We start from the raw sequence: 57671 nt of genomic DNA, 5'->3' as shown, positions 1-57671 counted from the left end.
GGCCGCCCCGCCGACCGGCCGCTGCTGCTCGGCTCGATCAAGTCGAACATCGGCCACAGCCAGGCCGCCGCCGGTGTCGCCGGCATGATCAAGATGGTGCAGGCGATGCGGTACGGCCTGCTCCCACAGACCCTGCACCTCGACGAGCCGACCCCCCACGTGGACTGGACCGCCGGCGCGGTGTCCCTGCTGGCCGAGGCGCGCCCCTGGCCGGCGGTGGACCGGCCGCGCCGGGCCGCCGTGTCGTCGTTCGGCATCAGCGGTACGAACGTCCACCTGATCCTGGAGCAGCCGTCCGCGCCGACCGGCGGGGACGAGCCGGAGGTCGAGGGCGAGCCGTCGCGGACGCCGTCCGTGCTGCCGGTGCTGCTCTCGGCCCGGGACACGGCCGGGCTGTCGGCGCAGGCCGACCGCTGGGCGCAGTGGCTCACCGGCACCCGGACCTCACGCCCGCTCGACGTGGCCTGGTCGTCGGTGGCGTCGCGGTCCGTGCTGGAGCACCGGACGGTCGTGTCCGGTGCGACCCGCGACGAGCTGCTGGCGGGCCTCGAAGCCGTGGCGGCGGGCGAGCCCTCGGCCGGCGTGCTCACCGGCCCGGGCGGCCAGCGCGGCCAGCTCGCGCTGCTCTTCTCGGGTCAGGGTGCGCAGCGCGCCGGCATGGGTCGGGAGCTGTCGGCCGAGTTCCCGGTGTTCGCGGTTGCGTTGGACGAGGTGTGTGCGCACCTGGACCCGTTGCTGCCGCGCCCGCTGCGGGAGGTGCTGTTCGCGTCGTCGGGTTCCGCCGAGGCGGAGCTGCTGGACCAGACCGTCTTCACGCAGGCCGGGTTGTTCGCGGTCGAGGTGGCGCTGTTCCGGCTGGTGGAGTCGTTCGGGGTCGTGCCGGACATGCTGGCCGGTCACTCGATCGGTGAGGTGACCGCGGCGCATGTCGCGGGCGTGTTGTCCCTGGCGGACGCGTGCGCTCTCGTGGCCGCGCGGGGTCGGTTGATGCAGGCGCTGCCCACGGGCGGCGGGATGCTGGCCGTGGCGGCCGACGAGGCCGCGGTGGTGGAGTCGATCGCGGGCCTGGGCGACCGGGTCGGCATCGCGGCGGTCAACGGGCCCACCGCAGTGGTGGTGTCGGGTGCCGTCGAGGCCCTGGACGAGGTGGAGCGGGTCTGGCGCGAGCGGGGCGTGCGCACGCGCCGGCTGACGGTGAGCCACGCGTTCCACAGCCCGTTGATGGAGCCGATGCTGGCCGAGTTCCGGGCGGTCCTGGACGGGTTGACGTTCGCGGCGCCGTTGCTGCCGGTCGTGTCGAACGTGACCGGTGCCCTGGCCGGCGACGAGATCCGCACGGCTGACTACTGGGTGCGGCACGTGCGGGAGGCGGTGCGCTTCGCCGACGGGGTCACCGCGCTTCGGGCAGCCGGGGTGGACACGTTCCTGGAGGTCGGCCCGCAGAGCGTGCTGACGGCGATGGCCGCGGACGTGCTGCCCGGCGATGACGCCGTGCTGGCGGTCGCGGTGCAGCGGCGGGACCGGGCGGAGGCGCAGGCGCTGCTGCACGCCCTGGCGGAGCTGCACGTGCACGGAGTTCCCGTGTCCTGGACGCAGTGGTTCACCGACGCCGGCGCGCGCCGCGTCGACCTGCCCACGTATGCCTTCCACCGCGAGCGGTACTGGCTGCCGCCCGCCGGCCAGTCGGCCGATGTCTCCGGGGCCGGCCTCGGCGTGGCGCGGCACCCGCTGCTCGGTGCGGCGGTGTCGGTCGCCGGCGAGGACATGGTCGTGCTGACCGGCCGGCTGTCGGTGTCGACCCACCCGTGGCTCGCGGACCACGTCATCTCCGGCGCCGTGATCGTGCCCGGCACCGCCCTGGTGGACCTCGTCGTCCGGGCGGGCGACGAGGTCGGTGCCTCCCGTGTCCGCGAGCTGACCGTGCTCGCCCCGCTCGTGCTGCCCGCCACCGGCGGCGGCGTACGGGTACAGGTCCGGGTCGGTCCCGTCGACGGGACCGGCAGCCGGTCGGTGACCGTGCACTCCCAGCCCGAGGACGACCCGGAGTCGGGCTGGACCCGGCACGCCGACGGCCTCGTCAACGCCCCCACGGCCGACGAGCCCACGGTGGGCGCGTGGCCGCCGCCCGGCGCGTCCGAGGTGGACGTCACCGGCTGGTACCCGGCGGTGGCTGAGCACGGGCTCTCCTACGGGCCGGTCTTCCGGGGCCTGCGGCGGGCGTGGACCGCCGAGGGCGAGGTGTTCGCCGAGGTCGCCCTCCCCGACGAGGTGATCGGGGACCCGGCGGGATTCGGCGTGCACCCGGCACTGCTGGACGCCGCCCTGCACCCCGTCGGGCTGCTGCCCGCCGACGAGGCCGGCGGCGGGGCCCGGGTGCCGTTCGCGTTCGAAGGCGTGCAGGTCCACGCGGTCGGGGCCCGGACGCTCCGGGTCCGCCTCACCGCCACCGGCAACTCCGTGCGGCTGGTCGCCGTCGACGAGACCGGTGTGCCGGTGGTGTCGGTGGACTCGCTGACGCTGCGCGAGCTGACCGGCATGGCGGCGCCGTCCGACGAGGCACACCGATCCCTGTTCGAGGTGTCCTGGCAGCCCGAGCAGATCACCGCGCCCGACGGCGCGTACGGCTGGGCCGTGCTCGGTGACCGCCCGCTCGACGGCGCGCCGCAGCTTCCGGCGTACGCCGAGGTCGCGGCGGTGGCCACGGCGGTGACGGACGGAATGGCCCCCGCTCCCGCGGCGCTGCTGCTGCCCGTCTCTCCGGCGGCGCCCGGGGCGGACCTGCCCGACGCGGCGCGGTCGGTCACGGCGGACGTCCTCGGCGCGGTGCAGGCCTGGCTGGCCGCCGATGCCCTCGCGGACTCGCGGCTGGTCGTGGTGACCCGTGGCGCGGTGGCCACCGGCACGACCGACAGCGTCACCGACCTGGCGGGCGCCGCGGTCTGGGGCCTGCTGCGCTCGGCCCAGTCGGAACACCCCGGCCGGATCGTGCTGGCCGACCTCGAACCCGGCGTCGACCTGGACGCCGACTTGCTGGCCCTGCTCGCCGCAGCCGCCGACGACCCCGCCCTCGGCGGGCAGCTCGCGGTGCGGGCGGGCACGGCGTACCTGCCGCGGCTGGTCCGCGCCACCGGCGACGCGCGCACCCCCGCGACCCTGGGCCGGGGGACCGTCCTCGTCACCGGCGGCACCGGCTCGCTCGGCGCCCTGGTGTCCGAACACCTCGTCACCGCGTACGGCGTGCGCTCGCTGGTGCTGGCGTCCCGCCAGGGCCCGGCGGCCCCCGGCGCCGACGACCTGGTGCAGCGGCTGGCCGCGCTGGGTGCGACCGCCCGGGTGGTCGCCACGGACGTGACCGACCGCGAGCGCGTCGGCGAGCTGGTCCGGGCGATCACCGCCGAGGACCGCCTGGCCGGGGTGGTGCACACCGCCGGCGTCCTCGACGACGGCGTCGTCAGCGGGATCACCGCCGAGCGGCTGGCGGACGTGCTGGCCCCGAAGGTCACGGCCGGCTGGTGGCTGCACGAGGCGACCGCCGAGCTGGACCTCGACCTGTTCGTGCTCTTCTCCTCCGTCGCCGGGGTGCTCGGCTCTCCCGGCCAGGCCGCCTACGCGGCCGGCAACGCCTTCCTGGACGCCCTCGCCGTGCTGCGGGCGCAGCGCGGGCTGCCCGCGGTCAGCCTCGCGTGGGGCATGTGGGACACGGACGGCATGGCTGCGTCGATCAACGACACCGACCGGGCGCGGGTGACCCGGGCCGGTCTGGTCCCGATGACCGCCCCGGTCGGGCTCGGGCTGTGGGACGCCGCCCTGGCCCACGGCGGCGCGGCGCTGGTGCCGGCGGTGGTCGACCTGCCCGCCATGCGGGCGCAGACCGCCGCCGGCCGGGTGCCGGTGATGCTGCGGGCCCTGGTGGGACCGGGCACGAAGCGTCGCCGCTCCGGCTCCGGCGCCTGGGTCGACCGGCTGGCCGGGCTCGACCCGCAGGAGGCGCGCACGCAGGTGGCCCTGCTGGTCCGGGGGATGATCGCGCAGGTCCTCGGTCACGGCGGCGCCGAGGCGGTGCCGGCGGACCGGGCGTTCCGGGAACTGGGCTTCGACTCGCTGACCGCCGTCGAGCTGCGCAACCGGATCAACGGCGCGACCGGGCTGCGGCTCACGTCGACGCTCGTCTTCGACTACCCGACCCCCGGCGCCCTGTCGGAGCACCTGTACGAGCAGCTGTCCGGCCAGGTCGCCGACCAGCAGCAGGCCGTGCGGGCGACCACCGTCGACGAGCCGATCGCGATCGTGGGCATGGCCTGCCGCTACCCGGGCGGCGTGACGAACCCGCAGCAGTTGTGGGACCTGGTCGCCGCCGGGGCCGACGGCATCGGCGAGTTCCCCACCGACCGGGGCTGGGAACTCGACCGGCTCTTCCACCCCGACCCGGACAACCCCGGCACGTCGTACACCCGGCACGGTGGCTTCCTGTACGGGGCCGCCGAGTTCGACCCGGACTTCTTCGGCATCTCGCCCCGTGAGGCGATCGCGATGGACCCGCAGCAGCGGCTGCTGCTGGAGACCTCGTGGGAGACGTTCGAGTCGGCCGGTCTCGACCCGCAGCGGTTGCGCGGCAGCCGGACCGGCGTGTTCGCCGGCCTGATGTACCACGACTACGCCTCCGGCGTGCAGGACCTGCCCGAGGGCGTGGGCGGTTACCTCGGCACCGGCACCTCCGGCAGCGTGCTGTCCGGTCGGGTGGCGTACACGTTCGGCCTGGAGGGGCCGGCGGTCACCGTCGACACGGCGTGCTCGTCGTCGCTGGTGGCGCTGCACCTCGCGGTGCAGGCGTTGCGCAGCGGCGAGTGCGATCTGGCGCTGGCCGGTGGCGTGACGGTGATGGCGACGCCCGGCACGTTCATCGAGTTCTCCCGGCAGCGTGGTCTGTCGGCCGACGGCCGCTGCAAGTCGTTCGCCGCGTCGGCCGACGGCACCGGCTGGTCGGAGGGCGTCGGCGTGCTGCTGGTGCAGCGCCTCTCCGACGCCCGGCGCGAGGGCCGGCGGGTCCTGGCGGTGGTACGCGGATCGGCGATCAACCAGGACGGCGCGTCCAACGGCCTGACGGCCCCGAACGGTCCGTCGCAGCAGCGGGTGATCCGGCAGGCGCTCGCGAACGCGCGGCTCACCACCGCCGACGTGGACGCCGTCGAGGCGCACGGCACCGGCACGACCCTCGGTGACCCGATCGAGGCGCAGGCCCTGCTGGCCACGTACGGGCAGGACCGGCCGGAGGACCGGCCGCTGTGGCTGGGCTCGATCAAGTCGAACATCGGCCACACGCAGGCCGCCGCAGGGGTGGCCGGCATCATCAAGATGATCATGGCGATGCGCCACGGGCTGCTGCCGTCCACGCTGCACGTCGACGAGCCGTCCCCGCACATCGAGTGGAGCGTCGGGGCGGTCTCCCTGCTCACCGAGGCACGCGACTGGCCCGTGGCGGGCCGGCCGCGCCGCGCGGCGGTCTCGTCGTTCGGAGTCAGCGGCACCAACGCGCACGTCATCATCGAGCAGCCCCCCGCCGAGGCGGAGCCCACCCGGGGCGAGGGCGCGCCGACGCCCGCCGCCGGGTCGCTGCCGGCCCCCGTGCTGCTGTCGGCCCGCTCCGAGGCCGCCGTCGCGGCCCAGGCGGAGCGCTGGGCCCGCTGGATCGCCGGCGACGAGGAACTGCGCCCCGTCGACGTCGGCTGGTCGTCGACGGTCAGCCGGGCCGTCATGGAGCACCGCGCGGTGGTCACCGCGACGGACCGGGACGAACTGCTGGCCGGGCTGCGTGCCCTCGCCGCCGGCGAGTCGGCCGCCACCGTGGTCGCCGGTACGGGCGCGACGCGTACGCAGCTGGCTGTGCTCTTCTCCGGCCAGGGCGCGCAGCGCGCCGGGATGGGCCGGGAGCTGTCCGAGGCGTTCCCGGTGTTCGCGGCCGCCCTGGACGAGGTGTGCGCGCAGCTCGACCCGCTGCTGCCGCGCCCGCTGCGGGAGGTGCTGTTCGCCGAGGCGGGCAGCCCCGAGGCGGAGCTGCTGGACCAGACCGTCTTCACCCAGGCCGGTCTGTTCGCGGTCGAGGTGGCGCTCTTCCGCCTCGTGGAGTCGTTCGGGATCGTTCCCGACGTGCTGGCCGGTCACTCGATCGGCGAGGTGACGGCCGCGTACGTGGCCGGGGTGCTGTCCCTGGCCGACGCGTGCGCCCTCGTGGCCGCGCGGGGCCGGTTGATGCAGGCGCTGCCGGCCGGCGGCGGCATGCTGGCCGTGGCCGCCGACGAGGCGGCCGTGGCGGAGTCGATCGCCGGGCTGACCGACCGCCTCGGCATCGCGGCCGTCAACGGGCCCACCGCCGTGGTCGTCTCCGGTGCCGTCGAGGCCCTGGACGAGGTGGAGCAGTCCTGGCGGGACCGGGGCGTGCGTACCCGCCGGCTCACCGTCAGCCACGCGTTCCACAGCCCGCTGATGGCGCCGATGCTCGACGAGTTCCGCGCCGTCCTGGCGGGGCTGACGTTCCGGGCGCCGCTGCTGCCGGTCGTGTCGAACCTGACCGGCGCGCTCGCCGACCCGCAGGAGATCACCCGCGCCGAGTACTGGGTGCGGCACGTGCGGGAGGCCGTCCGCTACGCCGACGGGGTCACCGCCCTGCGGGCCGCCGGGGTGGACACCTTCCTGGAGATCGGCCCGCAGAGCGTCCTGACCGCGATGAACGCCGACCTGCTCGCCGAGGACGCGCTCGCGGTGGCCGTCCAGCGCCGGGACCGGCCCGCCCCGCAGGCACTGCTGCACGCCCTCGCCGACCTGCACGTCCACGGCGTCCCGGTGACCTGGACGCAGTGGTTCACCGACGCCGGCGCCGCCCGGGTCGACCTGCCGACGTACGCCTTCCAGCACCAGCGGTACTGGCTCGGCGCGGGCCAGGCGCGTACCGCCGACGTGTCCGGCGTGGGCCTCGGCGTCGCCGGGCACCCGCTGCTCGGCGCGGCGGTCACCGTCGCCGGCGCGGACATGGTGGTGCTGACCGGCCGGCTGTCCCTCGCCACCCACGCGTGGCTCGCCGACCACGTCGTCTCCGGCGCGGTCATCGTGCCCGGCACCGCCCTGGTGGAGCTGGCCGTCCGGGCCGGAGACGAGGTGGGCGCGTCCCGGGTGCGGGAGCTGACCGTGGCCGCGCCGCTGGTGCTGCCGGAGGCCGGCGCGGTGCGGGTGCAGGTGCGCGTCGGCGCGGCCGACGAGGTTGGCACCCGCGTCGTGGCGGTGCACTCGCAGGCCGAGGGCGACCCGGAGGCCGACTGGGTCCACCACGCGGAGGGCGTGCTGGAGCCGGCGACGGCCGACGAGCCGAGCGTGGGGGAGTGGCCCCCGACCGGCGCGTCCGAGCTGGACGTGGCGGGCTGGTACCCGACGCTTGCGGAGCACGGCCTGACGTACGGGCCGGTGTTCCAGGGGCTGCGCCGGGTGTGGACCACCGGCGACGACGTGTACGCCGAGGTGGCGCTGCCGGACGAGGCGGCGACGGAGGCGGCGCGCTTCGGCGTGCATCCGGCCCTGCTGGACGCCGCCCTGCACCCGATCGGGCTGCTGCCCGGCACCGAGGGTTCGGGCGGTGCTCGGGTGCCGTTCGCGTTCGAGGGTGTGCAGGTGCACGCCTCGGGTGCGCGGGTGCTGCGGGTGCGGCTGTCGCGTACGGGCTCGGCGGTGCGGCTGGTCGCGTGCGACGAGTCGGGCGCGGCCGTGGTCTCGGTCGACTCCCTCGCCCTGCGCGAGCTGACCGGCGTGACCGCGGCGGGCGCGGCGGCCCGCTCGATGTTCGAACTCACCTGGCAGGCCGAGGAGATCGCCGCCGCCGGGGACCTCTCCGGGTGGGCGCTGGTCGGCTCGCCGGCAACCGCCGACCTGCCGGCGTACGGCGACGTCGAGGCGCTCGTCGCGGCGGTCGACGCCGGCCGGACGGCCGCACCGAAGGCGCTGCTGCTGCCGCTCGACGCGCCGGAGAGCGCCGTCCCCGACGCGGTACGCGCGGCGACCACGGCCGTGCTGGCGACCGTCCGGTCCTGGCTGGCGGCCGACGCGCTCGCGGAGTCGCGGCTGGTGGTGGTGACCCGGGGCGCGGTGTCGGTGGGTGCCGACGACCGGGTGTCGGACCTGGGCGGTGCGGCGGTGTGGGGTCTGCTGCGTTCGGCGCAGTCGGAGCACCCGGGTCGCATCGTCCTCGCCGACGTCGACGGTGACGTGGACGCCGGGACGTTGGCTGTCCTGGCCACGGTGGCTGACGAGCCGGTGGCGTTCGGTGGTCAGGTCGCGGTGCGTGCGGGTGGGGTGTTCGTGCCGCGTCTGGTGCGCGCGGTCGCCCCGGCATCGGTGGAGGCGCCGGTCATGGGTGACGGCGTGGTGCTGGTGACCGGCGGTACGGGTGCGCTGGGTGCGCTGGTGGCGGAGCACCTGGTGTCGGTGCACGGCGTGCGGTCGCTGGTGCTGGTGTCGCGGCGTGGCCCGGAGGCTGCGGGCGCGGGCGAGCTGTCGGAGCGGCTGACGGCGCTGGGCGCGTCGGTGCGGATTGCCGCCTGTGACGTGACCGACCGGGACCAGGTCGGCGCGCTGGTGGCCGAGGTTGCCGCCGAGGGCCGGCTGGCGGGTGTGGTGCACACCGCCGGCGTCCTGGACGACGGGGTGATCGAGCGGGTCACCGAGGAGCGTCTGGCCGGGGTGCTGGCGCCGAAGGTGTCGGCGGGTTGGTTCCTGCACGAGGCGACGGCGGGTCTGGACCTGGATCTGTTCGTGGTGTTCTCGTCGGTGGCGGGTGTGCTCGGCTCGCCGGGTCAGTCGGCGTACGCGGCGGGCAACGCCTTCCTCGACGGACTTGCGGTGTACCGGCGGCAGGCGGGTCTGCCGGCCGTCAGCCTGGCGTGGGGCATGTGGGACACCGCCGGCATGGCCGCGTCGATCGACGAGGCGGACCGGGCGCGTTCCGCGCGGGCTGGCCTGACGCCGATGAGCGCCGAGGTCGGGTTGGAGCTGTTCGACGCCGCCCTGGTGGCGGAGCGGCCGGCGTTGGTGCCGGCCGTGATCGACGTACCGGCGATGCGCGCAGCGCTCGGCGCAGGCCCGGTGCCGGCCGTGCTGCGTACCCTGATCGGGTCGACGGCGGCCCGGCGACGGGCCGCGCGGGGCGGCGACTGGGCCAACCAGCTCGCGGGCCTCGCCGCCGACGAGGCGCGCGCCCAGGTCGACGTGCTGGTGCGTGGCCTGGTCGCGCAGGTACTCGGGCACGGCGGTGCGGAGTCGGTGCCGGCGGACCGGGCGTTCCGGGAGTTGGGCTTCGACTCGCTGACCGCGGTGGACCTGCGTAACCGGTTGAACGCGGCCACCGGGCTGCGGCTGGCCTCGACGCTGGTCTTCGACTACCCGACCCCGGCCGTGCTCGTCGACCACCTGCACGAGCAGGTCTCCGGGCAGATCACCGCCCGCCAGACGGCGGTGCTCAGCGCCAGCACCGACGAGCCGATCGCGATCGTGGGCATGGCCTGCCGCTACCCCGGTGGCGTCGAGAGCCCGGACCAGCTGTGGGCGTTGCTGGCCGGCGGCGGCGACGGGATCTCGGAGTTCCCCACCGACCGCGGCTGGGACCTGGAGAGCCTGTTCGACCCGGACCCGGAGCACAGCGGCACGTCGTACACGCGCCACGGTGGTTTCCTCTACGGGGCGGCCGACTTCGACCCGGGCTTCTTCGGCATCTCGCCGCGCGAGGCCCTGGCTATGGACCCGCAGCAGCGGTTGCTGCTGGAGGCGTCGTGGGAGTCGTTCGAGTCGGCCGGGCTGGACCCGCAGCGGTTGCGGGGCAGCCGGACGGGTGTCTTCGCCGGCGTCATGTACCACGACTACGCCTCCCGCCTGATGGACCTGCCGCCGGACGCCGAGGGCTTCGTCGGCACGGGCACGTCGGGCAGCGTGCTGTCCGGTCGGGTGGCGTACACGTTCGGCCTGGAGGGGCCGGCCGTCACCGTCGACACCGCCTGTTCGTCCAGCCTCGTCGCGCTGCATCTCGCCGCGCAGGCGTTGCGTTCCGGTGAGTGCGATCTGGCGCTGGCCGGTGGCGTGACGGTGATGGCTACGCCCGGCACGTTCATCGAGTTCTCGCGGCAGCGTGGTCTGTCGCAGGACGGGCGCTGCAAGTCGTTCGCCGCGTCGGCCGACGGCACGGGCTGGTCCGAGGGCGTCGGCGTGCTGCTCGTGGAGCGGCTGTCGGACGCGCGGCGCAACGGGCACCGCGTGCTGGCGGTGGTACGCGGCACGGCCGTGAACCAGGACGGCGCGTCGAACGGGCTGACGGCCCCGAACGGCCCGTCGCAGCAGCGGGTGATCCGACAGGCTCTCGCGAACGCGCGGTTGACCACCGCCGACGTGGACGCCGTCGAGGCGCACGGCACGGGCACGACGCTTGGTGACCCGATCGAGGCGCAGGCGTTGTTGGCGACGTACGGGCAGGAGCGTCCGGGGGACCGGCCGCTGTTGTTGGGGTCGGTGAAGTCGAACATCGGGCACACGCAGGCGGCTGCCGGTGTGGCTGGTGTGATCAAGATGGTCATGGCGATGCGGCACGGTCTGGTGCCGGCGACCCTGCATGTGGACGAGGCGTCGCCGCACGTGGACTGGTCGGCCGGGGCGGTGGCCCTCGCGACCGAGTCCACTCCGTGGCCGCAGGTCGGCCGGCCGCGTCGGGCGGCGGTGTCGTCGTTCGGGATCTCCGGCACGAACGCGCACGTGATCATCGAGCAGCCGCCGGCCGAGGCGATCGAGGGCGAGATCGTCGCCCGCGACGTGCCGCCAGTCGTACCGGTGCTGCTGTCGGCCCGCGACGCCGCCGCGCTGTCGGCGCAGGCGGGCCGCTGGGCGCGCTGGCTGACCGCCGAGGAGGCCCCGCGTCCGCTGGACGTGGCCTGGTCCTCCGTCACCACCCGGCCCGCGCTGGAGCACCGGGCGGTCGTCACCGCCGCCGACCGGGACGACCTGGTCGCGGCGTTGACCGCCCTCGCCGACGGCGAGCCCACCGGTACGGTCGTCTCCGGCGCCACCGGCCAGCGGGGCCAGCTCGCCCTGCTCTTCTCCGGCCAGGGCGCGCAGCGCGCCGGGATGGGCCGGGAGCTGTCCGCCCTGTTCCCGGTGTTCGCGACCGCGCTGGACGAGGTGTGTGTGCACCTCGACCCGCTGCTGCCGCGTCCGCTGCGGGAGGTGCTGTTCGCGTCGGCGGGCAGCCCCGAGGCGGAGCTGCTGGATCAGACGGTGTTCACGCAGGCCGGGTTGTTCGCGGTCGAGGTGGCGCTGTTCCGTCTGGTGGAGTCGTTCGGGGTCGTGCCCGACATGCTGGCCGGTCACTCGATCGGCGAGGTGACCGCCGCGCATGTCGCGGGCGTGCTGTCCCTGGCGGACGCGTGCGCCCTCGTGGCCGCGCGGGGCCGGCTGATGCAGGCGCTGCCCACGGGCGGCGGGATGCTGGCCGTGGCCGCCGACGAGGCCGCGGTGGCGGAGTCTCTCGCTGGGCTGACCGACCGCGTCGGCATCGCCGCGGTCAACGGCCCCACCGCCGTGGTCGTGTCCGGTGCCGTCGAGGCGCTGGACGAGGTGGAGCGGGTCTGGCGCGACCGGGGCACCCGCACTCGCCGGCTGACGGTCAGCCACGCGTTCCACAGCCCGCTGATGGAGCCGATGCTCGACGAGTTCCGCACGGTCCTGAGCGGCCTCACCTTTGCCGCGCCGTTGCTGCCGGTCGTGTCGAACGTGACCGGTGCCCTGGCCGGCGACGAGATCCGCACCCCGGAGTACTGGGTGCGGCACGTGCGCGAGGCCGTCCGCTTCGCCGACGGGATCACCGCGCTTCGGGCCGCCGGGGTGGACACGTTCCTGGAGGTCGGCCCGCAGAGCGTCCTGACCGCGATGGCCGCCGACGTGCTGCCCGCCGACGACGCCGTGCTGGCGGTCGCGGTGCAGCGGCGGGACCGGCCGGAGGCACAGGCGCTGCTGCACGCCCTGGCGGAACTGCACGTGCACGGGATGCCGGTGACCTGGCAGCCGTGGTTCGCCGACACCGGCGCGCGGCGCGTCGACCTGCCCACGTACGCCTTCCAGCACCAGCGCTACTGGCCCGCCGCCAACCGGGCGCGTGCGGGCGACGTGTCCGGGGCCGGGCTCGGCCGCACCGAGCACCCGCTGCTCGGCGCGACCGTGGACCTGGCCGGCGACGACGAGATGGTGTTGACGGGCCGGCTCTCCCTGGCCACGCACCCGTGGCTGGCCGACCACACGGTCTCCGGGCTGACGCTGGTCCCGGGCACCGCCCTGGTCGAGCTGGCCGTGCGGGCCGGCGACGAGGTGGGCCTCTCCCGGCTGCGGGAGCTGACCATGGCCGCCCCGCTGGCCCTCCCCGCAACGGGAGGCGTGCGGATCCAGGTGCGGGTGTCCACGTCGGAGTCGCCGCAGCGTCCCGTCGCCGTCTACTCCCGCCCCGACGACGACCCCGAGGCGGGCTGGACCCGGCACGCGGAGGGCGTGCTGGAGCCCTCCACCGCCGACGAGCCGGACCCGGTCACCTGGCCCCCCGCCGGCGCGGCCGAGGTGGACCTGGCGAGCTGGTACCCGACGCTTGCGGAACACGGCCTGACGTACGGGCCGGCCTTCCAGGGGCTCCGGCGTGCCTGGACCAGCGGCGCCGAGGTGTACGCCGAGGTGGTCCTGCCGGACGACGCCGCGACGGAGGCCGCCGGGTTCGGCGTGCACCCGGCGCTGCTGGACGCCGCCCTGCACCCGATCGGGCTGCTGCTGGGTGGCGAGGAGTCGGGCGGGCCACGGGTGCCGTTCGCGTTCGAGGGCGTGCAGGTGCACGCCTCGGGGGCGGGGGCGCTGCGGGTGCGCCTGACCCGCGACGGCTCCGGGCTGCGGCTGGCCGCGTACGACGAGGTGGGCGCGCCGGTCGTGTCGGTGGACTCCCTCGTCCTGCGGGAGCTGACCGGCGTGGCCGCGCCGGGCGTGGCCTCGCGGTCGCTGTTCGAGCTGCGGTGGCCGGCCGTGGAGGCCGCGCCCGCCGGGGAGCTTTCCGGATGGGCGCTGGTGACCGGCGGCCGGGAGCTGCTGGCACCCGTCGGAGTGCCCACGTACCCCGACGTGGCGACGGTCGCGGGGGAGGAGTCCGTCCCCCGGACGCTGCTGCTGCCGGTGTTCCCCGCGCCCGGGTCTGCGGCGCAGACGCCGGAGTCGGTCCGGGCGGTGACCTCGGACGTGCTGGCGACGGTGCGGTCCTGGCTCGCGGCGGACGCCCTGGCGGACTCGCGGCTCATGGTGGTGACCCGGGGCGCGGTGTCCGTCGGCGACGACGACCGGGTGACCGACCTGGCCGGTGCGGCGGTGTGGGGTCTGCTGCGGTCGGCGCAGTCGGAGCACCCGGGCCGCATCGTCCTCGCGGACGTCGACGACGACCCGGATGCCGCGCTGGTGGCCCTGCTGGACGGCGTCCTGCGGGAGCCGGCCGCGACCGGCGGCCAGCTCGCCGTCCGCGAGGGCGCGGTGTACTCGCCGCGCCTGGTCCGGGCCGGCATCACGGCCGCGCAGACGCCCAGCCTGGGTGACGGCGCGGTGCTGGTGACCGGCGGTACGGGTGCGCTCGGTGCGCTGGTCGCGGAGCACCTGGTGTCGGTGCACGGCGTGCGCTCGCTGGTGCTCGTGTCGCGGCGCGGCCCGGAGGCCGCCGGTGCGGGCGAGCTGTCGGAGCGGCTGTCCGCGCTGGGCGCGTCGGTACGGGTCGTCGCGTGTGACGTGACGGACCGGGACCAGGTGTTCGGCCTGGTGGCGGAGATCGGCGCCGAGGGCCGGTTGGCGGGTGTGGTGCACACCGCCGGTGTCCTGGACGACGGTGTCGTGGAGGGGCTGACGGCGGAGCGGCTGGCCGGGGTGTTGGCGCCGAAGGTGTCGGCGGGTTGGCTGTTGCACGAGGCGACGGCGTCGCTGGATCTGGATCTGTTCGTGGTGTTCTCGTCGGTGGCGGGTGTGCTCGGCTCGCCGGGTCAGTCGGCGTACGCGGCGGGTAACGCGTTCCTCGACGCCCTGGCGGTCCACCGGCGGCAGCTCGGGTTGCCGGCCGTCAGCCTGGCCTGGGGCATGTGGGACACCCCCGGCATGGCCGCGTCGATCGACGAGGCGGACCGGGCGCGTTCGGCGCGGGCGGGCCTGACGCCGATGAGCGCCGAGACCGGGTTGGAGCTGTTCGACGCCGCGCTGGGCGCCGACCGGGCGGCCCTCGTACCGGCCGTGATCGACGTGCCCGCGCTGCGGGCGGCGACCTCCGGCGGCCCCGTGCCGGCCGTGCTGCGCACCCTGATCGGCGTGACCAGCACCCGCCGCCAGGCGGGACAGGGCAGTGGCGGTTGGGCTGACCGGCTCGCCGGGCTGACCGAGGACGAGGGCCGCGCCCAGGTCGACGTGCTGGTGCGGGGCCTGGTCGCGCAGGTGCTCGGGCACGGCGGTGCGGAGGCGGTGCCGGCGGACCGGGCGTTCCGGGAGCTGGGCTTCGACTCGCTGACGGCCGTGGACCTGCGTAACCGGTTGAACGCGGCCACCGGGCTGCGGCTGGCCTCGACGCTGGTCTTCGACTACCCGACCCCGGCGGTGCTCGCCGACCACCTGTGGTCGGAGTTGGCCGGCGTGCGTCAGTCGACCGCCGGACCGGTCGCCGGCACGGTCGTCGGCACCGACGAGCCGATCGCGATCGTGGGCATGGCCTGCCGCTACCCGGGCGGGGTGGAATCCCCCGACGAACTGTGGGAGCTGCTGGCCGGCGGCGGCGACGGGATCTCCGAGTTCCCGGCGGACCGCGGCTGGGACCTGGAGTCGCTCTTCGACCCGGACCCGAACCGCAGCGGTACGTCGTACACGCGCCACGGTGGCTTCCTGTACGGCGCCGGCGAGTTCGATCCGGGCTTCTTCGGGATCTCGCCGCGCGAGGCCCTGGCGATGGACCCGCAGCAGCGGTTGCTGCTGGAGGCGTCGTGGGAGTCGTTCGAGTCGGCCGGGCTGGACCCGCAGCGGTTGCGGGGCAGCCGGACGGGTGTCTTCGCCGGCGTCATGTACCACGACTACGCCTCCCGGCTCATGGACCTGCCGACCGAGGTGGAGGGCTACGTCGGGACCGGCACCTCCGGCAGCGTGCTGTCCGGTCGGGTCGCCTACACCTTCGGGCTGGAGGGCCCGGCGGTCACCGTCGACACGGCGTGCTCGTCGTCGCTGGTGGCGCTGCACCTCGCCGCGCAGGCCTTGCGCTCCGGCGAGTGCGATCTGGCGCTGGCCGGTGGCGTGACGGTGATGGCCACGCCGGGGACGTTCATCGAGTTCTCCCGGCAGCGCGGGTTGTCGCAGGACGGGCGCTGCAAGTCGTTCGCCGCGTCGGCCGACGGCACGGGCTGGTCCGAGGGCGTCGGCGTGCTGCTCGTGCAGCGCCTCTCCGACGCCCAGCGCGAGGGCCGCAAGATCTACGCCGTGGTGCGCGGCACCGCCGTCAACCAGGACGGCGCGTCCAACGGCCTGACGGCCCCGAACGGTCCCTCGCAGCAGCGGGTGATCCGCCAGGCCCTCGCGAACGCGCGCCTGACCACCGCCGACGTGGACGCCGTCGAGGCGCACGGCACGGGCACGACGCTTGGTGACCCGATCGAGGCGCAGGCGTTGTTGGCGACGTACGGGCAGGAGCGCCCGGGGGACCGGCCGCTGTTGTTGGGGTCGGTGAAGTCGAACATCGGGCACACGCAGGCGGCTGCCGGTGTGGCTGGTGTGATCAAGATGGTCATGGCGATGCGGCACGGTCTGGTGCCGGCGACCCTGCACGTGGACGAGCCGTCCCCGCACATCGACTGGACGGCCGGGGCCGTGGCCCTCGCGACCGAGCCCACCCCGTGGCCGCAGGTGGACCGGCCGCGTCGGGCGGCGGTGTCGTCGTTCGGGATCTCCGGCACGAACGCGCACGTGATCATCGAGCAGCCGCCGGCCGAGGCGATCGAGGGCGAGATCGTCGCCCGCGACGTGCCGCCGGTCGTGCCGGTGCTGCTGTCGGCCCGCGACGCCGGCGCGCTGTCGGCGCAGGCGGGTCGCTGGGCGCGCTGGCTGACCGCCGAGGAGGCCCCGCGTCCGCTGGACGTGGCCTGGTCCTCCGTCACCACCCGGCCCGCGCTGGAGCAACGCGCCGTCGCCGTGGTGGCCGACCGGGACGACCTGCTCGCCGCGCTGCGGGCCCTCGACGCCGGCGAGCCCTCCGGGGCCGTCGTGACCGGCACCACCGCCGTACGCGGCCAGCTCGCGTTGCTGTTCTCCGGCCAGGGCGCGCAGCGCGCCGGCATGGGCCGGGAGCTGTCGGCGGAGTTCCCGGTGTTCGCCGCCGCGCTGGACGAGGTGTGCGGACACCTCGATCCGTTGCTGCCGCGTCCGCTGCGGGAGGTGCTGTTCGCGTCGTCGGGTTCCGCCGAGGCGGAGTTGCTGGATCAGACGGTGTTCACGCAGGCCGGTCTGTTCGCGGTCGAGGTGGCGCTGTTCCGGCTGGTGGAGTCGTTCGGGGTCGTGCCGGACATGCTGGCCGGGCATTCGATCGGCGAGGTGACCGCGGCGCATGTCGCGGGCGTGTTGTCCCTGGCCGACGCGTGCGCCCTCGTGGCCGCGCGGGGTCGGTTGATGCAGGCGCTGCCCACCGGCGGCGGCATGCTGGCCGTGGCCGCCGACGAGACCGCGGTGGCGGAGTCTCTCGCTGGGCTGACCGACCGCGTCGGCATCGCTGCGGTCAACGGGCCCACCGCCGTGGTGGTGTCGGGTGCGGTCGACGCGCTCGACGAGGTGGAGCGCGTCTGGCGCGAGCGGGGCGTGCGCACGCGCCGGCTGACGGTGAGCCACGCGTTCCACAGCCCGTTGATGGAGCCGATGCTGGACGAGTTCCGGGCGGTCCTGGACGGCCTCACCTTTGCCGCGCCGCTGCTGCCGGTCGTGTCGAACGTGACCGGTGCCCTGGCTGGCGACGAGATCCGCACGGCCGACTACTGGGTGCGGCACGTGCGGGAGGCCGTGCGCTTCGCCGACGGGATCACCGCCCTGAAGGCCGCCGGTGTCGACACGTTCCTGGAGGTCGGGCCGCAGAGCGTGCTGACCGCGATGGCCGCGGACGTGCTGCCCGGCGACGACGGTGTGCTGGCGGTCGCGGTGCAGCGGCGGGATCGTCCGGAGGCGCAGGCGCTGCTGCACGCCCTGGCGGAGCTGCACGTGCACGGGATGCCGGTGACCTGGCAGTCGTGGTTCGCCGACGCCGGCGCGCGCCGCGTCGACCTGCCCACGTACGCCTTCCAGCACCAGCGCTACTGGCCGGAGGGCGCACCGACGAAGCAGGCCGCCCCGGAGGGCGGCGACGCCGAGTTCTGGGCCGCCGTCGAGCGTGGCGACCTGGCCGCCCTCGCCGCCGAACTCGGCGACGACACCGAGGACCTGGACGCGCTCGCCCCGGCCCTGCCGCTCCTGGCGCGCTGGCGTCAGCACCGGTCGCGGGACACCGCCCTCGACGGGTGGTCGTACCGGGTCGGGTGGGAGCCGGTGCGGCCGGCCCCGGCGACCCGGTTGTCCGGGCGGTGGCTGGTCGTCACCGTCGACAGCGGCGCCGACGCGGGCGTCGCGAAGACCCTCACCCAGGCGGGCGCCCGGGTGGACACGCTCACCGTGTCGTCCACCCTCGCCCGCGCCGAACTGGGCGAGCGACTGGGCCGGATCAGCGGGGACGGCTGGGCCGGGGTGCTCTGCGTACTGCCCCGGCAGGACCGGCCCCTGGCCGACACCCCGGCGGTGCCCGCCGGCGCGGCCGCCCTGCTCACCATCACCCGCGCGCTCACCGACACCGGCCTGCCGGGACGGGTGTGGGCGCTCAGCCGGACCGCGATGCCGGTCACGGCCGGGGAGCGGGCCAGCGACGTCTGGGCGGCCCTGGCCTGGGGCCTGGGCCGGGTCGTCGCCCTCGAACAGCCCGACCGCTGGGGCGGCCTGGTCGACCTGCCCGACCGCGCCGACCGCGGCGCCCGCGCCGGGCTCGTCGCCGTCCTCGCCGACGGCACCCTGGACCAGGTGGCCGTCCGCCGCAACGGCCTCTTCGGCCGGCGGCTGGTGCCGGCCGCGCCGCCCGCCGGGTCGGGTTGGCGGCCCGCCGGGACGGTGCTGGTGACCGGCGGTACGGGTGCCCTCGGTCGGCACGTGGCGCGCTGGTTGCTGGCCAACGGGGCCGGTGAGGTGGTGCTCGCCTCGCGGCGGGGTCCGGCCGCGCCGGGCGCGGCCGAGCTGGTGGCCGAGCTGGGCGCGGTGCGGGTGGTGGCGTGCGACGTCACCGACCGGGCCGCGGTCGACGCCCTCGTGGCGGACCTGCCGGAGCTGACCGCCGTCGTGCACACCGCCGGGGCGTCCGGCGGCACCACCCCGGCGTACGAGGTGACCGACGGCGAGCTGTCGGAGACCCTGGCCGGCAAGGTGCTCGGCGCCGTGCACCTCGACGCCGCCTGCCGGGGCCGGGACCTCGACGCGTTCGTGGTCTTCTCCTCCGTCGCCGGCGTCTGGGGCGGCGGCGGGCAGGCCGGCTACGCGGCCGGCAACGCCCTGCTCGACGCGCTCGTCACCGCCCGCCGGGCGGCCGGCCTGCCCGCCACCGCCCTGGCCTACGGCCCGTGGGCGGAGGACGGCATGGCCTCCGGCGAGACGGCCGACGGCCTGCGCCGCCGCGGGTTCAGCCCGCTCGCGCCCGACGCCGCCGTCGCGGCGCTCGGCCGCTGGGTGAACGCCCCCGAGGCGGCGCCGGTGATCGTGGACGTCGACTGGTCCCGGTTCGTCACGGCGTTCACCGCCGCACGGCCGAGCCACCTCTTCGACCGGGTCGCCCCCGCCGTCGCCGAGGAGCCGGAGCGGCCGGAGAGCGCCGCCGCCACCGACGGGCTGCGGGCCAGGCTCGCCACGCTGCCGGCGACCGGCCAGGAGGCGCTGCTGGTCGACCTCGTCCGCGCGGAGGCGGCGGCCGTCCTCGGCCACCCCACCACCGACCAGGTGCCGGCCGGCCGGGCGTTCCGGGAGCTGGGCTTCGACTCCCTCGCCGCCGTGCAGCTGCGCGACCGGCTGGGCCGGGTCACCGGCCTGACCCTGCCGTCGACAGTGGTCTTCGACCACCCGTCGGCGGCGGAACTGGCCCGCTTCCTGCGTACCGAAATCGTCATCGGCGCGGACGGCGGACCGGTCACCGGCGGCGTGGCCTCGGCCCGGCCGCCGGCGGACGAGCCGATCGCGATCGTCTCCATGGCCTGCCGCTTTCCCGGCGGGGTGTCCTCGCCGCAGGAGCTGTGGCGGCTGCTGGCCGACGGCGTGGACGCGGTGACGCCGATGCCCACCGACCGGGGCTGGGACCTCGACGCGCTGTTCGACAGCGACCCGGAGCGGGTCGGCACCAGCTACACGCGCAGCGGCGGCTTCCTGCGGGACGTGGCCGGCTTCGACGCCGCGTTCTTCGGCATCAACCCGCGCGAGGCCCTCGCCATGGACCCGCAGCAGCGGCTGCTGCTGCACACCACCTGGGAGGTCTTCGAACGCGCCGGCATCGACCCGCACCGGGTCCGTGGCTCCGCCACCGGCGTCTTCATGGGCACCAACGGGCAGGACTACGCCACGCTGCTGCTGGGCGCCCGCTCCCAGGTGGAGGGCTACCAGGCGACCGGCAACGGCGCGTCGGTGGTCTCCGGCCGCCTGGCGTACTCGTTCGGGCTGCACGGCCCGGCGGTCACCGTCGACACGGCCTGCTCGTCGTCGCTGGTGGCGCTGCACCTGGCCGCGCAGGCCCTGCGCAGCGGCGAGTGCGACCTCGCCCTCGCCGGCGGCGTGACGGTGATGTCGACCCCGGGCGCGTTCCTGGAGTTCTCCCGGCAGCGCGGCCTCGCCGCCGACGGGCGGGTCAAGGCGTTCGCCGAGGCCGCCGACGGCACCGGCTGGGGCGAGGGTGTCGGCGTCCTGCTGCTCCAGCGGCTCTCCGACGCCCAGCGCGACGGCAACCGGATCCTCGCCGTCGTACGGGGCAGCGCCGTCAACCAGGACGGCGCGAGCAACGGCCTCACCGCGCCGAACGGGCCCGCGCAGCAGCGGGTCATCCGGCACGCGCTGGACAACGCCGGCCTGACCCCGGGCGACGTGGACGTCGTCGAGGCGCACGGCACCGGCACCACCCTCGGCGACCCGATCGAGGCGCAGGCGCTGCTGGCGACGTACGGCAGGGAACGCTCCGCCGACCGGCCGCTGTGGCTCGGGTCGGTGAAGTCGAACATCGGCCACACCCAGGCCGCGGCGGGCGCCGCCAGCCTGATCAAGATGGTGCTGGCCCTGCAACACGAGGTGCTGCCGGCGACCCTGCACGTCGACGCGCCGACCCCGCACGTCGACTGGTCCTCCGGCACGCTGGCGCTGCTCACCGAGGCACGACCGTGGACCACCACGGACGGGCCGCGCCGGGCCGGCGTCTCCTCGTTCGGGATCAGCGGCACCAACGCGCACGTGATCATCGAAGAGGCCCCGCAGCGGCCGGCACCGGTCGCCGCCGACGGGGAAGGGCCCGAGGCGACCGACGGGCACGACGACGCGCGACGCGACCACCGCGCCGTGGCCCTGCCGTGGCCGGTCTCCGCCGCCGACCTGCCCGCGCTGCGCGAACAGGCCGGCCGGCTGGCCGACCGGGTCGCGACGGACGAGGACCCCGCCGACCTGGTCGCCTGGGCGCTCGCCGACGGCCGGGCCCACCTCGGCCGGCGGGCCACCGTGGTCGCCGCCGACCGGGAGACCCGGCTGGCCGCGCTACGGGCGCTGGCCGGCGGCGAGGACCACCCCGCGCTGGTCACCGCCCGGCGGCACGGCGGCGGCCTCGCCGTCCAGTTCTCCGGCCAGGGCGCCCAGCGCCCCGGCGCCGGCCGGCAGCTGTACGACACGTTCGGAGTCTTCGCGGCGGCCCTCGACGAGGTCTGCGCGGCGCTGGACCACCAGCTGCCGCAGCCGCTGAAGCCGGTGCTGTTCGCGGCCGAGGGCAGCGCCGAGGCCGCGCTGCTCGACGAGACGGTGTTCACCCAGGCGGGGCTGTTCGCGCTGGAGGTGGCCCTGTTCCGGCTGGTCGAGTCGTTCGGGGTGGTGCCCGGGCACGTCGCCGGGCACTCCATCGGCGAGATCACCGCCGCGCACGTCGCCGGGGTGCTGTCCCTCGCGGACGCCGCCACGCTGGTGGCCGCCCGGGGCCGGCTCATGCAGGCCCTGCCCGCCGGAGGCGGGATGCTCGCCGTCGCCGCCGACGAGGCGGCCGTGGTCGAGTCCCTCGCGGGGCTGACCGACCGGGTCGGCGTCGCCGCCGTCAACGGTCCCACCGCCGTGGTGCTCGCCGGGGCCCTCGACACCCTCGACGGGCTGGAGCGGACCTGGCGGGAGCGCGGGGTGCGCACCCGCCGGCTGCGGGTCAGCCACGCGTTCCACAGCCCGCTGATGGAGCCGATGCTGGCCGAGTTCCGCACCGTCCTCGACGGGCTGACGTTCGCCGCGCCGCTGCTGCCGATCGTGTCGAACCTGACCGGGCGGCTCGCCGGCCCCGACGAGATCCGTACGCCCGACTACTGGGTGCGCCACGTCCGGGAGGCCGTCCGGTACGCCGACGGGATCGCCGCGCTGCGCGACGCGGGCGTCGACACCTTCCTGGAGCTCGGCCCGCAGGCGGTGCTGACCGCGATGACCGCCGGCCTGCTGCCCGGCGACGACGACGGGACGGCCGTGGCGGCGCTGCGCGCCGGCGTCGACGAGCCGGCCGCCCTGCTCGCCGCGCTGGCCGTCGTGGACGGCACCGGGCGGGACGTCGACTGGGCGGCGGTCCTCGCCGTGCTGGCCGGCCCCCGTCCGGATGCCCGCCGGCTGCCCGAGCTGCCCACGTACGCGTTCCGGCCGCAGCGCTACTGGCCGACCCTCGACGCGGCGCCGACGCCGGCCGCCGACCCGGTCGACGACGCGTTCTGGCGGGCCGTCACCGACGGCGACCTGGGCCGCCTCGGCCTCGACCCGGACCAGCCGATGCGCGAGCTGCTGCCGGAACTCGAGTCGTGGCGGCGCCGCCAGCACCTCGACGGCACCCTGGCCGGCTGGCGGTACCGGGTCACCTGGGAGCGCCGGGCGCTGACCGGCGCCGACCCCGGCACGTGGCTGGTGGTGGCCCCGCCGCACCAGGTCACCGACCGGGTGCTCGCCGCCCTCACGGCCAACGCCGCCACGGTGCACCTGCTGACCGTCGACCCGGCCACGGCCACCCCCGACGGCCTGGCCGCCGACCTCGACCGGCTCGCCGCCGCGCACCAGCCGACGGCGCTGCTCTCCCTGCTGGCGCTGGACGAGGCGCCGCACCCGGAGCAGACCGCGCTGCCGACCGGTCTGGCGGCGAACCTGCTGCTCGTGCAGGCGCACACCCGCCGTTCCGGCCCGCCCGTGCCGCTGTGGCTGGCCACCACCGGCGCCGTCGCGGTGGACGACGAACCGGTCGCGCACCCGACGCAGGCCACCACGTGGGGCCTCGGCCTCGTCGCCGCGCTGGAGCACCCCCGGCACGTCGGCGGAGTCGTCGACCTGCCGGCGGGCCCGGCCGAAGCGGCGTACGCGGCCCTGGCCGCAGCCCTGGTCAACGTCGACGGGGAGGACCAGCTCGCCGTCCGGGAGGCCGGTGTGCACGCCCGACGCCTGGTCCGCGACACCGGGCGGCCGGCGACGGGCAGCGGGTACCGGCCGAACGGCACCGTCCTGCTCACCGGCGGGACCGGCGCCCTCGCCCGGCACACCACGGACTGGCTGGGCCGCCAGGGCGCGGAGGTGCTCCCGCTGGCGGAGCCGGCGACGGGCAAGCTCGGTGACCTGATGGAGCAGCTCGCCGCCGAGAGCCGGCCGGTGACGGCGCTCGTGCACGTGCCGGCGGAGACCGGGTCGGTGCCGCTGGCCGAGCTGACCCTCGCCGGCCTCGCCGCCGACCTGGCCGCGACCGTCGGCGACGTCCCGAGGTACGCCGACGAGCTGGCCCACCGGCCGCTCGACGCGTTCGTGCTGTGCACCTCCACCACGGGGGTGTGGGGCGCGGGCGGCCGGGCCGGCCAGTCCGCCGGCGACGCGCTGCTGCACGCGCTCGCGGCGAACCGGCGGCACGGCGGACTGGCGGCCACCGCCGTGGCGTGGGGCCCGTGGAGCGACGACCCCGAGTCGCCCGAGCAGGCGCAGCTGCGCCGGCGGGGCCTGCCGGGCCTGCCCCCGGAGCTGGCCGTCGAGGCGTTCGGGCAGGCGCTGCGCGCGGAGGCGGGGCTGATCGTCGCCGACGTGCGCTGGGACCGGTTCGTGCCGACGTTCGCGTCGATGCGGCCGTGCCCGCTGCTGACCGGGGTCCCCGAGGCGGGCGCGGCGATGCCCGCCGACGACGACCGCCAGCCGGCGGACGACGAGGCGGCGACTGCGCTGCGGGAGCGGCTGCGCCCGCTGAGCCCCGGCGAACGGGAGGGCGTCCTCGTCGAACTCATGGGCAACCTGGCGGCGGCCGTGCTCGGCCACCCCGGGGGCGGAGGGCTGGAGCCCGACCGGGCGTTCCGCGAGGTCGGCTTCGACTCGATGACGGCCGTGGAGCTGCGCAACCGGCTCCGCGCCGCCACCGGCGTCCAGCTGCCAGCCGGCGTGGTGTTCGACTACCCGACGCCCGCGGCGCTCGCCCGGCACCTGCGCGACCAGCTCGTCGAGGACGGCGCCGCCGCGGCCGCGCCGCTGCTCGCCGAGCTGGAGCGGCTCGACGGCGTCTTCGCGGCCGACGCGCCGGACCGGCTGACCCGGCAGAAGCTGCTGGTGCAGTTGCAGGCGTTCGTCGCCCGGTGGGGCGACGAGCGTGGTCCCGTCGAGGAGAAGCCGGCCGCGCACACCCTCGACGACGCCACCGACGCCGAGATCTTCGATTTCATCCACCGCGAGCTGGGTGGCCCCGGCGGCAATTTGCCGGGCATCTAGAAATGGTGCCGTACGGCCGTCGTCGACGGTTGTGACACCTGCGGCCGGGCGGGCCTGGACACCCGCCCGGCCGCACCCCGCGAGGGTGCCGCGCCGGACCGCTCGCAGGGCGGGTCGGCGCAGCCTGCGCCCCCGCCGCCTAGGGGCACCCGTAGGGGCACGCTAGGGGTTGTGACCGCCGTCCGGCGACAATTACCTTTCGTCCGGCGCGTAAGACCTGGTGGGGGCTGAAACGCTTTTTGTCTGGCAATTCGTGGTCGGCTGAATGGGCTTAGATCTTCGCGGCTTGTGGCGTCTGTGGACGGTATTGGGTCGCCTGTTTCTTTCCGGCCCGAAGAGGTGGCGTCAATGGCGACTGAAGATACGCTCCGGGAGTACCTGAAATGGGTGACGGCGGACCTTCACCAGACCAGGAGGAAGCTCGGCGAGCTTGAGGCGGCCAACCGGGAGCCGATCGCCATCGTCGGCATGGCCTGCCGGTTCCCGGGCGGGGTGGGCTCGCCCGAGGAGCTGTGGGAGCTCGTCGACTCCCGCCGCGACGCCTTCTCCGCGTTCCCCGCCGACCGCGGCTGGGACCTGGCGCGGCTGTTCCACCCGGACCCCGACCACCCCGGCACGTCGTACGTCGCCGAGGGCGGCTTCATCGACTCCGCCACCGAGTTCGACGCCGCGTTCTTCGGCATCTCGCCGCGCGAGGCGCTCGCCATGGACCCGCAGCAGCGGCTGCTGCTGGAGGCCGCCTGGGAGGCGTTCGAGCACGCCGGGCTCGACCCCTCGGCGCTGCGCGGCCACCAGGTGGGGGTGTTCGCCAGCACCACCGGCCAGGACTACGTGGGCCTGCTCCAGCAGCCGCCGCCCGGCACCGAGGGCTACATCCTCACCGGCACCGCGGCCAGCGTCGTGTCCGGCCGGATCTCGTACGCGCTCGGCATCGAGGGCCCCGCCGTCACCGTCGACACCGCCTGCTCGTCGTCGCTGGTCGCCCTGCACCTGGCCTGCCAGGCGCTGCGGCAGGGGGAGTGCACCCTGGCGCTCGCCGGCGGGGCCACCGTCATGTCCACCCCGTCCGCCTTCATCGGCTTCAGCCGCCAGCGGGGCCTGGCCATGGACGGCCGGGTCAAGTCGTTCGCCGCCGCCGCCGACGGCACCGCCTGGGGCGAGGGCGTCGGCCTGCTCCTCGTCGAGCGGCTCTCCGACGCGCGGCGCAACGGCCACCCCGTCCTCGCGGTGGTACGCGGCAGCGCGGTCAACCAGGACGGCGCGAGCAACGGGCTGACCGCCCCCAACGGCCCCTCCCAGCAGCGGGTCGTGCTCCAGGCGCTGGCCAGCGCCCGGCTCGCCCCGGAGCAGGTCGACGTCGTGGAGGCGCACGGCACCGGCACCACCCTCGGCGACCCCATCGAGGCCCAGGCGCTGCTGTCGACGTACGGGCAGGGCCGGCAGCCGGACCGGCCGCTCTGGCTCGGCTCGGTCAAGTCGAACATCGGGCACACCCAGGCCGCCGCCGGCGTCGCCGGGGTGATCAAGATGGTGATGGCGCTGCGGCACGAGACCGTGCCGGCGACGCTGCACGTCGACGCGCCCACCCCCAACGTGGACTGGACGGCCGGCGCGGTGTCGCTGGCGACCGAGCCGCAGCCGTGGCCCGCCGGGGAGCAGCCCCGCCGCGCGGGCATCTCCTCCTTCGGCATGAGCGGCACCAACGCCCACGTGATCATCGAGGAGGCGCCCGCCGCCGACCCGGCCGCGGTGGACGCCCCGGACGGCGCCGCCGCCGCGACCGACGCGGTCGCCGTGCCGGCCGCCGCCGACACCGCCTGCGTCGACGGGGCCGGCCTCGTGCCGGTGCTGCTCTCCGCCCGTGACGCCGAGTCCCTGGCCGCGCAGGCGACCCGCTGGGCCGACTGGCTCGACGGGCGCCCCGAGCTGCGGCTGACCGACGTCGGCTGGTCGTCGGCGCGTACCCGGGCCAGCCTCGAGCACCGGGCCGTGCTGCTCGCCGCCGACCGCGCCGGCCTGGCCGACGGCCTGCGCGCGCTCGCCACCGGCGGCGACGCCCCGGGCCTGGTCACCGGCGCCGGCCCGCGCGGCGGCAAGCTCGCGTTCCTCTTCTCCGGCCAGGGCGCGCAGCGCAGCGGCATGGGCCGCGAGCTGGCCGCCGCGTTCCCCGTCTTCGGCCGGGCGCTCGCCGAGGTCTGCGCCGAGCTGGACCGGCACCTGCCCCGCCCGCTCGCCCCGGTGCTCTTCGCGCCCGAGGGCGACGAGGCCGCCGGGCTGCTCAACCAGACCCTCTACACCCAGGCCGGCCTGTTCGCCGTCGAGGTCGCGCTGTTCCGGCTCCTGGAGAGCTGGGGGATCGTCCCGGACGTCCTGCTCGGCCACTCGATCGGCGAGCTCTCCGCCGCGCACGCGGCCGGCGTGCTGTCGCTGCCCGACGCCGCCACCCTCGTCGCCGCCCGGGGCCGGCTGATGCAGGCCCTGCCGGCCGGCGGCGCGATGCTGGCCGTCCAGCTCCCCGCCGACGCCGTCCGGGCCGCCCTGGCCGGCGTCGAGGACCGGGTCGCCGTGGCCGCCGTCAACGGGCCCACCGCCGTGGTCGTCTCCGGCGCCGCCGACGCCGTCGAGGAACTCGAACGCCGCTGGGCCGACCAGGGCGTACGCACCAGGCCGCTGCGCGTCAGCCACGCCTTCCACAGCCCGCTGATGGAACCCATGCTCGCCGAGTTCGCCGCCGTGGTGCGCGGGCTGGAACTGCACCCGCCGACGCTGCCGATCGTGTCGAACCTGACCGGCACGGTCGCCGACCCCGACGAGATCCGCACCGCCGAGTACTGGGTGCGGCACGTGCGGGAGGCCGTCCGGTTCGCCGACGGCGTCGACCAGCTGCGCGCCCTCGGTGTGCGTACGTTCCTGGAGGTCGGCCCCAGCGGCGTGCTCACCGCGCTGGCCCGCGACGTCCTGACCGCCGCCGGCGCCGACGACGACACCGCCGCAGTGGCGCTGCTGCGCCGCGACCGCCCCGAGCCCGCCTCCGCCCTCACCGCCCTCGCCGAGCTGCACGTCGGCGGGGTCGAGGTCGGCTGGGCGGAGCTGTTCGCCGGCGCCGACACCGCGCGGGTGCCCCTGCCCGCGTACGCCTTCCGCCGGCAGCGCTTCTGGCCCGAGCCGCCGCCCGCCGCCCCCGACACCGTGGCGGCGGACGGCGACGACGAGTTCTGGACCGCCCTGGAGCAGGCGGACGCCGACACGCTGCGCGGCGAACTGGGCGACGACGACGAGCAGGTCCAGGCGCTGCTGCCGGCCCTGCCCGTACTCACCTCCTGGCGCCGCTCCCGGCGGGAACGCTCGCTGGTGGACGGCTGGTCGTACCAGGTGACCTGGCAGCCCGTGCCCGTCGAGGACGGCGACGGCCCGGCGGGCCGCTGGCTGGTCGTGCTGCCGGCCGACGACGCGCCGGCGTGGGCCGACGGCCTGGCCGGGCTCTTCGGCGACGACGAGCCGCTGGTGCTGCGCGTCGGCGCGGCGGACCTCGACCGCGCGGCGCTCGCCGCCCGGCTGCGGGACCTTCTCGACGGCCGGCCGGTCGACGGCGTGCTCGCCGTGGTCGCCGGCCAGGACCGGCTGCTGGCCGAGCACCCCGGCGTGACCCTCGCCGCGGCCAGCACCCTCGCCCTGGTCCAGGCGATGACCGACCTGGACCTGGTGGCGCCGCTGTGGTGCGTCACCAGCGGCGCGGTCGCGGCGGCCCCGGGCGACCGGGTCGCGCACCCGCTGCAGACCGAGGTCTGGGGCCTCGGCCGCGCGGCGGCCGTCGAGCAGCCGCACCGATGGGGCGGCCTGGTCGACCTGCCGGCCACCGTCGACGACGCCACCACCCGGCGGCTCGCCGCCGTGCTGGCCGGTCACGTCGGCGAGGACCAGGTGGCCGTCCGGCCCGGCGGGACCTGGGCCCGCCGGCTCACCCCGGCCCCGCCCGCGGCGGACGAGCCCCCCGCCGGCGACTGGTGCTCCGGCACCGTCCTGGTCACCGGCGGCACCGGCGCCCTCGGCGGCCACGTCACCCGCTGGCTGCTCGGCCGCGGCGCCGGGCGGGTGGTCCTGGCCAGCCGCCGGGGCACCGCCGCCCCGGGCATCGCGGACCTGCTCGACCGGTACGGCGCCGACGGGCGGGTCACCGTCGCCACCTGCGACGTCACCGACCGGAGCTCCGTGGCGGAGCTGGTGGACGCGCTGCCCGACCTGACGGCGGTCGTGCACGCCGCCGGCACCGACCAGCTCACCCCGCTGACCGACACCACCCTCGACGAGTTCTCCCACGTCGTCGCGGGCAAGGTGCTCGGCGCCCTGCACCTCGACGCCTGCCTCGCCGAGCGCGACCTCGGCGCGTTCGTCATGTTCTCCTCCATCTCCGGCGTGTGGGGCAGCGCCGGGCAGTGCGCCTACGGCGCCGGCAACTCCCTGCTGGACGCCCTGGCCGTCAACCGGCGCGACCGGGGCCTGCCGGCCACCGCCGTCTCCTGGACGGCCTGGGGCGGCGAACACGGCATGGCCGCCGAGAACGTGGCCACCGAACAGCTCAACCGGATGGGCCTGCCGCCGATCGACCCGGAGAAGGCGCTCGTCGCCCTCGACCGGGCGCTGCGCCGCCCGACGCCCTGCGTGACCGTCGCCGACGTCGACTGGAGCCGGTTCCACCCCGCGTTCACCGTGGCCCGGCCCAGCCCGTTCCTGGGCGGCGTGCCGCAGGTGCGGGCGCTCGTCGCGCAGGAGGAGGAGGCCGCCGCGCCCACGGGCGGGGTCGCCGCGCCGCTGCGCCACCTCGCGGCGCTGCCGGCGGCGGAGCAGGAGCGGGAGCTGCTGCGGCTGGTCAACGAGCAGACCGCGGCGGTGCTGGGCCACGCCACGCCCGACGAGCTGCGCGGCCGCCCGTTCAAGGACCTCGGCTTCGACTCGCTGACCGCCGTGGACTTCCGGGGACGGCTGAACGCGGCCACCGGCCTGCGGCTGCCCACCACGCTGGTCTTCGACTACCCCACCCCCGCCGAGCTGGCCGCGCACCTGCGCGAGCTGGTCTCCGGCGCGGCCCCGGCCGACGCCCCCCAGACCGTCGTCGTCGACGCCGACGAGCCCGTCGCGATCGTCGGCATGGCCTGCCGCTACCCCGGCGGCGTCGACGGGCCGGAGGCGTTCTGGCGGCTGGTCGCCGACGGGGTGGACGCCATCTCGCCGTTCCCCACCGACCGGGGCTGGGAGATCCCCGAGCCGGCGGAGGGGACCCACCCCCCGGCGGGCGGCTTCCTCTACGACGTGGCGGACTTCGACCCCGCCTTCTTCGAGATCTCGCCCCGCGAGGCCCTCGCCATGGACCCGCAGCAGCGGCTCGCCCTCGAGACGTCCTGGGAGGCGCTGGAGCGGGCCGGGGTGGACCCGGCGACGCTGCGCGGCACCCGTACGGGCGTCTTCGTGGGCGCCTCCACCTCCGGCTACGGCACCGGCCTGACCGAGGTCCCCGAGGGCGTCGAGGGCTACCTGATGACCGGCGCCGCGCACAGCGTGATCTCCGGCCGGGTCGCGTACGCCCTCGGGCTGGAGGGACCCGCCGTCACCGTCGACACCGCCTGCTCCTCGTCGCTGGTGGCGCTGCACCTCGCCGGGGCGGCGCTGCGGCGCGGCGAGTGCGACCTGGCGCTGGCCGGCGGCGTGGCCGTGATGGCCACCCCCACGGCGTTCCAGGAGTTCTCCCGCCAGGGCGGCCTCGCCTCCGACGGGCGGTGCAAGTCCTTCGCCGCCACGGCGGACGGCACCGGCTGGTCCGAGGGTGTCGGCATGCTGCTCGTGCAGCGGCTCTCCGACGCCCGGCGGCAGGGCCGGCGCATCCTCGCCGTCGTACGCGGCTCCGCCGTGAACTCCGACGGCGCGTCGAACGGCCTGACCGCCCCCAACGGCCCCTCCCAGCAGCGGGTGATCCGGCAGGCGCTCGCCAGCGCCCGGCTGGCGGTCACCGACGTGGACGTCGTCGAGGCCCACGGCACCGGCACCGTCCTCGGCGACCCGATCGAGGCGCAGGCGCTGCTGGCGACGTACGGGCAGGACCGGGGCGACGCCGGCCCGCTGCTGCTGGGCTCGGTCAAGTCGAACATGGGCCATGCGCAGGCCGCCGCCGGCGTGGCCGGCGTGATCAAGATGATCCTGGCGATGCGGGAGGGCACCGTACCGGCGACGCTGCACGTGGACGAGCCGTCGCCGCACATCGACTGGTCGGCCGGCGACGTGGAGCTGGTGACCCGGTCCCGGCCGTGGCCGGCGGTCGACCGGCCCCGCCGCGCGGCGGTCTCCTCGTTCGGCATCTCCGGCACCAACGCCCACGTGGTCGTCGAGCTGCCCACCGACGCGCCCGCCGACGCCGAGGCGGCCGACGCCCCGACGCCGCCGGCCGCTGGCACGGAGGCGCGGGAACGCGCCGCCGGGCTGGTCGCCGCCGACGTGGTGGTGTGGCCGGTCTCGGCCCGCTCGACCTCGGCGCTGGCCGCGCAGGCGTCCCGGCTGGCCCGGCACCTGCGGGCCCACCCCGGACTCGCCCCGGCGGCGGTCGGCTGGTCCCTCGCCGCGACCCGCACGGCGTTCGACAGGCGTGCCGCGGTGCTCGGCGCGACCCCCGGCGAGCTGCTGGCCGGCCTGGACGCGCTCGCCGCCGGCACCCCCGCCGGCAACGTGCTGACCGGCACCGTCGCCAACCACGGCGCCGGCCCGGTGTTCGTCTTCCCGGGCACCGCCCCGGCGGGCGCGGCGGCCGGACTGGTGGGCCGCTGCCCGGTCTTCGACGACGCCCTCGCCGAGTGCCGGCAGGCCCTCGCCCCGTGGGTCGACGTCGACCCGGCCGCCCTGCTGACCGGCGCGGACGCCTCCTGGGGCGAGCGGCCGGAGCTGGCCCGGCCCGTGCTGTTCGCCGTCGGGGTGGCGCTCGCCGCCGTCTGGCGGCACGCCGGGCTCACCCCGGCCGCGGTCGTCGGCGACGGCGACGGCGAGGTCGTGGCCGCCCACGTGGCGGGCCTGCTGTCCCTGTCCGACGCCGCCCGTACGGTGGCGCTGCGGGCCCGGGCCGCCGCGGGCGAGCTGGACCCCGACGGCCTCCGCGTCGCCCTGGCGGGGCTCGCCCCGCAGCCCGGGACCGCCCGGCTGGCCTCCACCGTCACCGGGGACTGGGCCGACGCGGCCACCCTCGGCGCCGACCACTGGACCGACCCGGCCACTCTCGGCACCGGCCAGCGGGCCGGTGGGGCTGGGGGACCGGAGCGGCTCGACGCCGCCCTGCGCGCCGCCGTCGACGCCGGACACGTGACCTTCGTGGAGATCTCGCCGGAGCCGGCGCTGACCGACCGGGTCGCCGCCGTCCTCGACGCGACCGGCGTCACCGGCCACGTCCTGGAGACCCTCGCCGGGTCGGACGACGCCGCCACCCGGCTGCTGACCGGCCTCGCCACCGCGCACACCCTCGGCCTGCCGGTGGACCACCGCCGGCTGCTGCCCGAGGCCGAGCCCGTCGACCTGCCCACGTACGCCTTCGACCGGAACCGCTACTGGCTGGAGCGCACCGGCGCGCACCGCTCGGTCCTGCCCGCCGTGGGCCTCGACGTGGTCGACCACCCGCTGCTCAGCGCGGTGGCCGACCTGCCCGGCGACGAGGGGCTGCTGTTCACCGGCCGGATCACCCTCGCCACCCACCCCTGGCTGGCCGACCACGCCGTGCTCGGCACGGTGCTGCTGCCGGGGACGGCCCTGGTGGAGCTGGCGTCCTGGACCGGCCGGCAGGCCGGCGCGGCGACCGTCGCCGAGCTGAACCTGGAGGCGCCGCTGGCGATCCCCACCGAGGGCGGAATCGACCTGCGGGTCCGCGTCGGCGCGCCGGACGAGACCGGGCACCGGCCCGTCGCCATCCACACCCGGCGCGACGACGACACCGGACCCGACGGTTCCCGCACCTGGCAGCGGCACGCCTCCGGCCAGCTCGCCGACACCGTCGACCCGGAGCCCGCTCCGGCCGCCGTGTGGCCGCCCGCCGACGCCGAGCCGATCGCCCTCGACGGGCTCTACGCCCGGCTCGCCGCCCAGGGCTACCACTACGGCCCGGCCTTCCGGGCGCTGCGCGCCGCCTGGCGGTCGGGCCCGGACATCCTCGCCGAGGTCGCCCTGGACGCCGACGCGTCCACCGACACCACGGCCTTCTCGGTGCACCCGGCCCTGATGGACGCGGCGCTGCACGCCATCGGCGCCAGCGCCACGGCAGGCGCCACCGACGCCACGGCCGGCGACCCCGCCGGTGGCGCGTCGGGCACCGAGGGCGGCCCCGACATCCGCCCGGGCCTGCCGTTCACCTGGTCGGGCGTGACCATCCGGCCCACCCGCGCCCGCGAGCTGCGGATCCGGCTGCGCGCCACCGACGCCTCATCCGTGGCCCTGACCATCACCGACACCGGCGCCACCCCGGTCGCCTCCGTCGACGGTCTGGTCCTGCGGCCCATCTCCGGCGAGCAGCTCAGCGCCGCCCGCCGGTCGGCCAGCCGGTCCCTGCACCGCCTCGACTGGGTCGCCCCCGCCACCGGCCGCGCCGACGGCACGTCCCGGCTCGTCGCCCTCGGCGACGACTGGCCCGGCGCCGACCGGCACCCGGACCTCTCCGCGCTGGTCGCCGAGGTGCGCGCCGGCGGTCCGGTGCCCGACGCGGTGCTGGTGACCTGCGCCGGACCGGCCGCCGACGAGCCGCACCCGGCCGCCCAGGCGCACCGCGTCGCCCACCGCATGCTCGCGCTGGCCCAGCAGTGGCTCGCCGAGGAGTCCCTCACCGCCGCCCGGCTGGTGGTGGTCACCCGCGGCGCGGTCCGGGTCGACCCGGACGAGCGGATCGCCGACGTGCCGGCCGCCACCGCCTGGGGCCTGCTGCGCTCCGCCCAGTCGGAGAACCCCGACCGGATCGTGCTCCTCGACGTCGACGACGACGCCTCGGCCGCCGCGCTGCTGCCGGCGGCCCTGGCCACCGGCGAACCCCAGCTCGCGGTACGCGCCGGCCAGCTCCGGGTGCCCCGGCTGACCCGGCTCGGACCGCCCCCGGCCGAGGCGCCCGGCCCCGACCTGGCCGCCGGCACCGTCCTGGTGACCGGGGCGACCGGCCTGCTCGGGCGGCTCGTGGCGCGACGGCTCGTGACCCGGCACGACGTACGGCACCTGCTGCTGGTCAGCCGCAGCGGGGCGGATGCCCCGGGCGTCGCCGCGCTTGTCGACGAGCTGGCCGGACTGGGCGCCACCGCCCGGGTGGTCGGCTGCGACGTCACCGACCGCGACGCGCTCGCCCTGCTGGTCGACCAGCTCCCCGCCGACCTGCCGCTGACCGGCGTGGTGCACGCGGCCGGGGTGCTCGACGACGGCGTCCTGCCCGCGCTCACCCCGGACCGCTTCGACACCGTGCTGCGTCCCAAGGTCGACGCGGCCTGGCACCTGCACGAGCTGACCGAGAAGCTGGACCTGGCCGCGTTCGTGCTCTTCTCCTCGGCGGCCGGCCTCTTCGGCGGCCCCGGGCAGGCCAACCACGCGGCGGCGAACTGCTTCCTCGACGCCCTCGCCCAGCACCGGCGCGACCGGGGACTCCCGGCGCTCTCGCTGGCCTGGGGCCCGTGGGTCAACGACACCGGCGACGGCCAGACCGGGCACGTCGACGAGGCCCGGATGAACCGGGGCGGCTTCGTCCCGCTCGGCGCCGACGAGGGCATGGACCTGTTCAGCGAGGCGCTGCGCTTCGCCGAGCCGGTGGTCGTACCGGTCAACCTGGACCTCGCCCTGATCGGCCGGCACGGGCCGGCGGCGGTGCCGCCGGTGCTGCGGTCGCTGGTCCGGCCGGCGACGAGCGGCGCGGTACGGGCCGCCGAGCGCGATCCGGCCGAGGCGCTGCGGGAGACCCTCGCCGCCACGGCGGAGGCCGACCGCGACCAGGTGCTCTCCGACCTGGTCCGCACCCACGCCGCGGCGGTCCTCGGCTACGCGTCGATCCGCTCGATCGACGTCGAGCGCGGCTTCGTCGAGCTGGGCTTCGACTCGCTGACCGCCGTCGAGTTCCGCAACCGGCTCAACGCGGCCACCGGGCTGCGGCTGCCGTCCACGCTGATCTACGACCGGCCGACCACGGCCGCGCTTGTCGAGTACCTGCGGGGCGCGCTGCTGGCGGAGCGGAGCACGTCCGCGCTGACGGTGCTCGGCGAGCTGAACAAGCTGGAGCACGCCATGCGGGCGGTGGCCTCCGCCGACACCGACCGGGCCGCCGTCGGCGCCCGGCTGCGTGAACTGCTCTCCCTGTGGACCTACACCGAGTCCGGTGCGGACTCCGCCGCCGACGAGGGCACCAGCCTCGAGTCGGCCTCCGCCGAGGAGATCTTCAGCCTGCTGGACGAAGAGTTCGGCTCGGCCTGATCCGGCATGTCGCACACCTCGAACCCCGATACGGAGTGGCCCGATGCCCACTGAGGCAGAGTTCCTCGACTACCTCCGGCGTGCGACTGCCGACCTGCGCGACGCGCGCCGGCGGGTGCGCGAGGTGGAGGCCAAGGACCGCGAGCCGATGGCCGTCATCGGCATGGCGTGCCGGTTCCCGGGCGGCGTGTCCAGCCCGGCCGAGCTGTGGGACCTCGTCGACCGGGGCGGCGACGGGGTGGGCGACTTCCCGGCCGACCGGGGCTGGGACCTGGAGCGGCTCTTCAACGTCGACCCGGACAACCCGGGCACGTCGACCAGCAGCCAGGGTGGCTTCCTCTACGACGCGCCGCAGTTCGACCCGGGCTTCTTCGGCATCAGCCCCCGCGAGGCCCTGGCGATGGACCCGCACCAGCGGCTGCTGCTGGAGATTTCCTGGGAGGCGTTCGAGCACGCCGGCATCGACCCGCAGCGGCTGCGCGGCAGCCGGACCGGCGTCTTCGCCGGGGTGATGTACCACGACTACGCGTCGCGGGTGCTGGACCTGCCCGACGGCGTCGAGGGCTACATCGGCACCGGCAACTCCGGCAGCGTCGTGTCGGGGCGGGTGGCGTACACCTTCGGGCTGGAGGGCCCGGCGGTCACGGTGGACACGGCCTGCTCGTCGTCGCTGGTCGCCGTGCACCTCGCGACGCAGGCGCTGCGCCAGCGCGACTGCGACTTCGCGCTCGCCGGCGGCGTGACGGTCATGTCCACCCCGGGCACCTTCGCCGACTTCTCCCGCCAGCGGGGCCTGGCCTCGGACGGCCGGTGCAAGTCGTTCGCCGCCGCCGCCGACGGCACCGGCTGGTCCGAGGGCGTCGGCGTGCTGCTGTTGCAGCGGCTCTCCGACGCCCGCCGCGACGGCCGGCGCATCCTCGCCGTCGTGCGGGGCAGCGCCGTCAACCAGGACGGCGCCAGCAGCGGGCTCACCGCCCCGAACGGCCCGTCGCAGGAGCGGGTGATCCGGCAGGCCCTCGCGAACGCCCGGCTGTCCCCGGCCGACGTCGACGTGGTCGAGGCGCACGGCACCGGCACCACCCTCGGCGACCCGATCGAGGCGCAGGCGCTGCTGGCCACGTACGGGCAGGACCGGGGCGAGGGCGGTCAGCCCCTCTGGCTGGGCTCGGTCAAGTCGAACCTGGGCCACACCCAGGCCGCTGCGGGCGCCGCCGGACTGATCAAGATGATCGAGGCGATCCGGCACCGGACCATGCCCGCCACCCTGCACGTCGACGAGCCGTCCCCGCACATCGACTGGTCCGCCGGGCAGGTGTCGCTGCTGACCGAGGCACGCCCGTGGTCGGCCCCCGACCGGCCGCGCCGGGCCGCCGTGTCGTCGTTCGGCATCAGCGGTACGAACGCGCACGTCATCCTGGAGGAGGCGCCCGTCGACGACGCCCCGTCCACCGACGAGGCCCCGTCCGCCGCCGACGCGCCGGTGGCGCTCCCGCTCGCCCCGGTGTTCCTCTCCGCCCGTACGCCCGAGGCGCTCGCCGGGCAGGCCGGCCGCTGGGCCGACCACCTCGCCCGCGTCGACTCCCCGCGCCCGGTCGACGTCGCGGCCTCCTCGGTCAACCGCGCGGGGCTCGAACACCGCGCGGTCGTCCTGGCCGGCGACGCGGACGACCTGCTCGCCGGGCTGCGGGCCCTCGCCGCCGGCGAGCCGACCGGCACCGTCACCACCGGCGCGTCGGCCCCGCGCGGCCGGGTGGCCTTCCTCTTCTCCGGCCAGGGCGCGCAGCGCGCCGGCATGGGTCGCGAGCTGTACGCGGCCTTCCCGGTCTTCGCCGCCGCCCTCGACGAGGCGTGCGGGCACCTCGACCCGCTGCTGCCGCGCCCGCTGCGCGAGGTGCTGTTCGCCGGGGCGGGCACGCCCGAGGCGGAACTGCTGGACCAGACGGTCTTCACCCAGGCGGGGCTGTTCGCCGTCGAGGTGGCGCTGTTCCGGCTCGTCGAGTCGTTCGGTGTCGCGCCGGACCTGGTGGCCGGGCACTCCATCGGCGAGATCGCGGCGGCGCACGTCGCGGGCGTGCTCTCCCTGGCCGACGCGTGCGCGCTGGTCGCCGCGCGGGGCAGGCTCATGCAGGCCCTGCCGGCGGGCGGCGGCATGCTCGCCGTGGCGGCCGACGAGGCCGCGGTTGCCGCCTCCCTGGCGGGGCTGACCGGCCGGCTGGACGTGGCCGCCGTGAACGGCCCCGCCGCCGTGGTGGTGGCGGGCGACGTCGAGGCCCTCGACGAGGTGCAGCGGGTGTGGTCCGAGCGGGGCGTGCAGACCCGCCGGCTGCGGGTGAGCCACGCCTTCCACAGTGCGCGGATGGACCCGATGCTGGCCGAGTTCGCGGCCGTCGCCGAGGGGCTGACGTTCCGGCCGCCGACGATCCCGGTGGTGTCGAACCTGACCGGCCGCGTCGCCGACGCCGAGCAGCTCTGCGACCCGGGCTACTGGGTGCGCCACGTACGCGGCACCGTGCGCTTCGCCGACGCCGTCGACTGCCTGCGCGCCGAGGAGGTCGACACCTACCTGGAGGTGGGGCCGAACGGCGTCCTGACCGCCATGGCGCAGAACTGCCTCGCCGAGCGCGCGGAGGACGACACCGCGCCCCTGCTGGCCCCGGTGTCGCGCCACGACCGGCCCGAGCCGCAGGCCCTCCTGGAGGCCCTCGCGCTGCTGCACGTGCACGGCGTGACCGTCGGCTGGGCCGACCTGCTCGACCGGGCCGGCGGCCGGCACCTGGACCTGCCGACGTACGCCTTCCAGCACCAGCGCTACTGGCTGGAGCCGGCGGGCCGGTGGACGGACGTCTCCGGGGCCGGCCTCGGGGCGGCCGGGCACCCGCTGCTCGGCGCGGCCGTCTCCGTGGCCGGCGAGGACATGGTGGTGCTGACCGGCCGCCTGTCCACGTCGACGCACGCCTGGCTCGCCGACCACTCCGTCTCCGGCGTGGTGATCGTGCCGGGCGCCGCCCTGGTGGAGTTGGCCGTGCGGGCGGGCGACGAGGTGGGCGCGTCGCGGGTGCGGGAGCTGACCGTGGCCGCGCCGCTGGTGCTGCCGTCGGCGGGTGCGGTGCGGGTGCAGGTGCGCGTCGGCGCGGCCGACGAGGCGGGCACCCGGTCGGTGACCGTGCACTCCCAGCCGGAGGAGGCCGTCGACCCGGAGTGGGTCCGGCACGCGGAGGGTGTGCTGGAGCCGGCGACGGCCGACGAGCCGGGCGTGGGGGAGTGGCCGCCGGCCGGCGCGGCCGAGGTGGACGTGGCGGGCTGGTATCCGGCGCTGGCCGAGCGCGGCCTGGCGTACGGGCCGGTGTTCCGGGGGCTGCGCCGGGTGTGGACGACCGGCGGCGACGAGGTGTTCGCCGAGGTGGCGTTGCCGGACGAGGTGGCGGGCGACGCCGCCGGCTTCGGCGTGCACCCGGCGCTGCTGGACGCCGCCCTGCACCCGATCGGGCTGCTGCCCGGTGCGGAGGGCTCGGGCGGGCCGCGGGTGCCGTTCGCGTTCGAGGGTGTGCAGGTGCACGCCTCGGGCGCGCGGGTGCTGCGGGTGCGGCTGACGCGCGCGGGCTCGGCGGTGCGCCTGGTGGCGTGCGACGAGTCGGGCGCGGCCGTGGTGTCGGTGGACTCCCTGGCGCTGCGGGAACTGACCGGGGTGTCGTCGTCCCCGGACGCGTCGTCCCGGTCGCTGTTCGAGGTCGCCTGGCAGGCCCAGGAGGTCACCCCGGCCGGGGACGTCTCCGGGTGGGCGCTGGTGGGCTCGCCCGCCGCCGCCGACCTGCCGTCGTACGCCGACGTCGATGCGGTGACCGCGACGGCCGCCGGGCCGTCGGGCGTGACGCCGCGCCTGCTGCTGGTGCCGGCGGGCAGCCTGCGCCGATCCGACCACGCCGGGACGGAGACCCGCCCGGTCCACGGCGAGGACGCCGACCTGTTGGCGGACGCCGCCGACAACGTCCCCGACGCGGTACGCGCGGCGACCACGGCCGTGCTGGCGACCGTCCGGTCCTGGCTGGCGGCCGACGCGCTGTCGGAGTCGCGGCTGGTGGTGGTGACCCGGGGCGCGGTGTCGGTGGGTGCCGACGACCGGGTGTCGGACCTGGGCGGTGCGGCGGTGTGGGGTCTGCTGCGTTCGGCGCAGTCGGAGCACCCGGGTCGCATCGTGCTGGCGGACGTCGACGGTGACGTGGATGCCGGGCTGTTGGGTGTGCTGGCCACGGTGGCTGACGAGCCGGTGGCGTTCGGTGGTCAGGTCGCGGTGCGTGCGGGTGGGGTGTTCGTGCCGCGTCTGGTGCGCGCGGTCGCCTCGTCGGCGCAGGCGCCGGTGGTGGGTGACGGTGCGGTGCTGGTGACCGGTGGTACGGGTGCGCTGGGTGCGCTGGTGGCGGAGCACCTGGTGTCGGTGCACGGCGTGCGGTCGCTGGTGCTGGTGTCGCGGCGCGGTCCGGAGGCCGCGGGTGCGGGCGAGCTGTCGGAGCGGCTGTCCGCGCTGGGCGCGTCGGTGCGGATTGCCGCCTGCGACGTGACCGACCGGGACCAGGTCGGCGCGCTGGTGGCCGAGGTCGCCGCCGAGGGTCGGCTGGCGGGTGTCGTGCACACCGCCGGTGTCCTGGACGACGGGATCGTGGAGGGACTGACCGCCGAGCGGCTGGCCGGGGTCCTGGCGCCGAAGGTGTCGGCCGGGTGGTTCCTGCACGAGGCGACGGCGTCGCTGGATCTGGACCTGTTCGTGGTGTTCTCGTCGGTGGCGGGGGTGCTCGGCTCGCCGGGTCAGTCGGCGTACGCGGCGGGTAACGCGTTCCTCGACGGGCTTGCGGTGTACCGGCGGCAGTTGGGTCTGCCGGCGGTCAGTCTCGCGTGGGGCATGTGGGACACCCCCGGCATGGGCGCGTCCCTCGACGAGGCGGACCGGGCGCGATCGACCCGGGGCGGCGTCACCGCGATGAGCGCCGAGACCGGGCTGCGGCTGTTCGACGCCGCCCTGACCGCCGAGCGGCCGGCCCTGGTACCGGCCGTGATCGACCTGGCCGCCCTCCGGGCCGCGGCCGGCGCCGGCCTGGTGCCGCCGATGCTCCGTAACCTGGTCGGTACGACCACGACCCGCCGCCAGGCGGGACAGGGCACCACCTGGGCGACCCGCGTCAGCGGCCTCGCCGCCGACGAGGCGCGGGCCCAGATCGACGTGCTGGTACGCGGCCTCGTCGCGCAGGTGCTCGGGCACGGTGGCGCGGAGGCCGTGCCGGCCGACCGGGCGTTCCGGGAGCTCGGCTTCGACTCGCTGACCGCCGTCGACCTGCGTAACCGCGTCAACGCGGCCACCGGCCTCCGGCTGCCCTCGACGCTGGTGTTCGACTACCCGACGCCCCAGGCGCTCGCCGCCCACGTGCACGCCGAGCTGGCCGGCGCCGCCGGCGGCACCGCCGCTCCAGGCGCGCGGACCACCACCCGGGTCGACGAGCCGCTCGCCATCGTCGGGATGGCCTGCCGCTACCCCGGCGGCGTCGAGACGCCCGACCAGTTGTGGGCGCTGCTGGCCGCCGGCGGCGAGGGCATCGGGGAGTTCCCCACCGACCGGGGCTGGGACCTGGAAAGCCTGTTCGACCCCGACCCCGACCACCCCGGCACGTCGTACACGCGCCACGGCGGTTTCCTCTACGGCGCCGGCGAGTTCGACCCGGGCTTCTTCGGCATCTCGCCGCGCGAAGCCCTGGCGATGGACCCGCAGCAGCGGCTGCTGCTGGAGGCGTCGTGGGAGTCGTTCGAGTCGGCCGGTCTCGATCCGCAGCGGTTGCGGGGCAGCCGGACGGGTGTCTTCGCCGGCGTCATGTACCACGACTACGCGTCGCAGCTCATGGAGCTGGCCGACGAGGTCGAGGGCTACGTCGGCACCGGCAACTCGGGCAGCGTCCTGTCCGGTCGGGTGGCGTACACGTTCGGCCTGGAGGGCCCGGCCGTCACCGTCGACACCGCCTGTTCGTCCAGCCTCGTCGCGCTGCATCTCGCCGCGCAGGCGTTGCGTTCAGGTGAGTGCGATCTGGCGCTGGCCGGCGGCGTGACCGTCATGGCCACGCCCGGCACGTTCATCGAGTTCTCCCGGCAGCGTGGGCTGTCGCAGGACGGCCGCTGCAAGTCGTTCGCCGCCTCGGCCGACGGCACCGGCTGGTCCGAGGGCGTGGGTGTCCTGCTCGTGCAGCGGCTCTCCGACGCCCAGCGGGAAGGCCGGCGCATCCACGCCGTGCTGCGGGGCACGGCCGTGAACCAGGACGGCGCGTCCAACGGGCTGACCGCCCCGAACGGCCCGTCGCAGCAGCGCGTGATCCACCAGGCGCTCGCGAACGCCCGCCTGACCCCGGCCGACGTGGACGCCGTCGAGGCGCACGGCACCGGCACGACGCTGGGTGACCCGATCGAGGCGCAGGCTCTGCTGGCGACGTACGGGCAGGAGCGTCCGCAGGATCGGCCGTTGTTGCTGGGGTCGGTGAAGTCGAACATCGGGCACACGCAGGCCGCCGCCGGTGTGGCCGGTGTGATCAAGATGGTCATGGCGATGCGCCACGGCCTGGTGCCGGCGACCCTGCACGTGGACGAGGCGTCGCCGCACGTCGACTGGACGGCCGGGGCGGTGGCACTCGCGACCGAGCCCACCCCGTGGCCGCAGGTGGATCGGCCGCGTCGGGCGGCGGTGTCGTCGTTCGGCATCTCCGGCACCAACGCGCACGTGATCATCGAGCAGCCGCCCGCCGAGCCGGTCGACGCACGCGCCGCCGACCGTCCGCGCGCCGGCGTCGTACCCCTGGTGCTCTCCGCCGTGGACGCCCCGGCGCTGCGCGACCAGGCGGCCCGGCTGGGCGCGCACCTCGCGGCGCACCCGGAGCTGGAACCGGCCGACGTCGCGCACGCCCTGGCGACCACCCGGGCGGCGTTCGGGCACCGCGCCGTCGTCCTCGGCCGCGACACCGTCGGCCTGACGCGGGCCCTGGAGTCGCTCCGCCTCGGCGAGGCCACCCCCGCCACGGTCACCGGCACCGCGCTGCGCGGCGGCGACCCGGTCCTCGTCTTCCCCGGCCACGGCGACCCGTGGCCCGCCACGGCCGTCGAACTGCTGGACCGGTCGCCGGAGTTCGCCGCCGCGATCGCCGCCTGCGAGGCGGCCCTCGCACCCCACGTGGACTGGTCGCTCACCGCCGTGCTGCGCGGCGCCGACGGCGCCCCACCCGCGACGGACCCCCGGGTGACGCACCCCGTCCGGTGGGCCGTGGCGGTCTCGCTGGCCCGCTGGTGGCGCTCGCTGGGCGTCCGGCCCGCCGCCGTGCTCGGGCACGCCCACGGCGAGGTCGCGGCCGCCTGCGTGGCCGGCGCGCTGTCGCTGGAGGACGCGGCGAGGACGATCGCCCTCGGCAGCCGGGCCGACGCCGACCCGGACGCGCTGGCCGGGACCACCCTCGGGCCGGCCGAGGTGCCGCTGTACTCGGCGGCGACCGGCGGACGGGTCGACACCGACGGCCTCGACGCCGCCCGCTGGTACGGGGGGCTGGCCGACGGCGTCGACGTCGACCCGGTCGTGCGCGCCCTGCTCGACGAGGGCCACCAGGTCCTCGTCGAGGCCGCCACCGGGCCCGTGCTCGCCGCCCGGATGGGAGAGACCGCGCAGGCCGCCGACGCCGTCGTGGTGGCCGCCGCCGACACCGACGCCGGCGGTTGGCCCCGGATGCTGACCGTCCTCGCCGGGCTGCACGTGCACGGCGTGCCCGTGGACTGGACGGCCGTCCTGGGCGCCCGCACCGGCCCGCCGGTGGAGCTGCCGACGTACGCCTTCCAGCGCCAGCGGTACTGGCCGCAGGCGCAGGTCACGACCGGCCCCGCCCCCGCCGGCCAGGACGAGGCGGACCGGCACTTCTGGGAGGCCGTGGAACGCGCCGACCCACAGGCGTTGGCCGCCGCCATGCGGATCGACGAGACGGCGGCCCGGTCCCTCGACCCCGCGCTGCCGCTGCTCTCCTCGTGGCGCCGACGCCGCCGCGACGAGTCCACCGTGGACTCGTGGCGCTACCGGGTGAGCTGGAAGCCGGTGACCGTCGCGCCGGAGGCCACCCTGTCCGGCGCCTGGCTGCTGCTGGTGCCGGCGGACGGCGCCGCGCACCCCCTGGTCGACGGCGTCGCCCGGGCCCTCACCGAGGGCGGGGCCGAGGTGGTCCGGATCGACGTGCCGGAGACGGACCGGCAGGCGCTGGCCGAGCGGCTGGCGCGTACCGGCGCCGTCGCCGGCGTGCTCTCCCTGCTCGGCCTGGACGACGTCGCGCACCCGACCCACCCGGTGGTGCCGGCGGGCCTCGCCGGCACGTACGCCCTGGTCCAGGCCCTCGGCGACGCCGGTGTCACCGCCCCCCTGTGGTGCGCCACCACCGGCGCGGTCTCCACCGGCCGGGCCGACCCGCTCGACCGCCCCCGCCAGGCGATGCTCTGGGGCCTCGGCCGGGTGGTCGCCCTCGAACACCCGGACCGCTGGGGCGGCCTCGTCGACCTGCCCACCGAGCTGGACGCCCGGGACCGGGGCCGCCTCGTGGCGGTGCTGGCCGGCGTCGACGCCGAGGACCAGCTGGCGCTGCGCCCCTCCGGGGTGTTCGCCCGGCGACTGGTCCGGGCCCGCGCCGAGCGCACCGCGACAGGGGACTGGCGTCCCGCGAGCGGCGCCGTCCTGGTCACCGGCGGCCTCGGGTCGATCGGGGCCCAGGTGGCGCGCTGGCTGGCCCGCGAGGGCGTCGGCGAGCTGGTGCTGACCGGCCGCCAGGGCCCCGCCACGCCCGGCGCCGACGAACTGGCGGACGAACTGCGGGCCGCCGGCGCCACCGTCACCGTGGCCGCCTGCGACGTCGCCGACCCCGCCGCCGTGCGGGCCCTCGTCGAGCGGCTCGCCGGGCAGGGCACCCGCATCGGAGCCGTGTTCCACACCGCCGGCGTCGCCCACGCCGCACCGGTCGCGGCCACCGACGTGGCCGACCTCGCCGACGCCCTGCGGGCCAAGGTGGCCGGCGCGGTCAACCTCGACGAGGTGTGCGGCGACGAACTGTCGGCGTTCGTGCTCTTCTCCTCCGGCGCGGGCGTCTGGGGCGGCGGGCACCAGGGCGGCTACGCCGCGGCCAACGCCTTCCTCGACGCGCTCGCCGAGGACCGGCGCCGGCGCGGCCGGGCCGCCACCGCCATCGCCTGGGGCGCCTGGGACGGCGGCGGCATGGTCGACGCCGAGGGCGCCGCCGACCAGATGTTCCGCTCGGGCGTCCGGGCCATGCGCCCCGACCTCGCGGTCTCCGTCCTGGCCGAGGCGCTCGACCACGGCGACACCACGCTCACCGTGGCGGACATCGCCTGGGACCGGTTCCTCCAGACCTACACGCTGGCCCGCCCCCGGCCGCTGATCGCCGACGTCCCCGAGGTGGCCCGGCTGCTCGCCGCCGGGCAGCGCGACGGCGACACGCCCGACGCGGCCTCGCCGCTGCGCGGCCGGCTGGCCGGACTCGCCGCACCGGAACGGCGCCGCGTCCTGCTCGACCTCGTACGGGTCCACGCGGCGGCGGTGCTGCGCCTGTCCTCGCCGCAGGCGTTGGCGGCGGACCGGTCGTTCCGGGAGATCGGCTTCGACTCGCTCAGCGCCGTCGAGATGCGCAACCGGCTCGCCGAGGCGGTGGGGCTGAACCTGCCGGCGACCCTGGTCTTCGACCGCCCGACGCCCGACGCCCTCGCCGAGCACCTGGCGACCCGGCTCACCGGCGACGACACCCCGGCGGCCGAGCCCGTGCGGGCCGCCACCGCGCTGGACGAGCCGATCGCCATCGTCTCGATGAGCTGCCGCTACCCCGGCGGCGTCGCCGGCCCCGAGGACCTGTGGCGACTCGTCGCCGAGGGGCGCGACGGCATCGCGGAGTTCCCGGCCGACCGGGGCTGGGACCTGGCGGCGATCTACGACCCCGATCCCGACCGTCCCGGCACCTCGTACGTGCGGGAGGGCGGCTTCCTCACCGACGCCGCCGGCTTCGACGCCGCCCTGTTCGGCATCTCCCCGCGCGAGGCGATGGTGATGGACCCGCAGCAGCGGGTGCTGCTGGAGAGCGCCTGGGAGCTGTTCGAGCGGTCCGGCACCGCGCCGGCCGACATGCGGGAGACCAACACCGGCGTCTTCGTCGGCACCAACGGCCAGGACTACGCGACGCTGCTGATGGCCGCCCGGGTCGAGACCGAGGGCTACCAGGCCACCGGCAACGTCGCCGCCGTCATCAGCGGTCGGCTGGCGTACCACTTCGGGTTGCAGGGCCCGGCTGTCAGCGTCGACACCGCCTGCTCGTCGTCGCTGGTGGCGCTGCACCTGGCCTGCCAGTCCCTGCGGCAGGGCGAGTGCGATGTCGCCGTCGCCGGCGGCGTGACGGTGATGGCCACCCCCGGGCCGTTCCTGGAGTTCGCCCGGCAGCGGGGGCTGGCCCTCGACGGCCGGTGCAAGTCGTTCGCCGGGGCCGCCGACGGCACCGGCTGGGGCGAGGGCGTCGGCCTGGTGATGTTGCAGCGGCTCTCCGACGCCCAGCGCGACGGTAGGCGGATCCTCGCCGTCGTGCGCGGCTCGGCGATGAACCAGGACGGCGCCAGCAACGGGCTGACCGCCCCCAACGGGCCGGCCCAGGAGCGGGTGATCAGCCAGGCGCTGGCCAACGCGCGGCTGACCGCCGCCGACGTGGACGCCGTCGACGGGCACGGCACCGGCACCCGCCTCGGCGACCCCATCGAGGCGCAGGCGCTGCTGGCCACGTACGGGCGGGACCGGCCCGCCGACCGGCCGCTGCTGCTCGGCTCGGTCAAGTCGAACATCGGCCACACCCAGGCCGCCGCCGGCGTCTCCGGCGTGATCAAGATGGTGATGGCGCTCCAGCACGACCTGCTGCCGCCCACCCTGCACGTGGACGAGCCCTCGCCGCACGTGGACTGGTCGGCGGGCGCGGTCGCGCTGCTGACCGAGGCGCGGCCGTGGCCGGAGGCGGACCGGCCGCGCCGGGCCGGCGTGTCGTCGTTCGGGGTCAGCGGCACCAACGTGCACGTCATCCTCGAACAGGCGCCCGCCGCCGCGCCGGCCGACACCGGGACGCCCCGGCCGGCCGACGGACCGCCGGTGCTGCCCTGGGTCGTCTCGGCCGACACCGCCGGCAGCCTGCGGGCCCAGGCGGCCCGACTGGCCGACTGGCTGCCGGGCACCGCGACGCCCGCCGCCGACGTGGCCCGGGGACTGGCCACCGGACGCTCCCCGCTGCGGCACCGCGCGGTGCTGCTCGCCGCGGACGCCGACGCGGCCCTCGCCGGCCTGCGGGCACTCGCCGCCGGCGAGGAGCACCCGGGACTCACCCGGGGCGTCGCCGAGCCCGGCGGCGCGCTGGCGGCGCTCTTCTCCGGCCAGGGCGCCCAGCACGCCGGGATGGGCCGTCGCCTGTACGAGACGTTCCCGGTCTTCGCCGCGACGGTCGACGAGGCGTGCCAGCACCTGGACGCGTACCTGCCGCGGCCGCTGCGCACCGTGCTCTTCGCCGAGCCCGGCACCGCCGAGGCCGACCTGCTCGACCAGACGGCCTTCACCCAGGCCGGGCTCTTCGCCGTCGAGGTGGCGCTGTTCCGGCTGCTCGAACACTGGGGGATCCGGCCCGACTTCGTGGCCGGGCACTCCGTCGGGGAGATCAGCGCGGCCCACGTGGCCGGGGTGCTCGACCTGCCCGACGCCTGCGCGCTCGTCGGCAACCGGGGCCGGCTGATGCAGGCCCTGCCCGCCGGCGGCGGGATGCTCGCCGTCGCCGCGCCCGAGGTCGACGTGCTGCGGGCGCTGGACGGCACGTCGGGCCAGGTCGCCGTCGCCGCCGTGAACGGGCCGGCCGCCGTCGTCGTCGCCGGGGCGCAGGACGCGCTGACCGCTCTGGCCGACCACTTCGCCGGCCTCGGCGTGCGTACGAAGCGGCTGCGGGTCAGCCACGCCTTCCACAGCCCGCTGATGGAGCCGATGCTCGCCGACTTCGCGGCCGTGGCGGCGAGTCTGTCGTACGCCCCGCCGACGGTGCCGCTGGTGTCGAACCTGACCGGCGCGGTCATCGACGCCGAGCAGCTCTGCACCCCCGACTACTGGGTCCGGCACGTCCGGGAGGCGGTCCGCTTCGCCGACACCGTCACCCACCTGCACGCCCACGGGGTGACCCGGTTCCTGGAGATCGGGCCGGACACCGTGCTGACCGCCCTGACCGCCGACGCGCTGCCGGCGGACGCCCCGGTCGTGGTGACCGGCGTGCAGCGGCCCGGCCAGGACGAGGTGGCCACCCTGCTCGGCGCGGTGGCCCGACTGCACTGCCACGGCGTGGCCGTCCGCTGGTCGCGGCTGCTGCCCGGCGCCGGTCCCGTGGACCTGCCCACGTACGCGTTCGACCACCAGCGGTTCTGGCCGACCCTCGACGCGGCACCGGCGCACGCCTCCGCCGCCGCGCACGACGACGTCGACTCGGCGTTCTGGCGGGCCGTGGCGTCGGGCGACGGCGACGCGCTCGCCGGGCGGCTCGGCCTCGACGCGGACCGGCCGCTGCGCGAACTGCTGCCGGACCTGGACCGGTGGAGGCGCCAGCAGCAGGAGGACACCCTCGCCGGCGGCTGGCGCTACCGGGTCACCTGGCGTCCGCAGGCCCTCGCCCCGGGTGCCGTCGACGGCACGTGGACCCTGGTCCACAGCGGCACGGACCAGCCGGTCGTCGACCGGCTCGCCGAGCTCGTCACCGCCCGGGGCGGCACCGTGCGGCAGCTCGCCGTCGACCCGGCCACGACCGACCGCACGGCGCTCGCCGCGCAGCTGGCCGGCGCCGCGCCGACCCGGATCGTGTCGCTGCTCGCCCTCGACGAGCGACCGCAGCCCGACCACCCCGCCGTGCCGCTGGGCCTGACCGCGAACCTCGCCCTGGTGCAGGCGGTCACGGACGCCCTGCCCCCGGTGCCGCTGTGGCTGCTCACCCGGCAGGCCGTCGCCACCGCCGACGGGGACCCCGTCGTCCGCCCCGCCCAGGCCACCACCTGGGGTCTCGGCCTGGTGACCGCGCTGGAACACCCCCGGCACTGGGGTGGCCTGCTGGACCTGCCCGAGACCCTGACCCCGGCCGCCGCCGAGCACGTCCTGGCGGCGCTCACCGCCGCCGGGCACGAGGACCAGCTCGCGGTGCGCGACTCCGGCACGTACCTGCGCCGGCTGGCCCGCGCGCCCCGCGCCGAGGCGGCGGCCGACTGGCAGGCGCCGGGCACCGTCCTGGTCACCGGCGGCACCGGCGCGGTCGGCCGGTACGCCGCGGCCTGGCTCGCCCGGCACGGCGCGCGGCGACTGCTGCTGGTCAGCCGGCGCGGCGCGGCGGCCCCCGGCGCGGACGAGGCGGTGGCGGAACTGGCCGCGCTGGGCGCCGAGGCCCGGGTGCTGGCCTGCGACCTGGCCGACCGGGACGCGGTCGCCGAGCTGGTCCGTGGCCTGCGCGCCGACGGCGAGACCGTGCACGCGGTGGTGCACGCCGCCGGGGTGGGCCGGCTCAACCCGGTCGCCGCGGTGACCGGGGCGGAACTCGCCGACGTCGTCTCCGGCAAGATCGCCGGTGCCCGGCACCTGGACGAGTTCCTCGACCCGGAGTCGCTCGACCTGGTCGTGCACTTCTCCTCCATCGCCGCCGTCTGGGGCGTCGGCGACCACGGCGCGTACGCCGCCGGCAACGCCTTCCTGGACGCCTGGGCGCAGTCCCGGCCGGCCGGGGGTCCCCGGCACCTCTCGGTGAACTGGGGGCCGTGGGCCGGCGGCGGCATGGTGACCGACGCGCACGCGGCGGCCATGAGCCGGCGCGGGGTGTCCCTGCTGGACCGGGAACCGGCGATGGCCGCCCTGCGCGCCGGCCTCGGCGGCGACGACACCGCCCTCACCGTCGCCGACATCGACTGGGACCGCTTCGCGCCGGTGTTCGCCTCCGCCCGGCCCCGGCCGCTGATCAGCGAGATCGCCGAGGTGGCCGCCCAGGCCGCGGCGGCGCGGGCCGACGCCGAGGACGGCGACCAGGTCGCCGGCGAGCTGCGCAAGCGGCTCGGCGAGCTGTCGCAGGCCGAACAGGCGCGGCTGCTGGTGGACCTCATCCGCACCGCCGCCGGCGAGGTCATCGGCCACGACAGCCCGTACGCCGTCGAGGCCGGCCGGCCCTTCCGGGACCTCGGCTTCGACTCGCTCACCGCCGTGGAGCTGCGGGGCCGGCTGGCCCGCTCGACGGGGCTGAGCCTGCCCAGCTCGGTGGTGTTCGACTACCCGACGCCGCAGGCGCTGGCCGAGCACCTGCGGGCCGAACTGCTCAGCGAGGCCTCGGTGGAGGCCCTGCCGACGCTGGCGGAGCTGGACCAGTTGGAGAGCGCCCTCGCGCTGCGCGACCCGGACGACATCGGCCGGGTGCGGATCACGATGCGGCTGCACAGCCTGCTCGAACGGCTCGGCACCGCCGAGGAACGCCGGGAGGAGACCGCCGAGGTCGCCGACCGGCTGCGGGTGGCCAGCAACCAGGAGCTGTTCGACCTCATCGACCAGGACCTCGGGCTCTCCTGAGCCGCCCGGGGACCTGTGGTGTCACGAGAAAGCGAGATGTCATGGCGGACGAAGAGCGGCTGCGCGAATACCTGACGCGGGTCGTCGCCGAACTTCAGCAGACCCGCCAACGGCTGCGCGAGGTCACCGCCGAGGAGTCCGAGCCGGTGGCGATCGTGGCGATGAGCTGCCGCTACCCGGGCGGCATCAGCTCGCCCGAACAGCTGTGGGAGTTCGTCTCGTCCGGCGGGGACGCCATCGGCGACTTCCCCACCGACCGGGGCTGGGACCTGGAGCGGCTCTACCACGCCGACCCGGACAACGCCGGCACCTCGTACACCACCTCCGGCGGGTTCCTGCACGACGCGGGGCGCTTCGACGCCGCCCTGTTCGGCATCTCGCCGCGCGAGGCGGTCGCCATGGACCCGCAGCAGCGGCTGCTGCTGGAGACCACCTGGGAGCTGTTCGAGCGGGCCGGCATCGCCCCGCTGTCGCTGCGCGGCAGCCGCTCCGGCGTCTTCGTCGGCACCTCCGGGCAGGACTACGCCGCCGTGCTGCACCGGGCCCCCGGCGTCGAGGGCTACGTGCTGACCGGCACCGCCGCCAGCGTGGTCTCCGGCCGGCTGGCGTACACGTTCGGCCTCGAAGGCCCGTCGGTCACCGTGGACACCGCCTGCTCGTCGGCGTCGGTCGCCATCCACCTCGCCTGCCAGGCGCTGCGCCAACGCGAGTGCGGCCTCGCCCTGGCCGGCGGCGCGACCGTGCTGGCCACCCCCGGCCCGTTCGTCGAGTTCTCCCGGCAGCGCGGCCTCGCCGCCGACGGCCGGTGCAAGTCCTTCGCCGCGTCCGCCGACGGCACCGGCTGGTCCGAGGGCGTCGGCATGCTGCTGCTGGAACGGCTCAGCGACGCCCGCCGCAACGGCCACCCGGTGCTCGGCATCATCCGCAGCTCGGCGGTCAACTCCGACGGCGCGTCCAACGGCCTGACCGCCCCCAACGGCCCGTCCCAGCAGCGGGTCATCCGGCAGGCCCTGGCCGGCGCGAAGCTCACCCCCGACCTGGTCGACGTGGTCGAGGCGCACGGCACCGGCACCACCCTCGGCGACCCGATCGAGGCCCAGGCCCTGCTCGCCACGTACGGCCGGGAGCGCGGCGACGCCGCGCCGCTGCTGCTCGGCTCCATCAAGTCCAACATCGGCCACACCCAGGCCGCCGCCGGCATCGCCGGAGTCATCAAGATGGTGGAGGCGATGCGGCACGGCGTCGTGCCGGCCACCCTGCACGTCGACGAGCCCACCCCGCACGTGGACTGGGCCACCGGCGCGGTCACCCTGGTCACCGAGGCCACGCCGTGGCCGGCCGTGGACCGGCCGCGCCGCGCCGCCGTCTCCTCCTTCGGCATGAGCGGCACCAACACCCACCTCATCCTCGAACAGCCCGAGCCGGCCCGCGCCGAGACCGACCAGCCGGAGCCGCCCGCGCCCGCGCCGGTGCTGCTCACCGGCCGCACCCGCGCCGCGCTGCGCCACCAGGCCGAGCGCTGGTCGCGGTACGTCGCCGACGACCCGGACGTGCGCCCGGCCGACGTCGCCTGGACCTCGGTGGTCTCCCGCTCGCCCCTGGAACACCGGGCGGTCGTCCTCGCCGACGACCGCGAGGGCCTGCTCGCCGCCCTGCACGCCCTCGCCGACGACCGGCCCGCCCCCGGCCTGGTCACCGGTGCCGCCGCCGAACGCGGCGGGGTCGCGTTCCTCTTCTCCGGCCAGGGCGCGCAGCGCGCCGGCGCCGGCCGGGAGCTGTACGGGACGTACCCTGTGTTCGCCGAGGCCCTCGACGAGGTCTGCGCCCACCTCGACCACCGGCTGCCCCGGCCGCTGAAGCCGCTGCTGCACGCCGAACCCGGCACCGACGAGGCGGCGCTGCTCGACCAGACCGTCTTCACCCAGGCCGCGCTCTTCGCCGTGGAGGTGGCGCTGCACCGGCTGCTCGGCTCCTGGGGGCTGGCCCCGGACATGGTCGCCGGGCACTCCGTCGGCGAGCTGACCGCCGCCCACGTCGCCGGCGTGCTCACCCTCGACGACGCCTGCGCCCTCGTCGCCGCCCGGGGCCGGCTCATGCAGGCCCTGCCCGCCGGCGGCGCGATGCTCGCCGTCGCCGCCGACGAGGCCCGGGTCGCCGAGTCGATCGCCGCGCTGACCGACCGGGTCGCCGTCGCGGCCGTCAACGCCCCCGGCGCCGTCGTCATCTCCGGCGACGGCGCGGCCATCGACGAGCTGGCCGACCTCTGGACCGGCCGGGGGGTGAAGGTGCGGCGGCTGCGGGTCAGCCACGCCTTCCACAGCCCGCTGATGGAGCCGATGCTCGCCGAGTTCGCCGCCGTCGCCGCCGGCCTCGACCTGCGCGCCCCCACCCTGCCGGTGGTGTCCAACCTGACCGGCGAGCTGGCCGACCCGGCGCAGCTCACCGACCCGAACTACTGGGTGCGCCACGTCCGGGAGGCGGTCCGCTTCGCCGACGGCGTACGCACCCTGCGCGCCCACGGCGTCGGCACCTTCGTGGAGGTCGGCCCCGACGCCGTCCTCACCGCCGGCATCCAGGAGACCCTCGCCGAGGCCGGCGACGCCGCCCCCGCCGTGGTGGTGCCGGTGCTGCGGCGGGACCGCCCGGACCGTCGCGCCCTGCTCGCCGCCCTCGCCCAGCTCCACGTCGCCGGCACCCCGGTGCGCTGGGCGGACCTCCTCGCCGACCGGCCCGGCCGGCTCGTCGGCCTGCCCACCTACCCGTTCGAGCGGCAGCACTACTGGGTGCCGGCCGAGGCGTCCGCCGACGACACCACGACGGGCGGGGCCGGCGCGCTCGACCGGCGGTTCTGGGCGGCCGTCGAACGCGCCGACCTCGACGCGTTGCGCGACACCCTCGCCGTCACCGACACCGCCGCCGCCGAGTCGCTGCGTACCCTGTTGCCCGTCCTCGCCGACTGGCGGCGGCAGCGGCAGGAACACTCGGTGCTCGACGGCTGGCGGTACCGGGCCGACTGGCAGGTGACCGGAGAACCCGCCCCCGCCCGGCTGGCCGGCACCTGGCTGCTGGCGCTGCCCGCCGGCGGCGCCGACGACCCGGCAGTGCAGACCGTCCGGGCCGCGCTGACCGGCGCCGGTGCCGACGTGCTGCCGCTGACCGTGGAGCCGGACGCCGACCGGGCCGGCCTCGCGGCGTCCCTCGCCGGCACCGACCCCGCCGGCGTCGTCTCCCTGCTCGCCGCCGAGCCGCCCGCCGCCGACAGCACCGTCCTGCCCGGCCTGGCCGCCACCCTCGCGCTCGTGCAGGCGCTCGGCGACGCCGGCCTGGCCGCGCCGCTGTGGCTGGTCACCCGGGGCGCGGTCGCCGCCGCCTCGTACGACCGGCTCACCGACCCGGCGCAGGCCGCCATCTGGGGCCTCGGCCGGGTGGTCGGCGTCGAGGCCCCGCACCGCTGGGGCGGCCTGGTCGACCTGCCGCCGGAGCCCGACGACCGGGCCGCCACCCGGCTCGCCGCGATCCTCACCGGATCGACCGGCGAGGACCAGCTCGCGGTACGCGGCCCCGGCGTCTTCGCCCGCCGCCTCGTGCGCGCCGCCCTCGGCGACCGCCCGCCGGCGCGCCGGTTCACGCCCACCGGCACCGCCCTGATCACCGGCGGCACCGGCGGACTCGGCGCCCGCGCCGCCCGCTGGCTCGCCGCCGCCGGAGCCGAGCACGTCGTGCTGGTCAGCCGGCGCGGACCCGACGCCCCCGGCGCCGCCGAGCTGGAGGCCGAGCTGACCGGCCTCGGGGCCCGGGTCACCGTCGCCGCCTGCGACATCGCCGACCGGGCCGCCCTCGCCGACCTGCTCGACCGGGTCGAGGCCGACGGCCCGCCCGTGCGCACCGTCCTGCACGCCGCTGGCATCGCGCAGGCCACCCCGCTGGCGGAGGTCACCCCCGCCGAGCTGGCCGAGGTGACCGTCGGCAAGACCGCCGGCGCCGCCCACCTCGCCGACCTCCTCGCCGACCGGGAACTGGACGCCTTCGTCGTCTACTCGTCCATCGCCGCCACCTGGGGTAGCGGCGGGCAGGCCGGGTACGCGGCCGGCAACGCCTACCTCGACGCGCTGGTGCAGCGGCGGCGGGCCGAGGGCCGGGCCGGCACCGCCATCGCCTGGGGACCGTGGTCCGACGGCGGCATGCACGCGGCGGACGCCGAGCGCAACCTGCGCCGCCGGGGCCTGCCCGCCATGGACCCGACCGTCGCCATGGGCGCGTTGCAGCAGGCCCTCGACCACGACGACGTCACCGTGACGGTGGCCGACGTGGACTGGGCCCGGTTCGCCCCCGCGTACGCCTCCGCCCGCCGCCGGCCACTGCTGGAGGGCGTACCGGAGGCGCGGGCCGCCCTCGACGGCGGCGTCGCGGTCGACGACGGCGACGAGGGCCCGGCGGCGACCCTGCGCCGGCGGCTCGCCGGGCTGGCCCCGGCCCGCCGCGAGGAGGCCGTCGCCGACCTGGTCCGGGAACTCGCCGCCGACGTGCTCGGCCACGACGGCGGGGCCGCGGCCATCCCGGCGACCACCGCGTTCCGGGACCTCGGCTTCGACTCGCTGACCGCGGTGGAGCTGCGCAACCGGCTCGTCGCCGCCACCGGGCAGGCGCTGCCCACCACCCTGGTCTTCGACCACCCGACCCCGGTCGTGCTGGCCCGGCTCCTGCTCACCGGCCTCTTCGGCGCCGACGCCGACGCCGGGCCGGCCCCCGTCGCCGCCCCGGCCGCCGTCGACGACGACGAACCGGTGGCCATCGTCGCCATGGCCTGCCGCTACCCCGGGGGCGTCGACGACCCCGAGCGGCTGTGGCGCCTCGTCGCGGACGGCGTGGACGCCATCGGCGACTTCCCGACCGACCGGGGCTGGGACCTCGACCGGCTCTACGACCCCGACCCGGCCAACCCCGGCACCACCTACACCGACAAGGGCGGCTTCCTCGACGGTGCGGCGGAGTTCGATCCGGGCTTCTTCGGGATCTCGCCGCGCGAGGCGGCGGCGATGGACCCGCAGCAGCGGTTGCTGCTGGAGGTCTCGTGGGAGGCGGTCGAGCGGGCAGGGGTTGAGCCTGGGGTCCTACGGGGTTCGCGAACAGGGGTGTTCGTGGGCACGAATGGTCAGGACTATGGGGCCCTGCTCATGGCTGCGGGGGAGCAGGCCGAAGGGTTCGGGGCCACAGGCAACGCCGCGAGTGTGGTGTCGGGTCGGGTGGCGTACGCGTTGGGGTTGGAGGGGCCGGCGGTGTCGGTGGACACGGCGTGTTCGTCGTCGTTGGTGGCGTTGCACCTGGCGGTGCAGGCGCTGCGGCGCGGCGAGTGCGACATGGCCCTCGCCGGCGGCGTCACGGTCATGGCCACCCCCGGCACCTTCTTCGAGTTCTCGCGGCAGCGTGGGCTGGCCGCCGACGGCCGGTGCAAGGCGTTCGCGGCGGCTGCGGACGGCACGGGCTGGGGCGAGGGCGTCGGCATGCTGCTGGTCGAGCGGCTGTCGGACGCCCGGCGCAACGGCCACCGCGTCCTGGCGATCGTGCGGGGCAGCGCCGTCAACCAGGACGGTGCCTCCAACGGGTTGACGGCGCCGAACGGCCCGTCGCAGCAGCGGGTGATCCGCCAGGCCCTCGCGGGTGCCGGGCTGGGCACCGCCGACGTGGACGTGGTCGAGGCGCACGGTACGGGCACGACGCTGGGCGACCCGATCGAGGCGCAGGCGCTGCTGGCCACGTACGGGCAGGGCCGCGAGGGGCACGAGCCGCTGCTGCTCGGCTCGATCAAGTCGAACCTCGGGCACACCCAGGCCGCCTCGGGCGTGGCGGGTGTGATCAAGATGGTGCTGGCGATGCGGGAGGGCGTGGTCCCCGCGACGCTGCACGTGGACGAGCCGTCCCCGCACATCGACTGGTCCGCCGGGGCCGTCGAATTGGCGATCGAGTCGCGGCCGTGGCCGGCGGTGGACCGGGCGCGTCGGGCGGCGGTGTCGTCGTTCGGCATGTCCGGCACCAACGCCCACGTGATCATCGAGCAGGCCGACGAGCCGGAGGCCGTCGTCCCCGCCGTGGCCGGCCCCGGACTGGTGGCGTCGGGCGTCGTGGTGTGGCCGGTGTCGGCGCGGTCGAAGGCAGCCCTGGCGGGCCAGGCGGCCCGGCTGGCGCAGTACGTGCGCGAGCGCGCCGAGGTCGATCCGCCGGCGGTGGGCTGGTCCCTGGCGACGACCCGGTCGGTGTTCGACCAGCGGGCCGCCGTGGTCGGTGCCACCTCCGCGGAGCTGCTGGCGGGGCTGGACGCCCTCGCGTCCGGGACGCCGGCCGGCACCGTCGTCACGGCGACGGCGTCCGGCCACGGCGCGGGCCCGGTGTTCGTGTTCCCGGGTCAGGGTGCGCAGTCGGCGCGGATGGCGGCCGGCCTCGTCGGTCGTACGCCGGTGTTCGACGCGCGGCTTGCGGAGTGCCAGCGGGCCCTCGCCCCGTACCTGGACGTGGACCTCGTGTCGGTGTTGACCGGCGACGACGAGTCGTGGTTGGCGCGGGTCGAGGTCGTGCAGCCGGTGCTGTGGGCCGTCGGCATGGCCCTGGCAGCGGTGTGGCAGCACGCCGGGGTGACCCCGGCTGCGGTGGTCGGCCACTCGCAGGGCGAGATCGGTGCGGCGTGCGTGGCCGGGATCCTGTCCCTGGAGGACGCGGCGAAGGCCGTGGCGCTGCGCTCGCGGGCGCTGACGGTGCTGCGGGGCACCGGCACGATGGCGTCGGTGGACCTGTCCGCCGACGCGGTGGCCGAGCGGCTCGGGGAGTTCCCCGGCGTGGGTGTGGCGGCGGTGAACGGCCCGTCCACGGTGGTGGTGTCGGGTCCGCCGCAGGCGGTTGCCGACCTGGTCGAGGCGTGCCAGGCCGACGGGGTGCGCGCCCGGTTGATCCCCGTGGACTACGCGTCGCACTCGGCCGCCGTGCAGGAGGTCGCCGAGCAGTTGCGTGCCGACCTGGCCGACGTGACCCCGCAGCAGGGCCACGTCCGGCTCGTCTCCACGCTCACCGGGGACTGGGTGGACCCGTCCTCGATGACGGCCGGCTACTGGTACGACAACCTGCGGCAGACCGTCCAGTTCGAGGCCGCCGTGCGGGTGGCTGTCGAGGCGGGTCACACCACGTTCGTCGAGATCTCCCCGCACCCGGTGCTGACGATGCCGGTCACGGCGATCCTGGATGACGCGGGCGCGAGCGGGCACACGCTGGGCAGCCTGCGGCGCGGTGACGACGACGCGACGCGGCTGCTGACGAACCTCGCCACCGCGCACACGATCGGCCTGCCCGTCGACCTGACGGCCGTGCTGGCCCGCACCGACGCCCTCGCGCTGCCCACGTACGCCTTCGCGCACGGACGCTTCTGGCTGGACGCCCCCGCGCACCGGGTGCGCGACGTCGGCTCCGCCGGCCTCCAGGACACCGACCACCCGCTGCTCAGCGCGGCCGTACCCGTCGCCGACGACCAGACGGTGGTGCTGACCGGGCGGCTGTCGGTGCGTACCCACCCGTGGCTCGCCGACCACGCCGTCGGCGGGGCGGTGATCGTCCCCGGCACGGGGCTGGTCGACATGGTGGTCCGGGCCGGCGACGAGGTCGACGCCGGCCAGGTCGGCGACCTGACGCTGATCAACCCGCTGGTGCTCCCGCCGGCCGGCGCGGTCCAGGTGCAGGTACGCGTGGGCCCGCCCGGCGACGCCGGCGAGCGGAGCGTCACCGTGCACTCCCGCCCCGAGGAGGACGCCGACGCCGAGTGGACCCGGCACGCCGAGGGCCTGCTGCTGCCGCACCTGCCCGCCCCGACCGCCGTACCGGGGCAGTGGCCGCCGGCCGACGCCGTCGAGGTCGACGCCGACCTGGACGCCTGGTACGCGCAGATGGCCGAGGGCGGCCTCGGCTACGGCCCCGCCTTCCGTGGCCTGCGCCGGGTGTGGCGCGGCGACGGCGAGGTCTACGCCGAGGTGGCCCTGCCCGAGGAGGCGACCGCCGACGCGTCCCGCTTCGGTCTGCACCCGGCCCTGTTCGACGCGGCCCTCCAGGCCAGCGGGATCACCGCCCTGCTCGGCGACGCGGCGGACACCTCCGGGGCGGGCTGGATGCCGTTCGCCTTCCGCTCGGTCGCCCTGCACGCCCACGGCGCCACCCGGCTGCGGGCGCGGCTGCGGTCGCTCGGCCCGGACACCGTCGCGGTCACCCTCGCCGACACCGCCGGCCAGCCGGTGGCCACCGTCGAGTCGCTGACGTTCCGCCCGGTCGCCGCGGGCCGGGCCGACGAGGCCGCCGCCCTGCGCCGCACGTCGGTGTTCCACCTGGACTGGACGCCGCTGCCGGGCACCGACGCGGCGGCCGGGGAGGCCCGCTGGGCGCTGCTCGGCGACGACACCCTCGGCCTCGCCGGGGCGCTCGCCGCCGCCGGGCACCCGGTGCGGGCGCA

The 57671-nt window shown here is 76.7% G+C and carries 4 protein-coding genes (2 of these 4 only partly in view); all 4 read left to right on the top strand.

Annotated elements, in window-relative coordinates; all coding sequences use genetic code 11:
• Positions 1–24090, top strand: the 3' portion of a protein-coding gene (locus ACGFNF_RS19355) for a type I polyketide synthase (RefSeq protein WP_393169502.1). It extends 5745 nt beyond the left edge of the window; the window shows 24090 of its 29835 coding nt (coding positions 5746–29835); its start codon lies beyond the left edge, outside the window; the stop codon is at positions 24088–24090.
• A gap of 348 nt (positions 24091–24438) precedes the next feature.
• On the top strand, positions 24439–34545 hold the full coding sequence (locus ACGFNF_RS19350) for a type I polyketide synthase (RefSeq protein ID WP_393169500.1): 10107 nt from the start codon (positions 24439–24441) through the stop codon (positions 34543–34545).
• A gap of 43 nt (positions 34546–34588) precedes the next feature.
• A complete protein-coding gene (locus ACGFNF_RS19345; RefSeq protein ID WP_393169498.1) occupies positions 34589–49192 on the top strand; it encodes a type I polyketide synthase in 14604 nt (4867 codons plus the stop codon).
• Positions 49193–49233: 41 nt separating this feature from the next.
• Positions 49234–57671 carry the 5' portion of a type I polyketide synthase gene (locus ACGFNF_RS19340; RefSeq protein ID WP_393169496.1) on the top strand. The gene runs 2746 nt beyond the window's last position, so the window shows 8438 of its 11184 coding nt (coding positions 1–8438); the start codon lies at positions 49234–49236; its stop codon lies off the right edge, out of view.

Source organism: Micromonospora sp. NPDC048868, from assembly GCF_043198195.1.
Lineage (GTDB): Bacteria > Actinomycetota > Actinomycetes > Mycobacteriales > Micromonosporaceae > Micromonospora > Micromonospora reichwaldensis.
Note: the sequence above shows the minus strand (reverse complement) of the source record. Positions and strands in the feature narration are given on the sequence as shown.

Bases quoted from the DNA above. Each gene is read 5' to 3' on its own strand.
- ACGFNF_RS19345 (WP_393169498.1), top strand. From the start codon at position 34,589: ATGCCCACTGAGGCAGAGTTCCTCGACTACCTCCGGCGTGCGACTGCC.
- ACGFNF_RS19350 (WP_393169500.1), top strand. From the start codon at position 24,439: ATGGCGACTGAAGATACGCTCCGGGAGTACCTGAAATGGGTGACGGCG.